This window comes from Streptococcus sp. CCH5-D3 (assembly GCF_001556435.1).
GTDB lineage: Bacteria > Bacillota > Bacilli > Lactobacillales > Streptococcaceae > Streptococcus.
The window spans coordinates 57,033-114,703 of record NZ_LSIW01000058.1; the positions used below are offsets into that span (position 1 = coordinate 57,033).

A 57,671-nucleotide genomic window follows, 5' to 3' on the forward strand; every position below is an offset into this window, starting at 1 on the left:
CAACTGACACACGGTTATCAAATGGTTCACCTGTACGTCCATCGTAAAGGATTGTCTTAGCATCACTATCCATACCTGCTTCACGAACAGTATCCCAGAGGTCTTCTGAGCTTGCTCCATCAAAGACTGGTGTTGCGATGTGAATACCCAAGTTACGTGCAGCCATACCAAGGTGAAGTTCCATAACCTGACCGATGTTCATACGTGATGGCACCCCAAGTGGGTTCAACATGATATCAACTGGTGTACCGTCTGGAAGGTAAGGCATGTCTTCAACCGGAACAATACGAGAAACAACCCCCTTGTTACCGTGACGACCGGCCATCTTATCTCCGACCTTGATCTTACGTTTTTGAGCGATGTAAACACGAACAAGCATGTTAACACCTGATTGCAATTCATCACCGTTTGCACGTGTGAAGATTTTAACATCACGAACGACACCATCACCACCGTGAGGGACACGGAGTGACGTATCACGTACTTCACGAGATTTATCACCAAAGATAGCGTGGAGAAGACGTTCTTCAGCAGAAAGGTCTTTTTCACCCTTAGGTGTTACCTTACCAACAAGAATGTCACCTTCTTTAACCTCAGCACCGATACGGATAATACCCATTTCGTCAAGGTCTTTGAGGGCTTCTTCACCAACGTTTGGCAATTCACGTGTGATTTCTTCAGGCCCAAGCTTTGTATCGCGTGTTTCTGATTCGAATTCTTCCAAGTGAACAGATGTATAAACGTCATCTTTCACAAGACGCTCACTCATGATAACGGCATCCTCGAAGTTGTAACCTTCCCATGTCATGTATGCGACGATAGGGTTTTGACCGAGGGCCATTTCTCCACCTTCCATAGATGGACCATCAGCGATAAAGTCACCTTTTTCAACAATATCGCCAACCTTAACCAAAGTACGTTGGTTATAGGCAGTACCTGAGTTTGAACGACGGAATTTTTGAATAGTATAAACATCAAGAGAACCATCTTCACGACGAACTTCAACTTTATCAGCATCAGAGTAGACAACTTTACCGTCGTGTTGGGCGATAACTGCAGCCCCTGAATCGTGGGCAGCTTGATATTCCATACCAGTACCAACATAAGGTGCTTTAGGATCAATCAAAGGCACAGCCTGACGTTGCATGTTGGCACCCATAAGGGCACGGTTAGAGTCATCGTTTTCTAAGAAAGGAATACATGCTGTCGCAACGGCAACTACCTGTTTAGGAGAAACATCCACGAAATCTACAAGGTGTGATGGGTACTCTTGGTTATTACCTTGGTGACGACCCATAACGATTTCTTCTGCAAATGTTCCATCTTCGTTCAATTTAGAGTTAGCCTGAGCAACTGTGTACTCATCTTCTTCATCAGCAGTCAACCAAACCACTTCGTTGGTTACTTTACCAGTTGCACGGTCAACCTTACGATATGGTGTTTGAATGAAACCGTACTTGTTAAGGTGTCCATATGAAGACAAGTTATTGATCAAACCGATGTTAGGTCCTTCAGGTGTTTCAATTGGACACATACGACCGTAGTGCGTGTAGTGCACGTCACGAACTTCATATCCGGCACGGTCACGTGTCAAACCACCAGGTCCCAAGGCTGACAAACGACGTTTGTGTGACAACTCTGACAATGGGTTGTGTTGGTCCATGAACTGTGACAACTGTGAAGAACCGAAGAATTCTTTAACAGCTGCAGTTACAGGGCGAATATTGATGATTTGTTGTGGTGTCAAGACTTCGTTATCTTGAACTGACATACGCTCACGTACGTTACGTTCCATACGAGCCAAACCAATACGGAATTGGTTAGCAAGCAATTCACCAACCGCACGGATACGACGGTTACCAAGGTGGTCGATATCGTCTACTTTACCGATACCTTCAGCAAGGTTGAGGAAGTAACTCATTTCAGCCAAGATATCCGCTGTTGTCAAAGCACGAACTTTGTCATCTGGGTTGGCATTACCAACAATTGTAACCACACGATCTGGATCATTTGGTGCAACAACCTTGAATTTTTGAAGAACAACAGGTTCTGTAACCACCGCATAATCGTTTGGTGTGTATACAAATTTGTTCAAATCACCATCCAAGTATTCTGCGATTGAATCAATCACATCACGTGTCATTTCAGTACCAGCTTCAACAAGGATTTCACCTGTTTCAGGATCTACCAAGTTTTCAGCAATTGTTTGTCCCAAAAGACGTGTCTTGATGTTAAGTTTTTTATTGACTTTGTAACGACCAACAGCAGCCAAGTCATAACGACGTGGATCAAAGAAACGAGCTACAAGCAAGCTACGTGAGCTGTCGGCAGTTTTTGGTTCACCTGGACGAAGACGTTCATAAATTTCTTTAAGCGCTTCATCAGTACGTGAATCTGCTGGGTTTTTGTGGATATCTTTTTCAATGGTATTACGAACCAACTCGCTATCACCAAAGATATCAACAATTTCGTCATCACCTGAGAATCCAAGCGCACGCACAAGCGTTGTGAATGGAATCTTACGTGTACGGTCGATACGAGTGTAGGCAATGTCTTTTGAATCTGTTTCAAGCTCAAGCCATGCCCCACGGTTAGGGATAACTGTTGATCCATAACCCACTTTACCGTTTTTATCAACCTTATCGTTAAAGTAAACACCAGGTGAGCGCACCAACTGAGAAACGATGATACGTTCACCACCATTGATGATGAAAGTACCCATCTCAGTCATAATAGGGAAATCTCCGAAGAAGACTTCCTGAGTTTTGATTTCACCAGTTTCTTTGTTAATAAGACGGAAAGTCACAAAGATAGGTGCTGAGTATGATGCATCGTGGATACGAGCTTCTTCAAGTGTATACTTAGGCTCTTTCAATTCGTAACCAACGAATTCCAATTCCATAGTGTCTGTGAAGTTTGAGATAGGAAGTACATCCTCAAAAACCTCTTTAAGACCAGTATCCAAGAATTCTTTGAATGAATCCGTTTGGATTTCAATCAAGTTTGGTAAATCAAGAACTTCTTTGATTCTTGAAAAACTACGACGGGTACGATGTTTCCCGTATTGAACGTCATGTCCTGCCAAGTCTTCTACTCCTTTTCTACATTCGAGACCTGCTTTGCAAGTCGTGCACTTTAAATATTTGTCTTCTGCCTTGTTCAGTTGCTTGTCCCATTAACAAGTGATTAAACACCAAGATCCACTTATCTGATTAATGATAAGCGAAAAGTTAATCTGTAAATTTTTAGAACCTTTAAATATGCATTACAACACTTGAAAATCCTAAAAATAAGCACAAAAATAGCAGCTAAATCTGACCGAAAAAACGTTGATTTAACTGCTGTATCTCTTGATTGGACAATATTTCAACCAAGTAAGACGACAAATAGTTGTCTATATTATACCTAATTTTTTGCTTTTTTGCAAGTTTTCTTGGGAATTCCTAATGCCCTCCAAGAATGCTAGACCAGGCTTTTTGATAGTCACTGTCAGTTCCACCAATAGCAAATTTGTAGGTTGTATCTCCAGGCCCATTTTTAGCCCAATAAGTATCAACCATTTCACCACTTACAGAAACATTACGACCATTAACAGACACTGTTGCTGGTTTAAGGCCTGTTGATTTGAGCACACTTGCCTTAATAGCACTTGAATCGATATTAAACTTATCTCCCGTTTTAAAAATACCTGGATTGGCATTGTAGATGGCGGAAGTTAAACGAGCCATATATTGCGCATTGTAGGTGTAACCCGTTTTAGAATTGGTTGGTGTATTATTGTCATAACCAGCCCAACCACCAAGAGTAATACCAGGCGTTGAGACGATCAACCAAGCATCCGCAAAGTTATCTGTCGTTCCTGTTTTACCCATCCAGTCAGCTGAGGCTGCTGCACCATTGACATTTTTCAATTCAGAATGAAATTGAGTTGTCGCTCCCTTAACCACAACTTCCTTGAGCAGGTTATCCATGATGCTAGCCGTAGCTCTTGAAAAAACTTGAACCCCTTCAGATTTATGCTGATAGATAACTTCGCCAGTCCGGTCAGTAATACTATCAATCATATGACCCTTCTCATAGACGCCACCATTTGAAAGCATCTGATAGGCATTTACTTGCTGGGCAACCGTGGTTTCAATTCCCCCGCCAAGAGGTAAACTCTCGATATTGTAGTTAGCAATCTTATAGCCCATCTTGGTCATGTAACCCTCAACATCAACATCATGACGTTGAAGCATTTGATATGTCCAAAAGGCTGGAATATTCCACGAGGTATTGAGTGCCTCTTGTAGGTTCATCATAGCTGTACCCTTATCACCATCATGGAGAATAGGCGTTCCACCCGTAAAATTAGTTGGGTAGTTAGAAAGGATACTTGAGCTACCCATCAAACCTTGATCAATAGCAATTCCATAAGCAATAATAGGCTTAATAGATGAGCCTGGGGAGCGTGCCGTATCAAAAGCATGGTTATTTTGATTATTTTCGTAACTACGACCACCAACAAATCCTAGAATTGCTCCAGTCGCATTATCCATGAGCACATTTCCGACTTCAACTCCACTATTTCCACCTTGGTCGAGGAGGCCACCATATTGACTCGCAGCATCTTGCATCGCATTATAAACTGCATTATCAATAGTTGTCTTAACGCTGTAGCCACCGGTTTGTAGCTCTTGTAGGGCCCTCTCACGATAGCTTTCCTTGGTCTTATCATTTTTCAAATCTTGACTCGATACCTTGTCACGTTTAACTAGATAATCATACATGACATCCTGAGCCTCAGACATGACAGAATAGTACAAATAGTCATGACTTACGGCATCAGACTTCTCACCAGCCTTGAAATCTTTAGTGATATCATAATCCTTATAGCTTTCATACTGCGACTTATCTAGATAGCCACCGCGATAAAGATTGTAGAGTACATCTTGCTGACGTGCTAAGCCATAAGAAAGATCCTCTGCATTTTTTAATTGACCGTCAGCTGTATAAGGTGAGTAGACAATCGGGCTCTGTGGCAAACCTGCCAGATAAGCCGCCTGAGGAACTGTCAAATCCGCTGCAGATACCCCAAAAATACCTTGAGCAGCCTCCTCAATACCAGCAATATTTTTCCCCTTGTTGTTACGTCCAAAAGGAGAAACATTCAGATAATCGGTTAAAATTTCATTTTTAGAAGCGCGACGCTCCAATTGTAAGGCATAGATAATCTCTGCCGCCTTACGTTTAAAGGTTGGCGCATCGCCTGTTACCTGTTGCTTGATTAACTGCTGCGTTAGCGTCGAACCTCCACTTGAAGAGCCAACCCCCAAAACTGATGACACCAAGGCCCTAAAAACTGCCTTTGGTACAACACCCTTATGCTTTTTAAAATTTTCATCCTCAGTCGCAATGATGGCATTTTTGACATTGTTAGAAATCGCATCACTCTCAATAGGTGTTCTCAGCAAGTCAGTATCAATATCCGCAATCTTCTTGGAATCGGAATAGCTCATCGAAGATACCAAACTAACCTCACTAATCTGATTCAACAAGGTTTTGTCCTTAATCGATGGAACAGACTCAATTTGACTCCCCAGATAACCCAAACCAATTCCTGCACCGAATAAGGTAAGAACGATAATAACCACATAAAAGAAATCAGACAAGAGCTTTAAGGTTTTTAAGAAAACATCACCCATGTCTAAGAGTGTCATCCCATCCTCAGGCGACTTCCGTGCTTGCTTACGATTCCACTTAGATCCAGTCGTAGCTTTCCTTTCTTTAAAAGATTTATCTCCTCTTTTAGACCTAGAACCAGAGAACTTTGTACGAATAGTCTGCCCTAGTCGCCTAAAATAATTTATTATTTTTTCAAAATTCATAGAAATACCTCAAAGTCTATTATAACAAACTTTGACAAAGCTTGCATAGGGTTGCTTTCTTTTGGTATAATGGTGCAGAATATACTTTACTGGAGAATATCATGACAATTTTTGAAGAACTAAAAGCACGTGGCTTGATTTTTCAAACCACTGATGAAGAAGCCCTTGTAAAAGCCTTTGAAGAGGGACCAGTCTCATACTACACTGGTTATGACCCAACAGCAGACAGTCTCCACCTTGGACACCTTGTCGCTATCCTTACAAGTCGCCGACTTCAATTGGCTGGACACAAACCTTACGCCCTCGTTGGTGGTGCAACAGGTTTGATTGGTGACCCATCATTTAAAGATGCTGAACGTAGCCTGCAAACCAAAGAAACTGTTGAAGGTTGGGTTGAAAAAATCCAAGGACAACTCTCTCGTTTCCTTGATTTTGAAAATGGTGACAACAAGGCCGTTATGGTCAACAACTATGACTGGTTTGGTTCAGTCAGCTTCATTGATTTCTTACGTGACGTAGGTAAATACTTCACAGTTAACTACATGATGAGTAAGGAATCTGTTAAGAAACGTATCGAAACAGGTATCTCTTACACTGAGTTTGCCTACCAAATCATGCAAGGTTACGATTTCTATGAACTCAACGATAAGTACGGCGTAACCCTCCAAATTGGTGGTTCTGACCAATGGGGTAACATGACAGCAGGTACTGAGCTCTTGCGTCGTAAAGCAGATAAATCTGGACATGTCATCACTGTACCACTTATCACAGATTCAACTGGTAAAAAATTCGGTAAATCAGAAGGTAACGCTGTCTGGCTTGATGCTACTAAAACAACACCTTACGAAATGTACCAATTCTGGCTCAACGTTATGGATGATGACGCCGTTCGCTTCTTGAAGATTTTCACTTTCTTGTCACTTGAAGAAATTGAAGAGATCGGTAAAGAATTTGACCAAGCTCGTCACCAACGTTTGGCACAAAAAGTTTTGGCTCGTGAAGTTGTTACTTTGGTTCACGGTAAAGAAGCCTATGAACAAGCTGTTCACATCACTGAACAACTCTTCGCTGGTAACCTTAAAGCTCTCTCAGCACGTGACCTTAAAGTTGCCCTTAACGGTGTCCCAACTTATGAAATTTCAGCAGATGAAAATCTGAACATCGTTGAACTTCTCGTCAATGCAAAAATTTCACCATCTAAACGTCAAGCACGTGAAGATGTCCAAAACGGTGCTATCTACATCAACGGTGAACGTGTACAAGACTTGGATTACACCCTCTCAGATGCAGATAAAATTGATAATGAAATTACTGTTATCCGTCGTGGTAAGAAGAAAAACTTTGTCTTGACTTACTAATTTTATGGCTATTCTCACTCCTTAATGGAGTGAGTTTTTTTTACCAAAAAAGAGCAGTAGGATTGATTCCTAACTACTCTCTTCAGAACACAAAAAACCAGCACTAGGCTGGTTTTTGAGACTATCACATTAGTTATAGATTTTGAATGCGTCATCGTCGTTTTGACCAACGAATGGCATTGCTTTACGCAATTCAGCACCAACTTTTTCGATTTCAAGGTTAGCAGCTTCTTCACGGTAAGCAGTAAGTTTTGGACGTCCAGCCTTGTAGTCGTTAACGAAGTCGTTAGCGAATTTACCGTTTTGAATGTCAGCAAGAACTGCTTTCATATTTTCTTTCACTTGTTCAGTGATAACACGTGGACCTGATACGTAATCACCGAATTCAGCAGTGTTTGAAATTGATTGACGCATTTTCTTGAATCCACCTTCGTAGATCAAGTCAACGATCAATTTCATTTCGTGAAGCACTTCAAAGTAAGCCAATTCTGGAGCATATCCAGCTTCAGTCAAGACTTCAAAACCAGCTTCGATAAGGGCAGTCAAACCACCACAAAGAACTGCTTGTTCACCAAACAAATCTTCTTCAGTTTCTTCTTTGTATGTTGTTTCAAGAAGACCAACACGTGCTGCACCAACACCTTTACACCAGTCCATAGCGATGTCTTTAGCGTTACCTGTAGCATCTTGGTATACTGCGTAAAGTGCAGGAACACCAAAACCTTCTTCAAATGTACGACGTACCAAGTGACCAGGTCCTTTAGGAGCACACATGAAGACATCAACATCTTTAGGAACTTTGATGAATTCGAAGTGGATGTTAAATCCGTGTGCGAAACCAACAGCATTACCAGCTTCAAGGTTTGGAGCAATTTCTGCTTCGTAAAGTTCTTGTTGGATTTCGTCTGGAGCCAAGATCATGATAACATCAGCCAATTTAGTTGCTTCTGCTACTGTGTAAGTATCAAAACCATCTTCCTTAGCTTTATCAAATGATTTACCTGGACGAACACCGATGATCACATCGTGACCTGTATCACGCAAGTTTTGTGCATGCGCATGACCTTGTGAACCGTAACCGATAACGGCGATTTTTTTACCGTCAAGTGCTGCTACTTTTACGTCTTTTTCATATTCCATTTGAACTGCCATAGTAATATGTCTCTTTTCTAAAAAAATAATTTATTGCCTTTTTAAGGCTGGGTTAACAAATTTAAGTTGGATTTTTTAATCACGGGTAAATCCAGTAGCACCCGTACGAGCGATATTTTTGATTCCGTAAGGACGAATAACTCGTAGAAGCGCCTCGCTCTTTTCAGCATCACCAGTCATCTGGATAGTGATAGAGCTTGGTGCCACATCAACCACCGAAGCACGGAAAGGTTGAATAATCGCCAAGATTTCAGCACGTTTAGAGGTTGGTGCTGATACCTTAACTAGGATAACTTCACGTTCCAAGTGTGGTTGATCCGTGATATCACGGATGCGAATCACATCAATCTGACGATTAAGCTGTTTGATGATTTGTTCCACTTCATTTTGAGAATTCACATCAATAATAATCGTAATACGTGAAACGTTAGGATCCTCAGAAGCCCCTACAGAGATACTTTCAATGTTAACTTGACGTCGTGAAAGAACACCTGTGAAGCGGTTAAGGACACCTGAACGGTTCTGAAGTTTAGCTGTTAACATTCTACGCATTGAACTTCACCCCCAACATTTCGTGATTACTCTTACCAGCCGGAACGATTGGCAAGACATGCTCTTTACGAGAGATATCCACCTCGATGAACATTGGCACGTCTTCCTTGATAACTTCCAAATCCTGATCAATTGTCTCTGGATTATCAAACTTATAAGACTTAATGCCGTAAGCTTGAGCCATCAATTGGAAATCTGGAAGGGTATCAAAGACAGACTCTGATGTACGCCCTTCGTAGAAGGACTCTTGCCATTGACGTACCATACCAAGTGAGTGGTTATTCAACATAACAACCTTGATTGGCACCTTGTAAACATTTAAGATAGCCAATTCTTGATTCGTCATTTGGAAACCACCATCACCAACAAAGAGGATAACTTCTTTATCAGGATTAGCAATTTTAGCACCAATTGCTGCTGGGACACCGAATCCCATTGTTCCAAGACCACCTGAGGTCACCAATTGACGCTCATTTTGGTATGGATAATACTGAGCTGTCCACATTTGATGTTGACCAACGTCAGTAACAACAACCGCGTCACCCTTAGTCAATTCACCGATACGCTCGATAACTGCCTGAGGCTGTACCATACGTTCTTTCTTATCGTAAGAACGTACTCGCTCTTTGTCTTTTGTAACTTTTTCAATCCATTTTTCAGTGTTATTCTTAACCACTGGTTCTGCTAAGAGCATTTCAAGAGCTTGCTTGGCATCACCAACAACTGGAAGGTCCACTGCAATAATTTTACCAATCTCAGCTGGATCTACATCAATATGGACAACCTTGGCATTCTTGGCAAATGTTTTAGGATTACCTGTCAAACGGTCATCAAAACGACAACCAATGGCAATCATAAAGTCAGCATCGGTCATAGCAATGTTAGCTGCATATGAACCGTGCATACCACCCATACCCAAGAAGAGGGGATGACTAGTAGCAATTGTCCCTTGACCTAAAAGACTTGTAACAATTGGGATTTGGTAGCGTTCTGCAAAAGCAACTAGCTCCTTAGCAGATTCAGAATAAGACACCCCACCTCCAGCTACAATAACCGGCTTCTTAGCTTTACCCAACTGCTTCAAGATTTTCTTGATTTGCATTTCGTTTGGTCTTAGCGTCGGTTGGTAACTTGGAAGATTAATTTCAGGATTGTTGATGAAGGCTGTTTCCTTAGCTACGACATCTTTAGGGAGGTCGATAACAACTGGACCAGGTCGGCCAGTTGTTGCAATATGAACCGCTTCCCTAATAATACGAGGAATATCAGCTGTATCGCGAATCTGATAATTGTATTTTGTAATCGGCATGGTAATTCCGACAATGTCAGCCTCTTGGAAGGCATCCTTACCAATACCTGGTGTTGCGACCTGACCAGTAAAGACTAGGAGAGGTACGCTATCACTCATAGCATCTGCAATCCCTGTAATAGCATTAGTAGCACCAGGACCACTCGTTACAAGAGCAACACCGAGTTTACCAGTTGATTTGGCATAACCTTCAGCTTCGTGCAGACTTCCTTGCTCATGACGAGATAAGATATGATTAATCTTGTCATTTTTGTAAATAGCATCATACAAAGGAAGAACCGCTCCGCCAGGATATCCAAAGATAGTTGAAATCCCAAGTTCAAGAAGTGTATCTAGAATTAAATCAGCACCAGAGCGTGCTTCTTCAAGTTCAATTTTCTTCACATGGACCTCCTTTAGTAGTTGTTTTTTTCGAATTGTCTAAAAATTCAAAACCTTGTATACTATGATAACATTTTTAACCAAATTTGCAAGGGTTTCGGAGAAAAATATCACAAACTCTTCGGAAAGAATGTTCTTAGTTTTTTTCTTGTGCTTGACGTTCTGCTTTACGTTCTTCGAATTCTTCGTCACTCATCAAAGTTCCGCCAACATTGGCTGATTTAGCAAAGGCTGTATAGCGACGCAACCAACCACTTGAAATTTTTGATTTGAAAGGTTTCAAATGTTTGCGACGTTCTTCAAGGGTTGCATCATCTACAAGCAGATCAAGGGTACGATTTGGTAGGTCAATCACGATTTCATCGCCATCTTCGATTAGGGCGATATTACCACCTTCTGCTGCTTCTGGAGAAACGTGACCAATCGCAATACCACGAGTAGCTCCTGAGAAACGACCATCCGTAATCAGAGCCACATCCTTACCAAGACCGCGTCCGACAATCTTAGAAGTTGGTGCCAACATTTCTGGCATACCAGGTCCACCCTGAGGACCTTCGTAACGAATGACAACGACATGGCCCTTCTTAACTGTTCCATTATCAATCAACTCAAGGGCCTGATTTTGTGAATCACAACAAATAGCTTTACCACGGAAAGTTTTAACAGATGGATCTACACCACCGACCTTGATAACAGCTCCATCCTGAGCAATATTTCCGTAAAGGATAGACAAACCACCAACTGGTGAGATAGGATTCTCAATTGGATGGATAATTTCTTCATTCTTGATTTCAGCACCAGCTACGTTTTCTTTCAAAGTCTTACCAGTAACTGTAATACGATCACCCTTAATGGCTCCTTTTTTAATCAACTGATTAATAATGGCTGGAACTCCACCAGCTTCATGGACATCATGCATAGTGTAAACACTTGAAGGTGCAATTTTAGAGAGATAAGGTGTCTTCTTGGCAATCTCGTTAATGTCTTTAAGATCATAGTCAATACCGGCCTCACGCGCAATAGCAAGCGTATGAAGAACAGTATTGGTTGAACCACCCATGGCCATATCTAGAGCAAACGCATCATCGATGGCTTCTTTGGTCACAATATCACGTGGGCGAACATTATTTTTGATGTTATCCATCAATTTTGTGGCTGCTTGACGAACCAATTCACGACGTTCATCTGAAACGGCTAGGATAGTACCGTTACCTGGAAGGGCAAGGCCCAAAACTCCCATCAAACAGTTCATTGAGTTAGCGGTAAACATTCCTGAGCATGAACCACAAGTTGGACAAGCATTTTTCTCCAAATAATCGAGCTCTTCCTTGCTCATATCTCCAGCCTGATAGGTACCTACAGCTTCAAACAAACTTGATAGCGTCGCTTGATGACCAGTCATGTCAACGCCACCCTTCATAGGGCCACCAGAACAAAATACTGCTGGCACATTAGTACGCATGGCCGCCAAAATCATCCCTGGTGTAATCTTATCACAGTTAGGAATGTAGAAAACCCCGTCAAACCAGTGGGCATTAATAACTGTTTCTGCAGAATCGGCAATCAATTCACGAGATGGAAGACTGTAACGCATCCCAATATGCCCCATGGCAATCCCATCATCCACACCAATGGTATTAAACTCAAAAGGAATACCGCCAGCCTCGCGGATGGCTTCCTTGGCAATATCTGCTAATTCACGCAAGTGAACATGCCCTGGAACAATATCAATATAAGAGTTACAAATAGCAATGAAGGGCTTTCGCATATCCTTGGCAGATTTAACTTGCCCAGTCGCATACAAAAGTCCGCGTGCTGGTGCCTTATCAACACCAACTTTGATCATATCACTTCTCATGATGTTACCTTCAATCTATAAAATTTCTTACAACATATGTTACCACTTTGGAAAGTAATGTCAAGGAATTTTCAGAATATTTTTGTAATTCCGAAAAGATATCCCCGCTATATCAAAACTGACAAAACAAAAAGGAAGCCCTAAGACTTCCTAAATGATTATTCAAAATTATTCAACACTGAAGAGGTATGGATAAACTGGTTGGTCTCCTTGGAAGATTTCAACTTCGATATCTTCGTGAGCCTCTTCCAATTTTTCCGCAAGTGCTTGAGCTTGTTCTTGATTACCTTCTTCGCCGACGTAAATCATAACAATTTCACTGTCTTCGTCAATCATCTTGTCAAAGGTGTCAAGAAGGGCTTGGTCCATATCTGGTGTAGACACAAGGATCTTACCATCCACCATACCAAGGATATCATTTTCATGAATCTCAAGACCATCAATAGTTGTATCACGTACCGCCAATGTCACGCTACCACTTGTTACATCTGAAAGACTAGCTGTCATAGCTTCAACATTGGCTTCGATACTTTGGCTAGGATCAAAAGCAAGCAAACTTGTAAATCCTTGTGGAACTGTACGTGTTTCAACAACAGCCGCATTGACATCTACTACTTCAGCAGCTGATTGCGCTGCCATAAAGATGTTTTTATTGTTTGGCAAGATGATTACATTCTTAGCATTGACCTGTTCAATAGCCTTAACAATATCTTCTGTTGATGGGTTCATTGTTTGACCACCTGAAATCACATAGTCAACACCTTGTGATTTGAAGATATCTGCAAGTCCATCTCCGGCAACAACTGCAATAAGGGCAAAGTCTTTAGGAGCAGAAGGTGCAGCTTGGATAGCTTCTTCTTTTTGAACTTGTGCATCGTGTTGGTTACGCATGTTGTCAACCTTAACTTTGACAAGAGCCCCATATTTAAGACCTTCTTGCATGACAAGACCTGGATCCTCTGTATGGACGTGAACTTTTACAATTTCATCGTCGTTAACAACAAGGAGAGAATCCCCAAGGTTACTCAAGTAATTTTGGAACTCTTCATAGTCAAAGTCTTTCACATAAGTCGGACCTTGTTTGAGACCAATCATGATTTCCGTACAGTAACCGAAGGTAATGTCTTCTGTTGCAACATGACCAGCAACTGACTTATGGTGTTCTGCATTAATCATCTCTGTCATCGTAGCAGGTGTCGCTTGGAAGTCCTCTGAAGCGATATACTCACCTGTGAGGGCTGACAAGAAACCTTCATAAATGAAGACCAAACCTTGACCACCTGAGTCTACCACACCAACTTCTTTCAAAACTGGAAGCATCTCTGGTGTCTTGGCCAAGGCAGCCTTAGCTCCATCGAGAGCTGCACGCATAACCTCAACAGCATCATTTGTAGATTCAGCTTTCTTAATCGCTGCTGAAGCTGCACCACGTGATACTGTAAGGATTGTTCCTTCGACAGGTTTCATAACTGCTTTATAGGCAACTTCAACACCTGCTTGGAAAGCATGAGCTAGATCTTGGCCGTCAAGTTCCGTTTTATCCTTGATACTTTGACCAAATCCACGGAACAATTGTGACGTGATAACACCCGAGTTACCACGGGCACCCATCAAAAGACCTTTAGATAAAATCTGACCAACTTCACCAACTGTTGAAGCTGATTGATCTGCGACAGCTTTGGCTCCGTTATCCATAGTCATTCCCATGTTTGTTCCAGTATCTCCATCTGGTACTGGGAAGACATTGAGTGAATTCACATATTCTGCTTGCTTACCTAGACGTGTTGCTGCTGCTTGGACCATCTCCTGAAGCAAGCTTGTTGTAATTTTAGACACTAGTTTTCTCCTACGACTTTAATATTTTGAACGTAAACATTTACTGTTTCAGCCTTGATACCGAGTTGATTCTCAAGATTAAATTTCACACGTTCTTGAATATTTTTTGAAACCTCACTAATCTTAACACCGTAACTCATAACAGTGTAAACATCCACAGTGATACCTGCATCAGTAGATTTCACGACAACTCCTTTTGCGTAGTTTTCCTTTCCAAGAAGTGCTTGAAAATTATCTCGGATAGCACTCTTACTTGCCATACCGACAACGCCAAAAATTTCTGTTGCTGAACCGCCAACTACTGTTGCGATGACATCATCTGACAATTCGATTTGACCATCTTTTGTATTGATTTTTACAGTCATAATTACTACCTCAAAAAGTTTTTATCAGCTTATTTTACCATATTCGAGCTTACTTGTAAAAAATAAGAAGAAGATACCCTTTGAATAAGAGTATCTCCTCAATATCTATCATTAAAACTTTCTCTTTATGAGATAACGACGGTACATCACATAGAGGAAGACCGCACGCCATACATTATCAACAACGGTTGCAATCCAGACACCAGCAAGACCCATTCCCAGACTCACCCCAAGGAAATATCCTGAGAAAATTCGGATAATCCACATCCCAATAGTTGTTGCATAGAAAGGCATCTTAGCCTTACCAAGACCTTGCCAAACTGCTGTGTAGACTAGAGTCCCCGAGGTCACAGGATTCCCAAGGAAAGAATAAAGAATAACTACCTGGCTAGCCGCAATAGCTGCTTTATTATCTGTAAAGAGACCTGATAAGCCTTGTCCAAAAAGCAAGATGCTCCCTGAAACCAGAACCATCAAAAAGGTTGAAATCCAATAAGACTCTCGTATAATACGCTTCATCTGAGCCTTATCCCCTCGACCCAAACTATTGGCAACCAAGATAACCGTAGCCGTTGCGACTCCCATACCAGGCATATAGTTAAACTGAGTAAGGTTTTCACCGATGGCGTTACCACCGACAACGGCTGTACCAAAGGTAACAATAATAGCCACAATGACCACATCTCCAGCACGCATCATCAGTCGTTCACCTGCTGCTGGCAGAGCAATTCCCAACAACTCCCTGTTGAAAGGTTTGGTAACTTCAAGCTGCTTCACATCCAGTTTCATCGCTTGCCACAGTATCACTGTCCCAACCAGACGAGAAAAAACCGTAGCCGTTGCGACCCCAATAATCCCCCAATGTCCCACAAAGATAGCTAAAGAAGATAAAATAGCATTAAGGACATTAGTTAAAAGACTGACGACCATGGAAATACGAGGCCGTCCCTTGGCCCGTAGTATGTTACCAAAAGTAGTCATTAAGGCTAGGAAAACCACTCCTCCACCGACAAGAGCAAGGTAGAGACTACCAGCCTGAGTTACAGATTGCTCAGTACCTAAAAGATTAAGAATGGCCCCACCACCAAAAATGGAAAGTAAACCAAGAATGAGACTAAGAGCAAGGGTAATAATAATAGCATCCCAGGTGTCTCGGTTAGTCGCTTTAACATCTCCCTTCCCTAGACTTCTAGCAATGACACTGGCACTTGAGGCTCCTAGAGCAATGAAGATAGCTTGGTAAATCGTGATTATATTATTGGCTACGGAAACCCCTGATATGGCGACAATACCAACCTGAGCCACTAGGTAAGAATCGACAACCCCCATCAACATTTGTAGAAGGTTTTCGGCCATAGCAGGCAAGGCTATGTTTAGAATTTTCTTTGTTTCTGTCATAATATTCTCTTCTATATTGATAAAAATAGGGCTGATTTCTCAGCTCCTATTTTTTTATTCTTATACACCAAGATAGCTTTCAACTGCTTTTTGCATATCAGCTGCCGCAACAACTGTTTTATGGCGAACTTCCGCATGTTCAAGTCCATCTACAGCAGCTGGGATAGCTACACCTGAAAGTTGGTGCAAATCTTCCACTGCTTTGAAATCATCCCCACTGTCTTTACCAGTGACAGCTGAAATAGCCACACGTGGGAATTTATATGGGCTAGCTGTTGAAGCGATAACTGTAGGGGTGTGGTCATCTGTCTTTTGAACATATGCTTCGTAAACAGCTGAGGCAACCGCTGTATGAGGATCTTCGATATACTTGTTTTCATCATAGACACGTTTGATTTCAGCAGCTGTTTCATCCTCAGTTGCAAAACCTGCTGCAAACAAATCAAGAATATCTTTATCTGCACCAGCCAAAGTATACTCGCCCTTAGTCACAAGTGCATCCATGAGCTCTTTAGTCTTAGCAGCATCATTACCAAGAAGGTGGAAAATCAAGCGTTCCAAGTTAGAAGATACCAAGATATCCATAGAAGGACTTGTCGTTACCTTGAAGTCACGTTTCTTGTCATAAGTACCCGTTGCGAAGAAGTCTGTGAGGACGTTATTTTCATTAGAGGCACAGATTAATTTGCCAACCGGAACACCAATCTGACGTGCATAATAAGCCGCCAAGATATTACCAAAGTTTCCTGTTGGTACTGTGAAGTTAACCTTATCTCCGTTTTGGATATGACCTGCCTTAACCAACTGCGCATAGGCATATACATAGTAAACCACTTGTGGTACCAAACGACCGACGTTCATTGAGTTAGCTGATGAGAATTGCGTATGATGAGCCAACAATTTCTCACGCAAGTCAACATCATTAAACATACGTTTCACATCGGTTTGGGCATCATCAAAGTTACCATCAATGGCAATAACGTGAGTGTTAGCTCCTGTTTGAGTGGTCATTTGCAATTCTTGGATTTTTGAAACACCGTCTTTTGGATAAAAGACAATAATTTCAGTTCCAGGAACATCTGCAAAACCAGCCATAGCAGCCTTACCAGTATCACCTGATGTCGCTGTCAAGATAACAATCTTATTATCAACACCTTGCTTTTTAGCTGATGTTGTTAGCAAGTAAGGCAAGATTGAAAGGGCCATATCTTTGAAAGCGATAGTAGAACCATGGAAAAGTTCAAGGTTGTAGTGGTTCTTAAGTTTAGCTACTGGTGCAATAGCAGCTGTATCAAACTTGTCGTCATAAGCATTTGTGATACAGTAATCTAATTCCTCTTCCGTAAAATCATCCAAGAAAGCTGACAAGACCAATTTAGCAACTTCTTGGTAAGAAGCGTCTTTCAATTGATCAAAGTCCAAAGTAACCTCAGGTGTTGACAATGGTGTGAACAAGCCACCATCTGTTGCCAAACCTTGAAGAATAGCTTGACTAGCAGTTACTTTATTATTTTCGTCACGTGTTGATTGGTATACAAGTGTCATGGTAAATCCTCTTTTTAGATAGTCTGTGGCTCTATTGTAGCATAATTGTCAGAATATTTCTACACGTATTGTGACTTGTGAGAAAATCATTCGGATATCACGTTATTCTCTTCCCTCAAAGACATGAAAAAATCCGGAATAGCGATTCCGGATGTCATTTTAAAATTTATCTTTGGTGTCATTCTTAGTTGAGAAAGTAATATCTTTTGATTTACCATCACCACTAAGCGTTACTTTCTTGTCTTTTTTAGTCACTTTTAGCTCTTGACCTTTTTTCACATTGAGACCATCGATATCAACATCTTTGTTGACAGAAGTAACAGTCATCTTATGCCCCAAGCGACTAACCTTCCCTTTGAAAAGGGTTGTTGTTGTTTCGCCTGTCTTCGAATCATACTTTTGACCATTATCTTTCGCAGCTTTTTCAAGAGCTTCATCAAGTTCTTTTTCTATGGTTTCCTCACTATAATAGTTTTCAAAGGAATCTCCATAGAAGGCTTTAAATAAATCTCCAAAGGCTGAGAAGGACTTCTGAACCCTCTCACGATAGTCCTTGATATAGGTTTTCTTATCAAAAGTATAGCTAGCAGTCACCTTCGCATTGCTACCTTTTACTTTCATGGTTACAGCAGTATCTTTAAAGTACTTTTCAAGCTCCTTACTATCCAAGTCTGTCAAACTTTCAGACATGCTTGAGCTATACTCTCTACCTAGAGAACTACTGTACCATTTGCCATCAATATTACCTGTCACATAACGGTAAGTCATAAAGCCACCGATACATAAGAAGACAAGGACTATTGCTGACAAAACTGAGACTAGGATGCGTTTTTTCTTTTTGGGATCCATTGGTTTTTTAGGAGCCAAATTTGCCACAGCTGCTTGTCCTTCTGGAAAAGGAACCGTAGAAGGTGCAGTTGCTGTTACTACTGGTGCCGTTTCAGTTGGTAGAGGACTAGTACTTGTCTCGACGATTTCTGCCTCAACCTTAATAGGTTCAGTAGTAGCTGTATCTTCAGTTTTAGCCGGTGCTTCATTAACAAACTCCCCAGCTTTCAAAGCATCCGCCATTTCCTGAACACTCGGCTTGCGTCCGTTTACCGTTTCAAAATAGTCCAACCATTCTGCTCTTGTCATTTATATTCCCCTTTAATTTCCTTTTTTATTTATTTTTTGTAAAGCTAATGTCACCAAATTCACTGTGTGCCTTAATAGTAAAGCCTCCATTGTTAGGCGTATAATCTAATACATCACCTTTTTTAAAAGCATCTGAATCTCCAGCCTTATCCACAGTGATTGTTTGCTCCCAACGGTTAATATCACCCGTAAAAGCAGTTGTTGTGACACGACCGGTTTTGGCATCGTAGGTATAACTCTTTGGAAGTTCTTTCTTCACTGTCTCATCAAACTGTTTATAGTAGTCTTTTTCTGACAATGAATAACTATCAAAAACCTCCGAGAACTCCTCACCGTACTGACCTTTCAATTCAGTAACTCTACTCTGGTAAGCCTGATAAAGACCTTTACGATTGTAAACAAAGCTCACTTTTAAGTGAGCCTTATTGTCAGTAATACTCATTACTGTATTGATATCTGTGATAAGATCTTGACCTTGTGGTAAAGCATTACTAACTTTATTCTTAGTATTAGCAGTATCTTTCAGAGTGGCTAACATTTTCTCACTAAAGGTTGGGCTTGTCCAATCGCCCTCAATGCTTGCGGCTCGATAACGGTATCCCATCACGAGACAAACAATCAAAAGTATGGTGAGTATCGCTGCAATCACACCTGATACCATCCCCACAATATTCTTTGAGGTTACTGGCTCCTTTGATTCTTTTACTTGTTGACTAGGATTGAATTGAACACTCACCATCCTATCAGCATTAAACTCTTTAAACTTATTAGTCGCTCTATTCCCTGCTGCAGAAGCCACTGGTGGCATCAATTCACGAGACTTGAGAGGATGTGCTGTTTCACCCAAACTAAGCCCTTCTTCTTTTGTCATAGGAATCTCCTTATCTCGCTGTAAGGTTATTATAACAATTCTTAAAGCGTTTTTCTATCTTATTCGGGAAAGTCCTTTATTTTTAATTTGGATAAACACTCTAATATAGATGGTTTCTAGCAAAAAAAGTAGCCCTTATAGAGCTACTTTAGTCTATCGCTTATCCTTTATAATCAAAGGCAATTTCGATGATTTCTTTCAATTCTGAAATAAGTGGTTCTTTCGGATTAGCTGTTGTACATTGGTCTTCATAAGCATGTTCGGCCAAAGTATAGGCAGTGTCTTGAAGAAGTTTCTTAGTAACACCTTGTCCCTTCCAGTTCATGGCAATACCAACGGAAATACCCAATTCGTATACTTTTTGTGCCAAAACTTCAACCAATTCAGCATCTGATTGCTTGTCAGTACCCCATCCCATGAAACGAGCGATATCTGCGTAATCTTTGTCTGCACGGAAGTAGTCATATTTAGGGAACATAGCGTGTTTTTGAGGATCACGACCGTTGTAACGGATAACGTGAGGCATCAAAATCGCATTAGTACGTCCGTGTGGAATGTCAAACATAGGACCAACCTTATGAGCTAGTGAGTGGTTGATACCAAGGAAGGCATTGGCGAAGGCCATACCAGCCATTGTTGACGCATTATGCATTTTTTCACGTGATTCTTCATCACCAAAGCGGTAAGAATGTTCAAGATTTTCAAAAACAAGTTTAATCGCTTGAAGTGAAAGCCCACGTGTATAGTCGCTAGCCATGACTGATACATAAGATTCAATGGCGTGAGTCAAAACGTCCATACCTGTATCTGCTGTAACGCTGGCAGGTACACTCATAACCAAAGCAGGGTCAACGATAGCAATGTCCGGAGTCAAAGCATAATCTGCCAATGGGTACTTGATATGAGTTTCACTATCAGTGATAACCGCAAATGACGTTACTTCTGAACCTGTCCCTGAAGTTGTTGGGATACAGATGAATTGTGTCTTCTGAGCGTAAGGAATCTTGTAAGTACGTTTACGGATATCCAAGAATTTTTGTTTAGCACCGAAGAAGCTTACATCTGGGTGTTCAAAGAACATCCACATAGCCTTAGCAGCGTCCATTGCAGAACCACCACCAAGAGCGATGATTACATCTGGTTGGAAATCTACAAAGCGTTCCAAACCTTTATAAACGGTATTAGTAGATGGGTTTGGCTCAACATCTGAGAAAACATCTACTGCCGGTCTGTGGCGGTTAAGTTCCAATTGGCGTTTAACCAAGTCTGCATAACCAAACTGAACCATACCAGGGTCACAAACCAACATCACGCGCTCAGCTTCAATGTGACGCAGGTAAGTTATTGAATCTTTTTCGAAGAAGATTTTTGGTGGGACGCGAAACCATTGCATGTTATTGCGACGCTTTGACAATGTTTTAACATTCAAGAGATCAAATGAGCTAACATTGTGTGACACTGAGTTATGACCGTGTGAACCACAACCAAGAGTCAATGATGGGATCATGTTATTGTAGATATTACCGATACCACCTTCAGCTGATGGGCTATTAACCAAGACACGGCAGGCTTTCATGCGGATACCGTATTGGAGTTGGAGCTCTTCATTTTCAGTGTGGATAACAGCGGTGTGTCCAAGACCACCCAAATTGAGCATGCCTTCTGCTTTTTTGAATCCATCTTCAACACCATCAGATTTGATAAGAGCAAGTACTGGAGACAATTTTTCCAAGGCAAGTGGATATTCCATTGTTGCATCTGGAATTTCTGCCAAAAGCATTTTTGTACCTGCAGGAACTTTAAGGCCAGCTTTTTCAGCAATTTCAATAGCTGAGTGACCTACAATGGCACCATTTACAGCTGTACGCGCTTCATTAAGAACGACTTTTTCCAATTTAGCAATATCAGCTTTTTTAGAAATGATGACACATTGATGTGCTTCAAATTCAGCCTTAACTTCGTCATAAATAGCTGCATCAACGATAGCTGCTTGTTCAGACGCACAAATCATACCATTATCAAAAGTTTTTGAAACGATGATATCGTTGACCGCACGTTTAACCTTAGCATCAGCAGCGATATAAGATGGGACGTTTCCAGCTCCTACACCAAGCGCTGGTTTACCAGTTGAATAAGCAGCCTTAACCATTCCAGGTCCACCAGTCGCAAGTACTGTGGCAATCTTAGGATGGTTCATCAAAAGACCAGTTGCTTCGATAGATGGCTCTTCAATCCACTGGATGCAGTCCTTAGGTGCACCTGCTTCAATAGCTGCATCACGAACAATACGAGCAGCCTCTGCAGATGATTTCTGAGCTGATGGGTGGAAGGCAAAGATGATAGAGTTACGTGTCTTAAGAGCAATGAGGGCTTTGAAAATGGTTGTTGAAGTTGGGTTAGTTGTTGGTGTAACCCCACAGATAACACCAACCGGCTCAGCGATAGAAACCAAACCTTGTTCTTTATCTTCAGCAATAACGCCTACAGTTTTGTCATATTTAATACTATTCCAAATGTATTCAGAAGCATACATGTTCTTGATGGCTTTATCTTCGTAAACGCCGCGCCCTGTTTCATCAACGGCCAATTTCGCCAAATACATGTGTTTATCTAGAGCAGCAATCGCAGCTTGGTGAACAATATGGTCCACTTGCTCCTGCGTAAAGTTAGCCATAGCATCAAGGGCTTCAACCCCTTTTGTTGCCAATTCATCTATTACTGTTTGAACATCTTTAGTTTGTTTAGTCATATGAAACTCCTTTGAATACTTGTTAAAAACTTCACAAGCTTTAACACAAGTATATTATATCGTTTTCTAGACACTATGTAAACCCTTACAGTGATAAAAATAAAGAAATCCGTCCATTTTTGGACAGATTTCATCATTATTACCAAATAATCACGCGATCTTCTGGGGCACGCCACATGCCGTCGCCCTCTTTAACGTCAAATTCCTTGTGGAATTCGTCGAAGTTTGGTAGTTGAACATTGGTACGGAGTTTTCCTGGTGCGTGGACATCAACACTTGCAAGAAGTTGCATATATTCTGTCCGAGCTTTCATGCGCCAGATGCGAGCAAAGTTGGTGAAGAATTCTTCTGCTGAGAAGTCTGCTTCTTTCTTAGCGGCTTCAAGGGCTGCAGCGATGCCTCCAAGGTCCGCTACGTTTTCAGAAACAGTCAATTTCCCATTAATCTTAGCACCATAAGAATCTTGGCCTTCAAACTGATCGATAACTTTTTGGGTACGAGCGGTAAAGGCTTCGTAATCTTCTGGCTTCCACCAGTCTTTCAAGCTACCATTCTCATCAAAGGAAGCACCATTGGTATCAAAGGCGTGGGAAATTTCATGAGCAATGACCGCTCCAATTCCACCGTAGTTAGCTGAGGAAGATTGATGAAGGTCATAGAAAGGTGCCTGTAGGATCGCTGCTGGGAAGACGATTTGGTTTTGTTGCGGATCATAGTAGGCATTGACCATATTAGCCGGCATATGCCATTCGCTCCGATCGACTGGTTGGTTCCACTTGCTCCAGCTATGAGCAATGGAAATTTGATATAATTTTTGAGCATTTTCCACCAAGGTCTTGCTTTCGTCGATGATCTTCTTGGCGTAAGTTTCTGGTAATTTTTCAGGGTAACCGATGTGTGGTGTGATGACATTGAGCTTGACAATGGCTTTTTCGCGGGTTTCAGGAGCGAGCCAATCTGCTTTTTCCAGACGATCCTTGTAAACCTCAATCATAGTTGCAACTTTATGCTCTACGTCTGCTTTTGCTTCTGGTGAGAATTTTTCACCTGCATACCAGAGTCCAAGTGCCTGGCTATAGGGTACTTCTGCTATTGATAAGGCTGCTTTTTCTTTTGGACGAGGTTCTGGAATACCTGCAATCGTACGACTATATTCACCAGCCAAAACACGGATTTCTTCCGTTAAAAATAGAGTCCAAGAAAGAGCTGCGCCGAGTTTCAATGCAGCATGAAGGGTCTCCCAGTTGGCTGCTGAGTAGTGTTTTGGCGCAAATTCCTTCCAGAAACGCTCTTCCGGCACGATGATTTTATCTGGTGTTTGTCCAATTACTTCTGTAAAGAAGGTCTCGAGTGGCAATTCTGGAACCAAGGTCTTGAAATCTTCCCACTCATATGGATGGTAAAGTTTGTTGTACTCGGATCTTTCTTCATTTGACAAGACATACTTAGCCAATTCTGCATCTGCTGCAATCACTTTATCCAGAATATCTTTGATTTCTTCCTCTGAGAAATCAAATTTAGATAAGAGTTTTTCCATCATTTGGCGCCAGATAGCCAGTAATTCTGGACCTTTTTCGTTGCCTTCTTCATAATAGGTCGTATCTGGCAAGATGAGAGCCGGTGCTTCTCCCCACAAGACATTCATTTGGGCATTCTTAAAGTCTGGCGACACGCTAAATGGCAAGAGATTGGGTTTGCCAGCTAGTTCATAGGTGCCCAACTTGCTGGTATAGTCTTCAAAAGAAGACAGAGCCTTGATTTCATTGATCAAGGGCATGGCTGGAGCCACACCAGCTGCTTCTCGTGCATCAAAATCAGCTACCATCTTGTGGTATTTGACAAAGTTTTGCAGAATGCTATCTTCGGGTAATTCTTCTCCCCGTTGCCATTTTCCGGTAATATCCAACATCAAGTTTTCGATATCTCGATCCAAGTCCATAAAACCACCAGTCGAAGGTTTATCATCTGGAATGACTGCTGTCTTAGCCCATTTCCCATTGACGTATTCATAAAAATCATCTTGTAAGCGTGTCATTACACTTCCTCCATCAACATTAAAAGTGCTTTCATTATAACAAAATTCCCCAGCAAAAGCATTTACTGAGGAAAGTTTGGCTTATTTTACTAAGATTGCTAGGGTTTGATAAGGCTTAAGACTTACCTTTTCAGCAAGCTCTGCATCATCATAGTTTGACAAGAGCACGCGCCCTGCTTGGTATTCTTCTGGAATCTCCACTTCAGCTTCACTTCCATAGAAATTATTGAGTACCAAGAGTTTTTGATCGTCTAAGTAGCGTTCAAAGGCGTAGACTTGTTGACTATCCTCAAATGCTGGCTGATAGCTTCCTTCTGAAATGATAGGCATTTCTTTGCGTAAGCGAATCAATTCTTTATAGAATTTAAAGATTGGTCCATCGATTTCATTTTCAACGTTGATGTCTTTATAAGATTTACCGACTTTCAACCATGGAGTGCCTGTTGAAAAACCTGCATTCTCAGAAGCATCCCATTGCATTGGCGTACGCGAATTATCTCGTGACTTAGCTTGGATAATCTTAAAGGCTTCCTCAGGAGACTTACCTTGATCCAAAAGCATCTGGTAGGCATTGATGGATTCCACATCCACGTAATCTGCCATAGAATCATAATCTGGATCAATCATCCCGATTTCTTCGCCCATGTAGATATAAGGTGTTCCACGTGATAGGTGAATACTAGCTGCTAGCATGGTCGCTCCTTCATTACGGAAGTTCTTGATATCCACAAAGCGATTCAAGGCACGAGGTTGGTCATGGTTATTCCAGAAAAGGGCACTCCAACCACCTCGTTCACTCATTTCCTTGCCCCATGTATGGTAAAGACGTTTGAGCTCTTCAAAATCAAAGAGAGTAATGGTCCATTTTTGACCATCTTCATAATCTACTTTAAGATGATGGAAGTTAAAGGCCATAGACAACTCGTGACGCTCCGGTGCTGAATAAAGAACACAGTTGTCAATTGTTGTCGATGACATCTCTCCAACTGTCATAAAGCTATCATCAGAACCAAAGGTCGCTTCATTCATCATACGAAGATAGTCATGGACAATTGGTTTATCCGTATAAGCTGGTTTCCCTTCATTTTCAGGGCAATCCACTAAGACTTCATCTTTCCCAATCAAATTGATCACATCGAAACGGAAGCCTTTGACTCCCTTGTCACGCCAGAAGTTGACCACCTTGAACAACTCCTTGCGGACATTGGGATTGCACCAATTAAGGTCCGCCTGTGTTTCATCAAAGAGGTGAAGATAGTATTTCCCTGTATCTCCAAAAGGAGCCCAGGCAGAACCACCAAATTTAGACAACCAATCGGTTGGTTGGTCCTGAATAAAGAAGAAATCTTGATAATACTGGTCTCCAGCCAAAGCTTTTTGGAACCACTCATGCTCCGTTGAGCAATGGTTGAGCACCATATCTAGCATGAAATCAATCTTGTGCTCTTTTCCGACACGGACCAGTTCTTCAAAATCAGTCATGTCTCCAAAGACAGGGTTAACGGCTGTATAGTCTGAAATATCGTAACCATTGTCACGTTGTGGGCTCGGATAGAAAGGATTGAGCCAAACCATATCCACGCCTAACTCTGATAGATAAGGAATTTTTTCAATGATGCCTCTGAAATCACCGATTCCATTTCCTGTAGTGTCCTTATATGATTTTGGATAAATTTGGTATACAACCTTTGTTTTATCTAATGCCATGTGATTTTTCCTCTTTTGTCCTTTATATGTAGAGGTGGAACCATAACGCCTCCACCCCTTAACTTATTTTGTTCGATGAGCAATCATGAGAGCATCACCACGTTTGATATCACGTGGAAGATCCCCTTCAACATCTGCTTGGAAATCATCTTGATTTGTAATGATAACTGGAGTCTCAGTGACCAAACCAGCCTTTTTAATAACATCCATATCAAAACTAATCAATTGTTGACCAACAACAACTTTATCACCTTGTTCAACATGAGCCACAAAACCTTTTCCGTCAAGGCTAACAGTATCCATACCAATGTGCATTAGCATTTCAATACCTTCTTCAGAAACGATGCCTACGGCGTGCTTAGTTGGGAAGAGTACTGTCACTGTACCATTTACTGGTGAAACCAATTCGCCTTGACTTGGTTCGATGACTACCCCCTGTCCCATGACACCTGATGAGAAAACTGGGTCTGTTGCTTGGCTAAGTGGTTTAACTTGACCAGCAAGTGGGCTAACAACCTCTGCTGATTCAGCAAGAACTGTTGGAGTTGCAGTATGTGATGCAAATTCAGCCTCTTCTTGAGCTGCAAATTCTTCCTTAAGTTCTATGTCATCTTCTGTCTTAGTAAAGAGACCCGCCTTGCGGAAGAAGAAAGTTAGGACCATAGGTACAATGATAGCAACAAGCATGATTGCTGCAAATGGAATCATATATTTAGGTTGAATTGATAGGATACCAGGCAAACCACCAATACCGATAGAGGCCGCTGTAACGTTAAAGGTTACTGATAGAAGACCTGCGATAGATGAACCAATCATACCCGCAACAAATGGGTAAATATATTTGACGTTAACCCCGAAGAGGGCTGGTTCTGTAACACCAAGATAAGCCGAAATAGTAGCTGGAAGTGAAATTTGAGCCTCACGTTCATCATGACGATGCATAATATAGTAAGCAAAAACAGCTGAACCTTGAGCAATATTTGATAGAGCAATCATAGGCCAAAGAGCTGTTCCACCAGCATCTGCAATTAACTGAGTATCGATAGCATTGGTCATGTGGTGAAGACCAGTAATAACGAACGGCGCATAAAGTGCACCAAAAACAGCACCGAAAAGCCATTTTACAGGACCTGTCAAACCAGCAAGAACCACTGTTGAGAGGGCTTGGCCAATAGTCCAACCAATAGGACCTAAAACAGTATGAGCCAAAATAAGGGCTGGAATCAATGACAAGAACGGTACAAAAATCATTGATACTACTTCTGGTACATGTTTACGCCAGAAAATTTCAAGGTAAGAAAGTGATAAACCAGCAAGAAGGGCAGGAATAACTTGCGCTTGATAACCTATACGATTAACAGTAAAGAATCCAAAATCCCAAACCCAATTCTTAGCAATTTCAGACGCTGGTGTCGATGCTACTGAATAAGCGTTAAGCAATTGTGGTGACACCAGACAGATCCCCAAAACAATTCCAAGAATTTGGCTAGTTCCCATTTTACGAGAAACAGACCAAGTAATACCTACAGGCAAGAATTGGAAAATAGCTTCACCAGGTAGCCATAAGAAATGATTCACACCTGACCAAAACTGCGAAACCTCGGTAATTGTCTTACCGTCAAGCATTGACCAATGCACACCCTCAAGAACATTACGGAAACCAAGAATCAATCCCCCAACGATTAGGGCTGGAATAATAGGTGTAAAGATCTCCGCTAAGGTTGTCATAACACGCTGAACTGGATTTTGGTTGCTCTTGGCAGCTGATTTAGCAGCCTCTTTAGAAACACCTTCAATCCCTGATACAGCTGTGAAATCGTTATAAAAGATTGGCACATCATTACCAATGATAACTTGGAATTGACCTGCATTGGTGAAAGTCCCCTTAACAGCAGGAATGGCTTCGATTGTTTTCACATCTGCCTTCTTGTCATCACCAAGAACGAAACGCATACGCGTCGCACAGTGAGTAACAGCAGTCACATTTTCTTTACCACCGATTGCAACAAGCAGATCTTTAGCTTCTTGTTCAAATTTACCCATTTGAATCTCCTTTTCTTTTTTGACAATATCTGATTAACTTGATAAACTAATCGTAAACGATTACAAATTTGTCTGCAAGTGTTCCGGAATTTTTTTAACATATTTTTTGAAAAAAACATTAGTTGTATGTTTTTTTACCTACAAATGAGGAGAACGATGAAAAAATATCAGATTATTTATAAGGATTTAGAAAAAGCTATCCATGATCAAAAATATCAAGTGGGAGACTTTCTCCCGACCGAGCAAGAACTGGTTCAATCTTACCAGGTTAGTCGAGACACTATACGAAAAGCATTAACCTTACTCGTTGAAGAAGGCTTGGTCAAAAAGATTCATGGCTCTGGCTCCCAGGTTATTAACCAGGAACAAATCAACTTTCCTGTGTCTGACCTTACTAGTTACCAGGAGCTAATAGTACAACAAGGCCTTAATTCGCAAACCAACGTTATTTCTCTGGATAAAATCATCGTTGATTCCAAACTCTCAGAAAGAACTGGGTTTTCTAATAGCCGACAGGTCTGGCGTGTTGTTCGTCAAAGAGTCGTCGATAGCTGCGCCTCTGTTATAGATATTGATTACCTAGATACTAGCCTTGTTCCTCAACTAAACCGTAGCATTGCTGAACACTCTATTTACGACTACATCGAGAATCAGCTCAACCTTAGCATTTCCCACGCCTTTAAAGAAATCACTATTGATAATGCTACCGATCAAGATAAGATTCTTATCGACCTAGGTAAAGACCAGCACGTTGTTTGTATCCGTTCTAAAGTTTATTTAACTAATGGAAAACAGTTCCAATTTACGGAAAGTCGCCACAAACTTGAAAAATTCAAATTTGTCGATTATGCAAAGCGTCGTCATTGAAAGAAAGGGCTCTGCTAACAGAAAAAGTATCGGACAAGAATGTCCGATACTTTTTAGTTTTTACGGATAGGATCTGCTAGATACTCAGCACGAGCTCCACCAATTAACTTAGGACGACTCGCCAAAGCAGTCACATGAGCACCACCTAATTCTGGAGTAATCGGGCGAAGAGGAACTTGGACCCTCTTCACATGCATACCAATAGAGGTATCCCCAATATCGATACCAGCCTGAGCGACAATTTCCTCCACCTCAACAGGATCCTTCATATAGTCGAAAGCAGCCAGCTGACCACTTCCCCCAGCATGCAAGGTCGGAAGAACATTAACAATTTCCAAATCTTTAGCCATGGCGAGCTCACGCTCAACAACCAAAGCACGATTCAGATGTTCGCAGCCTTGAACAGCCAAGTAAATTCCTTTAGGTTCCAAAACTTCAAGAATCGTTTTCACAATTCGTTGGCCAATTTCACGGCTAGAGGCTTTTCCGATTATCCCACCAGCGACCTCACTGGAAGACAATCCCAAGACAAAGATAGCTCCTCGCCCAATAGCGGAACGTTCAACAATATCTTCTACAAGCACACGTGTCTTCTCTTCTAAATCTAGCAACATCACAACAGCCCTCCTTTAGACAACAGCTGTATTCAGGATTCGCACAATAAGATAGTACAGAATCACAAAAAAGATAAGGAAAAATACCCCTAATAATAATAACTGCCCACGGCGTTTCTTACTTAGGTCCCAGGAGAAACCAAATCCCATCAAAAAAGGACCAACACTATAACTTAGCATAAACCATAAATCTACACGTGCTATATGCCAAAAAGAAGAAATAAAGGCCACCAAACCTATTAAGGATAATATCCAAGAAAACTCCCAACGATCTGATTTAGCAAAAGCCAAGCCTATTAAGAAGCAGCCCAAGGCAGGCATGATAATAAATGATAGGGTCATAAAATAAAACATGCCATTATTATAGCATGTTTTACAGTTTCATGTTAGTGGCGGTTAATGACACCATAAGCAATAGTGAATGCAATAGCAGCAATACCTACAACGATTGCCATGACAGCCCAGAAAATAGTCATCGCACGGCGTCCCTTGCGATTGTTAAAAGGAAGTCCCCAACCAATCATGATGACACCTAGCAATCCAAGCCAGATTTTATAAGTGATAACAATCGCCGCATCAAAATAGGCAAAAGCAACCAAACCTAAACCTAGCAAAGAAATCAAATAAGACCACTTACCCTTCAAAAATGAAGGCAAGGCCCAACCAAATAATACTAAACCTAGCAGAGCAAGAGCTCCACCACCAAAAAATACAGGTACAATATAATTATCAAACATATTCATATTATAGCATATCTTAAAAAGTTAGGAAATAGAATCTATCGACCTAAGTGATATCCAATCTTTAAAATTTGTTTCCTCTCAATCACAGATTGATTCGCAGATACTAACTATTTATTTGGGTACAAAAAAACAAGACCCCGAAAGGACCTTGTTTTAATAGCCTAATTGCGCTTTGTTTGCACTACATCTATAATCAAAACGAACTGAAATTTAGAAAGTGTGGCAAATCTGTGGCAAAACATAAGAAAAAGGCTTGTCCATATTGGACAAACCTTTTATTTTCAAGCTTATATAGTCTAATTAAGCTTTGTTTGCTGAACCGAATACGTCGATACGTTCTTCAACAGCTTCTGTAATAGCTTCGAAACCTGGTTTCAAGAATTTACGTGGGTCGAAGAGTTTCTTCTTGTCGTATTCTGCTTCATTTGCTTCGTATTCAGCAACAAATTTACGTGTTGCGTTAGCAAATGCGATTTGACATTCAGTGTTAACGTTAACTTTAGCAACACCAAGTTTGATAGCTTCTTGGATTTGATCATCAGGAATACCTGATCCACCATGCAATACGATTGGGAAGTTAGGAACAGCTTCTGTCAATTTTTGCAAGTGGTCAAGGTGAAGTCCGCTCCAGTTTTCTGGGTAAGGACCGTGGATGTTACCGATACCTGCTGCAAGGAAGTCGATACCAGTTGCAACCATAGCTTTAGCATCTTCGATTGGTGCCAATTCACCATCACCGATGATACCATCTTCTTCACCACCGATTGTACCAACTTCAGCTTCAACTGATACACCGTTAGCGTGTGCAAATTCAACAACTTTAGCTGCTTTTTCAAGGTTTTCTTCAACTGGAAGGTGTGAACCGTCAAACATAACTGAAGTGTAACCTACACGGATACATTCCAAAGCGTCATTGTAGTGACCGTGGTCAAGGTGAATAGCAACTGGTACAGTGATACCCATTGATTCAACCAATTCTTCGATAAGGACTTTACACAATTTGTAACCACCCATGTACTTAGCTGCACCCATAGAAGTTTGGATAAGTACTGGAGCTTGTTTAGCTTCTGCTGCACGCAAGATAGCTTGAGTCCACTCAAGGTTGTTTGTGTTAAATCCACCAACTGCGTAACCATTATCACGAGCTGCTTGGACAAATTTTTCTGCTGAAACGATTGCCATTATAAAGGCCTCCTATATTTTTTTGGGTTTGAACCCGTTTACAAGTTTATTCTATCACAATTGAACTCAAAAAACTAGCTTTTCTACAATTTGTAAGCGTTTTGATTTTTTAATACAAAAAAACCAGTCATGTGACTGGTTACTCTGCGGAAAGAGGGACTTGAACCCTCACGACCTAAAGCGGTCACAGGATCCTTAGTCCTGCGCGTCTGCCAATTCCGCCATTTCCGCTAACAACATTAGTTATTATATCAAGATTGATAACTCGTGTCAATACTTTTTTGAAAGTTTTTTAATAACTTTCTCTTGTCTCTTTCGAAACAACTATTATATAATACCATTTATTGTTTGCTGACGTCAATACTTTTTTGACTTTTTTTAAATTTTTTAGCAAAAACTATCTTTCATATCTCTTGTCAAAGGTTAATCTAAACTCTTATTCAGCCTATCTAATTTCTCTCTAAGGGGAGCTAAGTAAACTTCTTCTCCAAAACCACGCGATTTTAAGCCATCCTCAGCACAAGACAATAACGATTCAGTCAATGGTAAAATCATTTTGAGGTCTGTAGCAGAAATATCTTTTTTCGAAAATAAACGACGAATTCTAGGGTAATCATAGTCAAATGCTTCAAAAAAAGGTGAGTCATTCAAAATATTTTCTAGATTTACCAAATTGACTAAAAGACCAAGGTGAAAGGCTGCTGGCGCAAAGGTTGATGAGAAAGGTTGGGTACATACACTACGAAACTCAATAGTCCCTCGTGTCGTTAAATCTTGGAATTGATAAGAACGGTGAGTCTTAAAATCTTCCTCACTTGGTTCAATAGTGACTACTTCGCCACGAATAGAGTGTACTTTGATAGATGGCGTACTCAGATAGTCTTTAGCGCGTATTGGTTCAAAATAGTAAGTTTCGTCACCACGCTTAGCTGTAAAAATGGCTGTCTCAGACAAGTAAGAAAAATAGTCATCTTCATTCTTAAATACCTTAGGAAATACTCCTGCATTTTCCTCAAACACACCATGCATGGAATTCTCCCAGAAAACATCACGGGAAAGCGCTAAATCCCAATCAGAACCCCAAAACTCAGAGTTTGCCAATAATACTGCCTTGGGTCCCTCTATTTGGTTAAAAGCATTTAAGACTCTTAAATAGGACGTTTTTGAAACATCTAATTGTACCTGACTCCCACAGATGAAAGAAGCATATTCTGGATAATCATGAAAGAAAGGATCGTTCTTTGCTTTAGATAGCTCGAGAAAATCCATAAGCATTTCATAACGAGGAGATTTAACAGGTCTGTTGTCATTTTTTGCCCAGTTTGGATTCACTCCCCAACCTTGCAACTCATGATTATGATTCTGAAGATAGGGTTGGATTATACTGAGGTAAGTATCCAGACGTTCCTCAACCTCAGAAATTCTCTCAGCCTTTGCAAAAGCAAACTCGATCGTATTGTACGAAACTTCAAAAAGAATCATGTCTCCAGAAGCTTTATCGATAAGTTGAATAGGATTATTATCAGAATCATACTTATCAGCTTGAAAATCAAAATTATCCAAGAGATGGACTAGTAACTGTTTTGTAAGAGAGACATCTGTAGCATTACCACTCAAATTAACAACTGGGTATTCCAACTCAATCCCCACAAATAATTCGGGTTGCTCCTTAATTGGCTCATAGTACCTTTGCTTAAGCAGTCCCTTGGCTGTTGTCAAAATAATGTCCCCCTTTTTAAAATAAGCTTATTCCATTATATCAAAATATTCAGACGATTTATAGACAAAAAAACGCCTGCTTACGAAAAATAACCGTATTACCTTTCGTAAACAAGCGTTACATGCTTATTTATTCCCATTTTTATGATGAGTGTTCCCGCTAGGCGTATGCCCAGCGGTAGACCAGAGCTAGACTAAGAAAAGCTAAGCTATTCCATCATCATAACACTCAACAAAATTGATAAAAATTAAACAAGTTCGATGATTGCCATTGGGGCAGCATCGCCACGACGTGGTTCTGTTTTAAGGATACGAGTGTATCCACCGTTACGTTCAGCATAACGAGGTGCGATTTCTGAGAAAAGTTTTTGAAGAGCAGTTGTTGATGTATATTTATCAGTTGCTTCATCATAGCTTTCAGATGCAATTTCGTTACGTACAAATGCAGCTGCTTGACGACGTGCGTGCAAATCACCACGTTTACCAAGAGTGATCATTTTTTCAACTGTTTTACGGATTTCTTTAGCACGTGCTTCAGTTGTAACGATTGCTTCGTTAATGATGAGATCTGTAGTCAAATCACGAAGAACCGCTTTACGTTGTGAGCTTGTGCGTCCAAGTTTACGGTAAGCCATGTTATCCTCCTATATTATTATTTATCGTTTTTGAGTCCAAGTCCAAGATCAGCCAACTTAACTTTGACTTCTTCAAGAGATTTACGACCTAGGTTACGGACTTTCATCATTTCAGGCTCAGTTTTTTCTGTCAAATCATGAACGGTATTAATACCGGCACGTTTCAAACAGTTATATGAGCGTACAGACAAATCAAGTTCTTCGATGGTACGGTCAAGCACCTTTTCATCGTTCACTTTTTCAGTTTCTTTCATTACATCAGTAGCTTTAGCAACATCAGTAAGGTCAGTAAACAAGTTCAAGTGTTCAATCAAAACGCGAGCCGAGAGACCGAGGGCATCTTCAGGGATGATTGTTCCGTTTGTCATGATTTCGATTGTCAATTTATCAAAACCATCATTGCTACCTACACGGGCAGGTTCAACTTGATAATTGACTTTTTTCACTGGTGTGTAGATTGAATCTACAGCCAATGTTCCCACTGGTGCATCATCTTTCTTGTTTTCATCTGCTGGAACATAACCACGGTTTGTAGCTACTGTCATAGTCGCTTTCAAAGAAGCGCCGTCAGCGATAGTGAAAAGATAATGATCAGGGTTAACAATTTCAATGTCGCTATCAGTCAAGATGTCTCCAGCAGTAACTTCAGCTGGACCTTGGACATCAAGTTCAATTGTCTTTTCGTCTTCGACGTAAGATTTTACAGCAAGTCCTTTAATATTAAGGATGATTTGCATCACGTCTTCACGGACGCCTGGTACGGTATCAAATTCGTGGAGTACTCCATCAATCTTAATTGATGTTACGGCAGCACCTGGAAGTGATGACAAAAGTACACGACGAAGAGAGTTACCCAAAGTTGTACCATAACCACGTTCTAGTGGTTCGATGACAAATTTGCCGTAATCTTTATTTTCATCAATTTTTGTTATTATTGGTTTTTCAAACTCAATCATTTATTATACTCCCTCGAAACGAACCTTGTGTACTATTGTTATTAAAGATTACACACGACGACGTTTTGGAGGACGACAACCATTATGTGGTACAGGTGTTACATCACGGATTGCTGTTACTTCAAGACCTGCAGCAGCAAGAGCACGGATAGCAGACTCACGACCTGAACCAGGACCTTTAACAGTTACTTCAACTGTTTTAAGACCATGTTCTTGTGCAGATTTAGCAGCAGCTTCTGAAGCCATTTGTGCAGCAAATGGTGTAGATTTACGAGAACCTTTGAAACCAAGAGCACCAGCTGATGACCATGCTACAGCGTTACCATGCACATCTGTAATCATAACAATAGTGTTATTGAAAGTAGCGTGAATGTGAGCAATACCAGATTCGATATTCTTTTTCACACGACGTTTACGTGTTGGTTTAGCCAATGTTTTTACCTCCTATTTTATTTTAATTATTTTTTCTTACCTGCAATCGCAACAGCTTTACCTTTACGAGTGCGGGCATTGTTTTTAGTGTTTTGTCCACGGACAGGAAGTCCACGACGGTGACGGATACCACGGTATGAACCGATTTCCATCAAACGTTTGATGTTAAGGTTAACTTCACGACGAAGGTCACCTTCAACTTTGATTGCATCCACTTCGCGACGGATAGCGTCTTCTTGATCATTTGTCAAATCTTTAACGCGGATGTCTTCAGAAACGCCTGCAGCAGCCAAGATTTTCTTAGATGTTGCAAGTCCGATACCGTATACGTAAGTAAGTGAAATTACTACACGTTTATCGTTTGGAATGTCAACTCCAGCAATACGAGCCATGATTTCTCCTTTCTATATTATCCTTGACGTTGTTTGTGTTTTGGATTTGTTGGACAAATTACCATAACACGACCGTTACGACGAATAACTTTACAGTATTCGCAAATTGGTTTAACCGATGGTCTTACCTTCATGTTTCAATCCCTCCAATTATTTCGATTATTTAAAGCGGTATGTGATGCGTCCACGTGTCAAATCATAAGGACTCATTTCAACAGTCACACGGTCACCGACCAAAATACGAATGTAGTTTTTACGGATTTTACCAGAAACTGTCGCCAAAATTTGGTGTCCATTTTCCAATTCAACAGTAAACATAGCATTAGGCATAGTTTCTACAACTTTACCTTCAATTTCAATCACGTCTTCTTTTGCCACGCAAAAGTACCCCCTAAAATTTCGATTTGATTTCCTCTGAGCACAGAGGTAACAATTATAAGTCAGACTAAAATATTATAACATGCTTAAGTCTGATACGCAAGTAAGATTATATAATTATTTAATTGCTGCAATCGCTTTTTTAACATCAGCGAATACATCGTCGATATCTTGGTTACCTTGAATATCTGATACAAGACCAAGCTCACGGTAATGTGCAATAATTGGCTCACCTTGAGCAATATTCACATCCAAGCGGCGTTTCACTGTTTCTGGTTTGTCATCTTCACGTTGGTAATAGTCTTCTTCCTTGTAGTCAGCTGGTGGGTTAAATACTTTATGGTAAGTTTCACCTGTTTCGCGGTGAATAATACGACCACTCAAGCGTTCAAGAAGGCAAGATGGATCCACTTCGATATTGATTACTCCCTCAAGCTCCAAACCAAGATCAACCAAGATTTGATCCAAGGCATGAGCTTGTTCGATTGTGCGAGGAAAACCATCCAAAAGGAATCCTTTTTCCTTAATGTCGTCTTGAGCCAAACGCTCTTTAACGATTCCGTTTGTTACTTCATCTGGTACCAATTCACCTTTATCGATGAATGATTTGGCCAATACACCCATTTCTGTTTGGTTAGCCATAGCAGCACGGAACATATCACCAGTTGAGATGTGAGCTACACCAAATTCTTCAACAATTTTTGCAGCTTGAGTCCCTTTACCAGCACCTGGTAGACCCATAATTAAAAGATTCATCTTACGAACTCCTTATTTTTGTTTTCAAATAACTCTATCAAGGTTTTAACACATTGGTAGAGTTATCAAAAAACAAAAGAGAAGGGACAGAAAGTAACCTTTCTTTCCCTCTCAATTGTTCATGAGAAGACTTAGTCTTCAAGATTCATAAATCCAACGTACTGACGTTTCAATAGGTAACCTTCGAGTTGTTTCATACCTTCGATACCAGTTGAAATCAAGATCAAGAGAGATGTACCACCAAGCGCGATTGAGCTTGTAAGGTGCATAAACTGTTGAGCCGCAATTGGAGCCAATGAAATAAACGCGAGAAATACAGCCCCGATTGTTGCCAATCTCTTAAGCAATGAAGACATGTACTTTTCAGTCTCACGACCTGGACGAACACTAGGAATGTAAGACCCATTCTTTTGAAGATTTTCAGCAGTTTTTTCAGGATTTACTTGGACAAATGTGTAGAAGAATGAGAATAAGATAATCAATATCGCATAAGTAATCATTCCACTAGGTGTATTATACGAGAGTAGTCCTTGTAAGTGTGATAACCATGTAACCTTCGAGAAGAATGGAAGAATAGTACTAGGAATTGTTGTAATCGAGCTAGCAAAGATAACGGGAATAACACCAGCTGGATTTACTTTCAATGGAAGGTAAGAACTCGTTGGAGCCCCCTGAACCAATTTAGTATATTGAATTGGAATTTGATATTCTGCCTGTTGAACAAATGTCGTAAAGAAGACAATCGCCAAACCTACCACAATTAACAAAGCAACTATGATATATGAACGAGTCAATTCTCCTGAACGAACATTGACAAAGAAATCCTCGTAAATCGTTGAGAACATTTTTGGAATAGAAGCAATGATCCCTGAAAAGATAATCATTGACACACCATTACCAAAACCTTTATCTGTGATTTGTTCACCAAGCCATGTCACAATTATGCTACCAGCAGTTAGAATTGTCCCAATCAATAGGTAGGTTGAAACATTTGGTGTTTTAACCAATGAAATTGATGAGAGAGTATTAAAACTTGCTGTAATACCAATCGATTGAACAAAGGCTAAAACAAGAGTAATATAGCGAGTCGCTTGGTTCAATTTACGACGACCAACTTCCCCTTGTTTGCCCCACTCCACAAATTTCGGATAGATATCCATCTGTAAAAGTTGGACGATGATTGATGCTGTAATGTAAGGACTAACCCCCATCGAGAAGATTGAGAAGTTATTCATGGCATTACCAGACACCAAGTTAAGCATGTTCAAGAAAGGTAAATCACTTAATTGTTTCAAACTTTCCGCATTGATACCAGGAACTGTTACATGAGTCCCTACACGAAAAACGAAAATAATGAAGATTGTAAATAAAATCTTATTACGAACGTTTTTGACTTTCAATGCGTCTTTTAATAGTTTAAAGAACATAATGAGTTACCCCTCATTAGATGACTTCGATTGAACCACCTTTAGCAGTGATAGCTGCTTCAGCAGATTTTGAGAATTTAGCTGCTTTAACAGTCAATTTCTTAGTCAATTCGCCGTTACCAAGAACTTTAACGCCTGATTTTTCAGCACGAACAATTCCAGCTTCTTTAAGAACTGCTGGAGTTACTTCTGTACCATCTTCAAAGACGTTCAATTGATCAAGGTTTACAAGTGCGTATTCTTTAGCGTTGATGTTAGTGAATCCGCGTTTTGGAAGACGACGGAACAATGGAGTTTGTCCACCTTCAAATCCTGGACGTACGCCACCACCGCTACGAGCTTTTTGACCTTTTTGACCACGGCCTGAAGTTTTACCGTTACCAGATGAAGTACCACGACCTACACGGTTGCGGACTTTACGAGAACCTTCAGCAGGTTTCAATTCATGAAGTTTCATTATTATTTTCTCCTCTTTTTGTAAAATGCTAGCGCCTCTAACCAAGTAAGGTAGCTTGATTAGAAACTCGCCTATACATGAAATTCAGTTTAAGTCGCAAGGTAACCCTCACGACTTAAATCAATTTTTATTTAACGTCTTCTACAGTTACCAAGTGAGATACTGCGTTGACCATACCACGGATAGCAGCGTTGTCTTCTTTAACAACTGAGCTATTCAATTTACCAAGTCCAAGAGCAACAACTGTTTTACGTTGTTCTGGTTTGCGTCCGATTGGAGACTTAGTCAAAGTAATTTTAATTTGAGCCATTGTTATCTCCTTTCTTATGCCAAGTCAGATACTGAGATGCCACGAAGAGCCGCAACTTCTTCAGCACGTTTAAGTTGTTTCAATCCTTCAACAGTCGCACGAACGATGTTGATTGGAGTGTTTGAACCAAGTGATTTAGATGTTACATCAGCAACACCAGCCAATTCGATGACGGCACGAACTGCACCACCAGCGGCAACCCCAGCCCCTTCAACAGCTGGTTTCAACAATACTTTCGCTCCACCAAATTCTGAACGAACTTCGTGAGGAATAGTTGTACCAACCATAGGAACTTCGATAAGGTTTTTCTTAGCTGCTTCAACTGCTTTACGGATAGCTTCTGGAACCTCTTGAGATTTACCAGTACCAAATCCTACGCGACCATTACGGTCACCAACAACAACAAGAGCAGCAAAACGCATGTTGCGTCCACCTTTTACAACTTTAGTAACACGGTTGATAGCAACTACGCGTTCTTCAAGTTCTACTGCATTATCTTTAAATGCCATTATTAAGTGTCCTCCCTATTAGAATTTCAATCCGTTTTCACGAGCTGAGTCAGCCAAAGCTTTAACACGTCCGTGATAGAGATATCCACCGCGGTCAAACACCACTTCAGAAATACCTTTAGCTACTGCGCGTTCAGCAACAAGTTTACCGACAACAACGGCTTGTTCTGTTTTAGTTCCTTTAGAAACTTCTTTATCAAGAGTTGATGCACTTGCGAGCGTTACACCCGCTACGTCATCAATAACTTGAGCGTAGATGCCTGTATTAGAACGGAAAATGTTCAAACGTGGGCGATCAGCAGTTCCAGAGAGTTTTCCGCGAACGCGACGGTGGCGTTTTTGGCGGAGTTTGTTTTTATCTGGTTTCGAAATCACAATTTTCACCTCTTAATTATAATGCTAGCTCATGAGAGCTTTTGGTAAAGTGACAATCCACAAAGAATTGCCATAAGGATAGAATCCTATTATTTACCAGTTTTACCTTCTTTACGACGTACGTATTCACCAACGTAACGGATACCTTTACCTTTGTAAGGTTCTGGTGAACGAAGGCTACGGATGTAAGCTGCTGTCTGACCAACAACTTCTTTGTTAATACCACTTACAACGATTGAAGTTGCAGATGGTACTTCAAAAGTAATACCTTCTGGAGCTTCAACTTCGTCTTGGTGAGATTTACCAACTGAAAGAACAAGTTTTGTTCCTTGGAGTTGCGCACGATATCCGACACCGCGCATTTCAAGTTCTTTTTTGAAACCTTCAGAAACACCAACAACCATGTTGTTCAAGTTTGCACGTGAAGTACCGTGGATTGTTTTGTTTTCTTTTGAGTCGTTTGGACGGTGAAGTGTAACTTCATTGCCTTCAACTTTGATTTCAATGTTTTTGTTAAACTCACGAGTGAGTTCGCCTTTAGGTCCTTTAACAGTAACAACGTTATCGTTGTTTGTTACTTCAACACCAGCAGGCAAAGTAATAACTTTATTACCAATACGTGACATAGTATTTAATTCTCCTGTTAGATTATCAAGCCACAAAGTGACTAGTTTTCACGGGGATGAGTCTCATCGAATATAATCAACGAAACTCGCACAAATCATTTGAGATAAGTGCTTAGTATCAGCTTCTTACCAAACGTAAGCGATAACTTCTCCACCAACGTTCTTTTGACGAGCTTCTTTGTCAGTCAAAAGACCTTCTGAAGTAGAGATGATCGCGATTCCAAGTCCGTTAAGAACTTTAGGAACATCTTCACGTTTAGAGTAAACACGAAGACCTGGTTTTGAGATACGTTTCAAGTTAGTGATAACACGTTCACCGTTTTGTCCGTATTTCAAGAATACGCGGATGATACCTTGTTTGTCATCTTCGATAACTTCAACGTTTTTTACGAAACCTTCACGTTTAAGGATTTCAGCAATACCTTTTTTAATGTTTGATGCAGGTACTTCAAGTACTTCGTGTTTAGCTTGGTTAGCGTTACGAATACGTGTCAAGAAATCTGCAATTGGGTCAGTCATAACCATTTTATATTTTCTCCTCTTACTAGTAGTTTGAATAATTCACTTGCTAGTTAATGATTGAGCTAGGCTCAGATTGTGTTAAATACATTCAAATTAGGTGAAACTAACTTAAATGTACCATGTTTTTTACCAAGAAGCTTTGGTAACACCTGGAATTTGACCTTTGTAAGCCAATTCACGGAAGCAAACACGGCAAAGTTTAAATTTGCGATAAACTGAGTGTGGACGTCCACAACGTTCGCAACGAGTGTAAGCTTGCGTAGAGAACTTCGCAGGGCGTTTGTTCTTAGCAATCATTGATTTTTTAGCCAATTTATTTACCTCCTAGATTATTTTGCAAAAGGCATTCCAAGGCCTTTAAGCAATTCACGACCTTCTTCGTCAGTGTTAGCAGTAGTTACGATAACGATATCCATACCACGTACTTTATCAACATCGTCGAAGTTGATTTCTGGGAAGATAAGTTGTTCTTTAACACCAAGTGTGTAGTTACCACGTCCATCAAATGATTTAGTTGGAACACCATGGAAGTCACGAACACGTGGAAGTGATACTGATACCAATTTATCCAAGAATTCGTACATGCGTTCACCACGAAGGGTAACTTTAGCACCGATCGCTACACCTTCACGAAGACGGAAGCCAGCGATTGATTTCTTAGCTTTAGTAATCAATGGTTTTTGACCTGAAATAAGTGCCAACTCAGCAGCAGCTTTTTCAAGAGTTTTAGCGTTGTTTACAGCTTCACCAACACCCATGTTGATAACGATTTTATCAACTTTTGGCACAGCCATAACTGAAGAATAATTGAATTTTTCAGTCAAAGCTGGAATTACTTCGTTAGTGTATTTTTCTTTAAGACGGTTAGCCATTTAATACTTTCTCCTTTCCTTCGTGATTAGTCAAGCACTTCGCCTGATTTTTTGTTGTAACGAACTTTTTTGCCGTCAACAACTTTGTAACCTACACGTCCAGCTACACCGTTCTTGTCAAGAACTTGAACGTTTGAAGCGTGGATTGGTGCTTCTTTTTCCACGATAGCACCTTGAGGGTTTTCAGCTGATGGTTTTTGGTGTTTTTTGATGATTGCAACACCTTCAACAACAACTTTGTTTACTTTTGGAAGAGCTTTAAGAACTACTGCTTCAGTTCCTTTGTCTTTACCAGCAATAACGCGAACTTTATCGCCTTTTTTTACAAACATTTGAGTATTTCTCCTATTATTTCTTACGCCCTAATGGGCACCCTGAACATTTCAGGGGACTAAGTTTGTGTTAATTCAGATTAAAGTACTTCTGGCGCCAAAGATACGATACGCATGTATCCACCTTCACGCAATTCACGTGCAACAGGGCCAAAGATACGAGTTCCACGAGGAGTTTTGTCATCGCGGATGATTACTGCAGCGTTGTCATCAAACTTGATGTATGAACCGTCTGGACGACGAGCACCAGTTTTTGTACGAACGATAACAGCTTTAACAACATCACCTTTTTTAACAGCTCCACCTGGTGTAGCTTGTTTAACAGTTGCAACGATAACGTCGCCGATGTTAGCGAATTTACGTCCTGAACCACCAAGAACTTTGATAGTCAAGATTTCACGAGCACCGCTATTATCAGCAACTTTTAAGCGACTTTCTTGTTGAATCATTTCAATTGTCTCCTTTTAGTTTTATTAGATAATAACAGCTTCTTCCACAACTTCTACAAGACGGAAGCGTTTTGTAGCTGAAAGTGGGCGAGTTTCCATGATACGAACGATATCGCCTTCTTTAGCAACGTTGTTTTCATCATGTGCTTTGTATTTTTTAGAATAGTTGATACGTTTACCATAGACTGGGTGGTTACGTTTAGTTTCAACTACAACTGTGATTGTTTTATCCATCTTGTCAGATACTACGCGTCCAACAAGGGTTTTACGTTGATTACGTTCCATTATTAGAATTGCTCCTTTCCCAATCTATTATTTAATTTCAGATTGCACAGTTTTAACACGTGCAATTTGTTTTTTCACTTCGTTCAAACGGGCAGTTTGATCAAGTTGACCTGCTGCAGCTTGGAAACGAAGGTCGAAAAGTTCTTTCTTAAGTTCGTTTTCTTTTTTAGCAAGCTCTTCTTGAGACAAGCCACGAAGCTCAGCAACAAACTTTTTGATTTCTTCAAGTTTCATGTCTTCTCCTTATTCTGCTTCACGTTTCACGAATTTACATTTAACTGGCAATTTGTGGCTAGCAAGACGAAGCGCTTCACGTGCAACTTCTTCAGAAACACCTGCGATTTCGAACATTACTTTACCACGTTTAACTGGTGCTACCCAACCTTCAGGTGCCCCTTTACCAGAACCCATACGTACACCGATAGCTTTAGCAGTGTATGATTTGTGTGGGAAGATCTTAATCCAAACCTTACCACCACGTTTCATGTAACGAGTCATGGCAATACGAGCAGCTTCGATTTGACGGTTTGTAATCCAGTGGCTAGTTGTAGCTTGAAGACCGTATTCACCGAATGATACTTCTTTACCACCTTTAGCCTCACCGCGCATTTTTCCACGGAATTCACGACGGTGTTTAACACGTTTAGGTACTAACATTTGTTATTTGCCTCCTTTAGTGTTTTTACGAGCTGGAAGAACTTCTCCACGGTAGATCCAAACTTTAACACCAAGTTTACCGTAAGTTGTGTCAGCTTCTTCCCAAGCATAATCGATATCAGCGCGAAGTGTGTGAAGTGGAACTGTACCTTCAGAGTATCCCTCTGCACGGGCGATATCTGCACCGTTCAAACGACCTGATACTTGAGTTTTGATTCCTTTAGCTCCAGCACGCATTGCACGTTGGATAGCTTGTTTTTGTGCACGACGGAAAGCAACACGTTGCTCAAGTTGGCGAGCAATTGTTTCACCAACAAGGTGAGCGTCCAAATCAGGTTTCTTGATTTCAACGATGTTGATGTGTACTTGTTTTCCAGTCAATTTGTTAAGTTGAGCGCGAAGAGCGTCAACGTTTGATCCACCTTTACCGATAACCATACCTGGTTTTGCAGTGTGAAGTGAAACAATAACTTTGTTTACAGCACGTTCGATTTCAATAGTTGAAACTGAAGCGTCTGCAAGTTCTTTTTGAATGAATTTGCGGATTGCCAAATCTTCGTGAAGGTAATCTGCGTATTCTTTTTCAGCATACCATTTCGCATCCCAGTCACGGATGATCCCGACACGCATACCAATTGGATGTACTTTTTGACCCACGAGTTTACCTCCTTATTTTTCTGACACAACTACTGTTACGTGAGTTGTGCGTTTGTTGATTGGTGAAGCTGAACCTTTCGCACGTGGACGGAAACGTTTCATTGTTGGTCCTTCGTTTGCGAATGTTTCAGATACTACCAAGTTAGCTTTTTCCAAACCAAAGTTGTTTTCTGCGTTAGCGATAGCAGAGTTAAGAGTTTTCTCAACAATGCGAGCTGCTTTGTTTGGAGTGAATTTCAAGATTGCGATTGCATCAGCAACGTTCTTACCACGGATAAGATCAAGAACAAGACGTGTTTTACGAGGTGAAACACGCACTGTACGAGCCATTGCTTTAGCTGAAGTAATTTCTGCCATTGTGTCCTCCTCCTATTAACGACGTGTTTTCTTATCGTCAGCTGCGTGACCTTTGTAAGTACGAGTTGGTGCAAATTCACCAAGTTTGTGACCTACCATGTCTTCTTGGATGTAAACAGGAACGTGTTTACGTCCATCATAAACTGCGATAGTGTATCCGATGAAACTTGGGAAAATCGTTGAACGACGTGACCAAGTTTTAATTACTTTTTTCTTTTCGTCATTTGCTTGAGCTTCAACTTTTTTCATCAAATGCTCATCGACGAAAGGTCCTTTTTTAAGACTACGTCCCATTTTGTAGTTTTCTCCTTTAAATTGAATGTACCACAGCGGCTTGCACTAAGAAATGCTACCGAGTTGGCGGATGTTATGTGCTAAGCGACTAAATTATTTTTCGTTACGACGACGAACGATAAGTTTGTCAGATTTAGCTTTCTTGTTACGAGTTTTAAGACCAAGCGCAGGTTTACCCCATGGAGTAGATGGCGCTTTACGTCCAACTGGTGCTTTACCTTCACCACCACCGTGTGGGTGATCGTTAGGGTTCATTACAGAACCACGAACTGTTGGGCGAATACCCTTCCAGCGATTACGTCCGGCTTTACCAAGGTTGATAAGTGATTGTTGTTCGTTACCTACAGTACCGATAGTTGCACGACAAGTACCAAGAACCATACGAACTTCGCCTGATTGAAGACGAACAAGTACGTATTTACCTTCTTGACCCAAAACTTGAGCAGAAGCACCAGCGGCACGGATAAGTTCAGCACCTTTACCTGGTTGAAGCTCGATGTTGTGGATAACTGTACCAACTGGGATGTTTGCAAGTGGAAGAGCGTTACCAATTTTGATATCCGCATCTGGACCTGAAACGATACGTTGACCTACTTCAAGACCTTTAGGTGCGATGATGTAAGCTTTAACCCCGTCAGTGTAGTGTACAAGAGCGATGTTTGCAGTACGGTTTGGATCATACTCAATTGTTTTAACAACTGCTTCAACGCCATCTTTGTTACGTTTGAAGTCAATCAAACGGTAGTGACGTTTGTGTCCGCCACCTTGGTGACGTACAGTGATACGACCGTTGTTGTTACGACCAGCTTTGTTCTTAAGAGAAACAAGCAATGATTTTTCAGGAGTGCTTGTAGTGATTTCTGCGAAATCCAAAGAAGTCATGTTACGACGGCCATTTGTCGTTGGTTTATAAACTTTAATACCCACGTTAATTTCTCCTTTGATTATTCAGCTTCAGCTGCAAACAACTCGATTGCTTTAGAATCAGCTGTAAGAGTGATGATAGCTTTTTTAGTTTTTGAAGTGAAACCAGTGTAACGTCCAACACGTTTTTGTTTTGGTTTAACAGTTACAGTGTTCACGCTAGCAACTTTAACACCTTCAAATGCAGCTTCAACTGCTTGTTTGATCAAGAGTTTGTGTGCACGTGTATCAACTTCGAAAGTGTATTTTCCTGCTTCAAGAGCAATCATAGATTTCTCAGTGATAACAGGTTTTTTGATTACGTCATACAAATTCATTATGCAAGAACCTCCTCGATTGATGAGATAGCTTCTTTAGTAACAAGAAGTTTATCTGCGTTTACGATGTCAAGTACGCTTGCAGTTGCAGGAGTTGCAACAGTTACGTTTGCAAGGTTACGTGCTGAAAGTTCAGCGAATTTGTTTCCTTCTTCAACGATAACAAGTACTTTAGAATCGATGCTAAGAGCTGAAAGAACGTTTGCGAATTCAGCAGTTTTTGGAGCTGCAAATGAAAGAGCTTCAACTGCTACAAATTTATCTTCTGCAACTTTAGCTGAGTAAACAGATTTCAATGCAAGGCGACGAACTTTTTGTGGAAGTTTGTATCCGTAAGAACGTGGAGTTGGTCCGAAGACAACACCACCACCACGCCATTGTGGTGAGCGGATAGAACCTTGACGAGCACGTCCAGTTCCTTTTTGACGCCATGGTTTACGTCCACCACCTGATACTGCTGAACGGTTTTTAACCGCGTGAGTACCTTGGCGAAGGCTAGCACGTTGGCTGATTACGACATCAAATACTACTGATTCGTTTGGTTCGATACCGAAGATAGCGTCGTTAAGTTCAACTGTGCTAACTTCTTTACCAGTTTGGTCAAATAGTTTTACGTTTGCCATTTTTAACTGATTTCTCCTTTCTTATTATTTAGCAGCTTTAACTGCTGATTTGATAGTGATAAGAGATTTCTTAGCACCTGGTACGTTACCTTTGATAAGGATAACGTTTTTCTCTGGGATAACTTGTACAACTTCAAGATTTTGAATTGTCACACGGTTGCCACCCATACGTCCTGCCAAGTGTTTGTTTTTGAAAACACGGTTAGGCGCAACAGGTCCCATTGAACCTGGACGACGGTGGTAACGAGAACCGTGAGCCATAGGTCCGCGTGATTGACCATGGCGTTTGATAACACCTTGGAAACCTTTACCTTTTGAAGTACCAGTTACGTCAACAACATCTCCAGCTTCGAATGTGTCAACAGTGATTTCTGATCCAACTTCCAAGCCTTCAATGTTTTTGAATTCACGAATGAAGCGCTTAGGAGCTGTGTTAGCTTTCGCTACGTGGCCTTTGGCAGGTTTGTTGCTCAATACTTCGCGTTTGTCGTCAAAACCAACTTGAACTGCTTCGTAACCGTCTGTTTCAACAGTTTTAACTTGAAGCACAACGTTTGGAGTAGCTTCGATGACAGTAACAGGGATAAATTCACCTGCTTCAGTGAAGATTTGAGTCATTCCCACTTTTTTCCCTAAGATTCCTTTTGTCATGAGAAAATATTTCCTTTACTTTATTGTTTTTTCAAAAAGTTTTTTATGAGCGTTTTTTATGCTCAAAAAAGTTTTTAACGAGCGTTTTTTATGCTCATTGAATCAAACTTTAAATTAAAGTTTGATTTCTACGTTCACACCACTTGGAAGATCAAGTTTCATCAAAGCATCAACTGTTTTTTGAGTTGGGTTGATGATGTCGATAAGACGTTTATGTGTACGCATTTCAAATTGTTCGCGAGAATCTTTATATTTGTGAGTCGCACGAATAATTGTGTAGAGACTACGTTCAGTTGGAAGTGGAACTGGTCCAGCAACTGTCGCACCTGTGCGAGTTGCAGTTTCTACGATTTTTTCAGCCGCTGTATCAAGCGTACGGTGTTCGTAAGCTTTCAAACGGATACGAATTTTTTTGTTTGCCATTTTTTCTCCTCTTTCGTCTATTTAAGATAATAGGCTAGCTCCTCAAGAAAACCAACACGGATTGCGTGGCAGTGCAACCAGGCGTGTCGCAACCTCTTGTATCATAGCTAAGCGCTGTATTTACAGCACCATAATATAATAACAAAAGAACCCACTCATTGCAAGGGATTTTTAAAGTTTTTTTCTTTTTTCTTTATTTTCTTTTGACTAAACAAAAAAATCCACCTTCGATGGATTTTTTATCAACTTTCTTTAGTGTAGTCGTACCCCATGTGTTCATAGGCTTTAACCGTTGCAACACGTCCTGTTCGTGTTCGCATAATAAATCCTTTTTGAATTAGATAGGGTTCATACATATCTTCTACCGTTTCTCGCTCTTCAGCAATATTAACTGACAAGGTCCCTAGACCAACCGGTCCACCACCATACATCTCAATCATGGTTCGGAGAATTTTTTGGTCGACATAATCTAGTCCTTCATGGTCCACATCCAACATAGTCAACGCCTTGTCTGCAATCTTATCATCAATGATGCCATCACCCATAATTTGTGCATAGTCTCTCACACGCTTAAGTAGGCGGTTAGCAATACGTGGCGTTCCACGACTACGACGTGCTAACTCTAGGGCAGCCTCAGGTGTTATAGTCATATCAAAGATTTCTGAAGTGCGTTCTATAATTTCCTTCAAATCTGGTAACTCATAATATTCCATATGACCATTAATCCCAAAACGAGCCCTCAATGGATTTGACAACATACCTGCTCGTGTGGTTGCACCCACTAAAGTGAACGGTGGTAACTCTAGGTGAACACTACGACTTGTTTCACCTGCACCAATCATGATATCGATGTAGTAATCTTCCATAGCACTATAAAGTACTTCTTCCACTGCCATAGGCATTCGATGAATCTCATCAATAAATAAGATATCACCTGGCTCCAAGTCATTGAGTATGGCAACCAGATCTCCAGCCTTCTCAATTGCTGGCCCAGACGTCTGCTTTAAATTGACGCCCATCTCATTAGCTATCACAAAAGCCATGGTCGTTTTCCCTAAACCTGGAGGACCAAACAAAAGAGTATGATCCAATGCTTCATCACGAAGTTTAGCTGCCTCTATAAAAATCTTTAATTGGTCCTTAACCTTATCTTGACCAATATATTCCTTAAAGTACTGAGGACGAAGGGTACGCTCAACATACTCTTCATCTCCTAGTAAATCATTATCTAATATTCTTGCCATAGGCTTATTTTAGCACAAAACAAAAAATGCAGTCAAAATTTGTCCATAAAAAAGAAGACAAGACTTGCCTTCTCTTTTGATTATTTCTTACCACCCTTAACTGGTGCCTTATCAGCTTTCTCTATAGCTTCTTTAATTGTCTTAGTATAGAGTTTAGCACCACGGTTAATAGAGTCGCTATCAGATCCAAAGTGAACCCCATCTGTACCATTCCAAATAGAAATATTTTCTTTAGCCACTTGATACCAGTCAGCAACCGTCACAAAGTCATATTTTTTAGCCATCTCTAACTCATACTTACGTAACTGAATCAAAGATTGAGCCTCATTACCAGATTTACTACCATTATATGGTGTCACAAAGATAATATGGTGACCCTTAGGTAAATTCTTGATGATTTTATTAATAACGCCTTTATAGTCGTCAATCTCATTAACACCACCAGCAATGACAACATCCTTAGCAAGAGCATTACTATCCGCGTAATCTTTAAGCAAATCATTGATTGTTGATAGGTTACGACTGACAACCGCATCTATAGCGACATTATCAATACTTGATTCCAGCTGATCTTTTGATCTAAGAGCTACGGAGTCCCCTAAAACTGTCACTCCCTTATTCACACCAAATGAAGTAGCCTGACTGTTTTCCGCATTGGTACGCGTTAATTTCATCTTAGTCTGAGCTTGCGACAAACCATTAGCTTCTAAATCTTTCTCGAAGTTCCCTACAGCTGGCGCAAAGAGAGAAATAAGCACTGTAATTAAAGTAAGACCACTAAAAACATAAAGCACAATATGTCGGTACGGCGTCAAGTCTAAGTCTATTCCAAAGAGACTGGCCTTTCTTCCTGCAATAAATGGCTCTATTATATAGTAGGAAAGTGTTGCAAAAACAATTGACAGAATCGTTGTCAGAATGACTGCAATAATATTATTGGTCAATTGACTAAAGATAATATATAGCGGCCAGTGAAAAAGATAGACACTATAGCTAATCTCTGCCAAATAACTAATAAGAGCAGGCTCTGATTTTCCAGGCAATTTCTCATGGAGGACACGGGCAGAGTAAATCATAACAGCCGTGAACAAACTAGCTAAAACAAAACCAAATAGATAGGTAATGCGTTCCTCAAAATGGAGAACTAAGCCCAACAATACGAGCAAGGCAAAACTTCCTACCATATAAAGGACTGTCTTTTTCAGAGTCCAAAGGCGTATATTTTTCTTGAACCTAGCGGTCGTTTCATACACACCTGAAAGTGTCGCAAAGAGCGAACCTAGGAAAAACGGATAAGCATGCGTAATTGATGAGAAATATAAGCGAGAAAAACTATCAACAAAGAAAGCACTAATAAACATTGATAGGAAGCTCACCATAAAGCAGGCAAGAGATACCATAAAGACTAGACTTCTAAATTGATTTTGATGTTTAACACGCTTAGCTAGGAACCAAAGCAAGGCACCCCAAAGAATATAATAGTGAACCTCAATAGCCAGACTCCATGTATGGAGGTAAATATGCTGGTTAAACTGGTTCTCATAATTTCCCCCGGTCAAAATCTCATAATAGTTAGTTACAAAACCGATAACAGAGGTGATTTGACGTCCAATACCTGCAATAAAATCATTTCGAACCAAGAGTGCCAAAGGGGTGCAGATAAGAACCATCAATACAAGTGGTGGTACTATCCGGTAGAAGCGTCGTCGCATAAAACCAAGATAATCAATGCGATGCGTCCTAGATACCTCATCAATCAAAAGTGCTGTAATCAAATACCCTGAGAAGGTAAAGAAGACATCAACACCGATGAAGCCCCCAGGAAGAATACTTGGGAAGAAATGATAGATCAGAACCAAAAGAAGTCCTGTCACACGAATATAAGAAAACCAGTTAATTCTCATCCTTTAAAAATCCCCTGTTTAAATTTTCCTTTGTAGGTAACCTTATTTTCAGTAGTCAATTTTCCTTGACCATCGGCTTGACCAGACTTGAACTCTCCTTGATAAATCCAACCCTCATGAGATTTGAAGGTTCCTTGACCATTAAAGGAACCATTCTTAAATTCTCCCGTATAGGTATCACCATTATCATAGGTCAAAGTTCCTTGACCATTCAAACGATGGTTCTGCATCTGACCTTTATAGGCAATCTTAGTCCCATCAATCTTGATAGAATGTTGCGTTTTTATAGTCACCAAAAACAAGGACAGGGCACATAAAATAATAACCCCTACTGTAATACGCTCAAATTGATTTCGGTCAATATCAATATTTTTAAAATCAAAATCCTTTAGTTGTTTAAAATTCATTGTCTATCCTTAATCCACTGTAACCAATCTCGACAACCTGCAGTTACCAATTTGTATGTTTCTTCAAAGTCACCTGTATACCATGGGTCCGGAACTCCACCAGGTCGGAAAAGCTTGATTTTATCGTCATAACGCCCTGCAGATATCTGTAGAAGATCCTCAACATTTGACTCATCCATTCCCACAACTAAATCAAAGAACTCAAAATCGGCCTGACTAATCTGTTGTGAGCCCTTGGAAGAGTCAAAAGAAATAGCATATTTCCTTAAAATCTTTTGGGTTCCTTGATGAACTGGATTTCCATGCTCCCATGAAGATGTCGCGCGACTTTCGATATGCAAAGACTTTTCTTGGTCCAGCTCTTTCATCACAAATTCTGCCATTGGGCTACGACAAATATTCCCCAGACAAACAAATACAATCTTATTCATTATTCACCTCTTGCCCAAAACTATTAAGAGATATGCTCACTTATTTTCTTCGTCAAAATTATGAACACACTTTTAAATCATGAAAGTAGGTTCTCATTAATTTTCATTCAATCAATCCATATTATACCGAAAAACTAATCAAATAGAAAGGTTTCTTTCCTAATCATATCGAAAAATTAGTAACCTTTTTTAACAGTTGCAGCATTCATATTAATCTATATGTTTAAGGCGTGAGAAAAGAGAACCTAGTTTCCTAGATTCTCCTTTTGTTGGCTTTAGATATTTGACCAAACACTTTCAAGGATGTTTGTTTGTTCACGTCCTGGTCCTACAGAGAAAGTAGAGATACGTACACCTACCAATTCACCAACACGACGAACATAATTACGAGCATTTTCAGGAAGCTCATCTAAACTACGGCAACCTGTAATGTCTTCTTCCCAACCTGGCAATTCTTCATAGATTGGTTTACAACGTTTCAGTTGCTCAAGACTAGCTGGGTAGTGATCAATACGCTCACCATCAAGGTCATAAGCTACACAAATTTTTACAGTGTCAAGACCTGAGAGAACATCGATACAGTTCAAGCTGAGGTTTGTGATACCTGATACACGACGACTATGGCGCATCACCACTGAGTCAAACCATCCTACACGACGTGGACGTCCTGTTGTTGTTCCATATTCATGACCAACTTCACGGATGCGTTCACCCACTTCATCAAATAACTCAGTTGGGAAAGGACCATCACCAACACGACTCGTATAGGCCTTACATACACCAACTACCTTATTAATTTTAGATGGACCAACACCAGAACCGATTGTAACACCACCCGCAACTGGGTTTGATGACGTTACAAATGGGTAAGTACCTTGGTCAATATCAAGCATAACCCCTTGAGCTCCTTCAAAGAGGACACGTTTACCTGCATCAAGAGCGTCATTCAAGATAACGGATGTATCTGTGACATATTGCTTAATTTGTTGTCCGTAAGCGTAGTATTCTTCAAAAATCTCATCGAATGATAATTCTTCAGCTTCATACATCTTACTGAAAAGACGGTTTTTCTCAGCTAAGTTCGTTTTCAAACGATCAGCAAAGATTTCTTTGTCCAAAAGGTCTGCAATACGGATGCCTACACGCGCAGCCTTATCCATATAGGCAGGACCAATACCTTTGTTAGTTGTACCAATCTTATTGTCACCTTTGGCGGCTTCTTGCAGTTGATCAAGTTTAATATGGTACGGCAAAATAACGTGTGCGCGGTCAGAAATACGAAGGCTCTCTGTTGACACACCTTCTGCATGAAGATATTCCAACTCTTTGACAAGTGATTTAGGATTGACCACTACACCATTCCCGATAACAGAGATTTTCTCTGGGAAGAAAATACCTGATGGAATCAAGTGCAATTTAAATTTCTTACCATCGATAACAATCGTGTGACCTGCATTGTCTCCACCTTGATAACGTGCGATCACTTCGGCATCTTGACTTAGGAAATCTGTAATTTTCCCTTTACCTTCATCACCCCACTGGGTACCCACAACAACTACTGATGTCATATTATTTTGATAACGGACAGCTCCACCTTTACGAGGCTGTCCCCACCTTTCTTGAAAAACTTCACGGTGGGAATTTCACCCACAAGTTTTGCGTTACAGTTTATTATAGCAGAAAAAAGTCTATTTGTTCAACGTTGAAAGCACTTCTTACAAAATATTCTGACAGTTATAGCTAAGATTGCAACTAGTTATTTACTATATCTTTTTAACCTTGCTTCTTATGTATAACTATCAGCTATTTAACCTGCTTCATATAATCATTTAACTGCCTTTGATTCTTTAAAATAATTGTCTTGTCAGAATAATTTTTAACAACTGCATTATATCGCTCTACATATTTTTTAGAACGTCCGTCTAATAAAATCCATTTCACAAATGCAAAATCAAATTTTTCATTACAACCTTCTGCCATGCTAGGACGTGTCTTTCCCCTATATGTTAAATAACGCCTAAACGCCCGATAGAGACAATTAACTCTGTTAAAGTTGAAATATACAATACAGTCAGCTTCCCTCATACGTTCTTCATAAAGACAGGCCGAGTAATTCCCTTCAATAATCCAATCACTTTGTAGCATAAATGTTGATATATCGCCAGTCATTTCATCAACTGTTCGCTCTTGCCAATTTGATGTGAAATGAATTTTATCTAAATGAAGTACCTCACAATTGTAGTGTTGACCTAAAAAATTTGCCAAAGTCGACTTTCCAGAACCACTATAGCCAATGATTGCAATTTTCAACTCATGTCTCCTTTTTTAATTCTGTCTCTTGACTATTATCATAACACAAAGCATATTTTTAGAAGAAATTATCATTGGGAACAACTCTCGTTTAGACAAATAAGCACGTAAATTTCTGTTTAAAGTGAGTTCTTTCTTAGAAAAATAAAAAGAGACTTATAAGCAAGTCTCTTCCCGATATTAAGATGCCCCCTACATGAATTTGTAAGAACTTTTCATATTGAAAATAAACAAAAATGTTGAAATATAGCTGATTTTAGGGAAATACTTTTAGGTATTTTCAATGTCAGGATTTAAAAATGGGGCAAAAGTGGGGCAAAAACAAATTAACGAAAAAAATATCGAGTTCGTGCATCAAGTAAATGATAAATTGCAAGAATAAGTGCAACATTTACTCGAACTCATCCTCTAGAGCTTCACTAGCAGTTCTGTAAGCTAAACATTTTCGTGGTCGGTGATTGATATCATATAAAGCCTTGGTTCCCAAAGCTTTTTTATGTTATAAACTCATTAAAAGAACCCCCAGTTAGATTTGGAATATTTTTTATTCTGTGTCACATAAAAATAAATAAAATGAATGGCTATAGCTAGAGCGAAGATGGTTGCAATACTCAGCACTATTGTAGGATTCGAAGCGAAAACCAAAGAGAGAATCAAGGCAGCCAGATAGAGTGTCGCTTGAGCACAGTAGTAACTTTTCGAATAGCGAAGATAGTTTTTGTTATAGGGCCCATTTGCTAGGACAGCAGCTTGGAAGAGGCCAATTCCGATATAAAAGAAGCTGATTGCAACGAGAAGATTAGCCTCAGGATTCAGAAGAAAACCCATCGAAACTGTCATCAACATAAGCCCAATGAAAATAGGATAGTGACTATAAATTATAAATAATCCCTTTTGATTGGATCCTTCGTCAATAGCATGGTCAAATTCACCAAAATAAAACAAGAACAGAGAAAGCATGATAACGAAATTAAGAACCGAATATATCGAGAAATTCTCAACTGTAAAGAAGTTAACTAGCCCAATAACCATCTCTCCAAACGTAATAATGACAAGAAGGGAGACGCGCTCGATTAAATGGGGAAGATTTACTTGGAAATGCTCATCTTTAGTAATCAAGAAAATTGGCACAATAAATGTTAGCAGAATACTAGCAATAAAGATATAGACTCCAACGTAAATAGGAAAAAGAGCTGCCAGATAGACTCCTAAGCTTTGTAGACCTGTCAACCATAGAAAACCTTTGATACTTTCCCGATCAGCACTATCGGTTGATCCTCTAAAAAACTGAACCAAATATTGAAAAAATAAGGTAAGGGTTAATGTGCCAACAGCCCAACAGGTATGATAGTACCATTGTTGCCAATTGTATCCAATCATATTGGATATAAAGAGCATAAGTCCCATGTTGATAAACATGATTACCATGTTAAATAACGAGTTTGTTCCATAGCGATTGGTATAAATGGTTTGAATCATCCAGGAATTGATGATAACCATGACAGAGATGAAGAAATCAAGTAAAGAGTCCCAAGCCAAAACACCGTTATGAATAGGGTGAATTAAAGCAGTTGCTTTTGAAATTGCAAAAACAAACACTAGGTCATAAAATAGTTCTGAAAATTCTACACGTTTATGCTTAATAAGAGTTGCCATCTTAAGACCTTTCTATTCTAGAAGTACAATTTATTATAACAGAAAATGGTAATGAGAGAAAAGGAGATGCTTAAATAACTTCATGTGACGCGAATTGTCAAAACCTTGGAGCACATTTACCTCATGTACCAACTCACAGGCAGAGTGTTTGATGATTGATAATGAAGAATGGGTAATGAAAAAATTATCGAAATGGATAGGGAATATCCCTTTTTATTTTGCTTTAAATCAGATTTTTGGATGGAATAGTAGATGATAAGACAAAATATCTTTGAAGATACAAAAAGACAAACGCCAAAAATGACGTTTGTCTACGTTCTGAGGTAGCCTTTAGGCTCCCTTTTTTCTTAGAAAATACCGATGAGTAATTGCATGCCAAGACTAGTCAGGATGATAGCGATCCAGCAAAGGGCTCCAAGAAGAATGGATTTTCCACTGGATTTGATCATAGCAACGAGGTTAGTTTTGAGACCAATAGCACTCATAGCCATGATGATGAGGAATTTGGAGAGCTGTTTGAGAGGTGAAAAGAAGCTATTGCTAACACCAAAAGAAGTAAGGACGGTAGTTAGCAGAGAAGCTAGGATGAAGTAGAGAATGAAAACGGGGAAGATTTTTTTAAGCTTTACTCCTTGGTTGTTGTCTTGTTGACGGCTTTGCCAATAGGAGAGGAAGAGAGTAATAGGGATAATAGCTAAGGTACGAGTCAGTTTGACAATGGTTGCAGATTCTAGAGTATTGGTATGATACAGACTATCCCAGGAGCTAGCTGTGGCTGTTACAGAGGAAGTATCGTTGACCGCAGTACCCGCAAAGAGAGCAAAACCTTCGTTGGAGAGATGGAGCCAAGAACCTAGAGTTGGAAAGATAAGAGCTGCCAAGACATTGAAGAAAAAGATAACAGAAATGGCTTGGGCTACTTCTTTTTCCTTGGCGTGAATAACAGGAGCAGTCGCTGCAATGGCAGAACCGCCACAGATAGAAGAGCCTACCCCAATCAAGGTAGCTAGCTTTGTATCCATGTTAAAAAATCGTTGGAAAAAGAAAGCAATAATTAAAGCGATAGAAATAGTCGAGAGGATGACAGGAAGGGAAGATTTTCCAACTGCGAAAACTTGTGAGATATTGAGTCCAAACCCAAGCAAGATAACAGCATACTGAAGCAATTTTTTGGCGCTATAAGTCAAACCAGCATCCAGTTGTTTATAGGGAGTGAGAAAGGGGTAGAGAATCATTCCGATAAAAATGGCGAAAACAGGTGCTCCCACAACAGGCAGAAAGCCTCCTAAAACCCAAGAGATGATAGAAATGATAAGACAGGCTAACAGTCCTGCCCAATTTTTTGATAGAAATGACATAAAAACCTCCGAAAATAAATACTTCTTATTATAATCTTATCTGTCAGAAAAGTAAAATAGAAAGTAGGAATAAGGTTGTAAATTAACGGAATTTTGCGGTCAGAGAGCTTTTGTAGTTCAATAGATATATGTTCTTTGACCAATAAGGATGCAAATGTGGCATATGTTATTGAAAAAAAAATGAATTTGATGAGCCTGGATATGTGAAGTAATTATGTGAGATAAGAAAATAAATAAGAGAGTTGAAAATGTACTGCACCCCAAAAGTTAGACAGAGAAAATCTAACTTTTGGGATCAGTACATATCCTCGCTTTTTTTAATCTAATAGGTCCTTATTTTCAATTAAGAGTTCTAGTGGGGATTTATCTCTTGCTACAATAAAACCAGGTTCATATTGGTTATGAAATGTTCTTTTCGGAGAAGTTGGATCCATATACAACTCTTCTCCATCTTCTG

At 40.2% G+C, this 57,671-nt stretch carries 60 protein-coding genes, 1 tRNA gene and 1 pseudogene (2 of these 62 cut by a window edge); 2 read left to right on the forward strand and 60 right to left on the reverse strand.

The window, feature by feature from the left end; all coding sequences use genetic code 11:
* A protein-coding gene (gene rpoB / locus AX662_RS03070; protein WP_002885744.1) for a DNA-directed RNA polymerase subunit beta crosses the window boundary here: on the reverse strand, positions 1-3,085 show its 5' portion. 497 nt of this gene lie to the left of the window's left edge; the window shows 3,085 of its 3,582 coding nt (coding positions 1-3,085); it begins with the start codon at positions 3,083-3,085; its stop codon lies beyond the left edge, outside the window.
* Positions 3,086-3,443: 358 nt separating this feature from the next.
* A complete protein-coding gene (pbp1b, locus tag AX662_RS03075) occupies positions 3,444-5,867 on the reverse strand; it encodes a penicillin-binding protein PBP1B (protein ID WP_060971596.1) in 2,424 nt (807 codons plus the stop codon).
* 101 nt (positions 5,868-5,968) lie between these two features.
* Here pbp1b and tyrS point away from each other — a divergent pair, with 101 nt between their 5' ends.
* Positions 5,969-7,225 (forward strand): tyrosine--tRNA ligase, encoded by a 1,257-nt coding sequence (gene tyrS, locus AX662_RS03080; RefSeq protein WP_002885869.1) that lies wholly within the window; start codon positions 5,969-5,971, stop codon positions 7,223-7,225.
* A 129-nt stretch (positions 7,226-7,354) separates the two neighbouring features.
* On the opposite strand, the gene ilvC is transcribed toward tyrS, so the two are convergent.
* The 14 genes and pseudogenes from ilvC to treP form a co-directional block, all read right to left on the reverse strand.
* Positions 7,355-8,377 (reverse strand): ketol-acid reductoisomerase, encoded by a 1,023-nt coding sequence (ilvC, locus tag AX662_RS03085; protein WP_002885764.1) that lies wholly within the window; start codon positions 8,375-8,377, stop codon positions 7,355-7,357.
* A 75-nt stretch (positions 8,378-8,452) separates the two neighbouring features.
* The gene (gene ilvN, locus AX662_RS03090) at positions 8,453-8,929 is read right to left on the reverse strand and encodes an acetolactate synthase small subunit (RefSeq protein ID WP_002887025.1); all 477 of its coding nucleotides are present in this window, start codon (positions 8,927-8,929) and stop codon (positions 8,453-8,455) included.
* On the reverse strand, positions 8,922-10,622 hold the full coding sequence (locus AX662_RS03095; RefSeq protein ID WP_060971597.1) for an acetolactate synthase large subunit: 1,701 nt from the start codon (positions 10,620-10,622) through the stop codon (positions 8,922-8,924). Before AX662_RS03095 ends, ilvN begins: the two co-directional genes overlap by 8 nt.
* A gap of 133 nt (positions 10,623-10,755) precedes the next feature.
* A complete protein-coding gene (ilvD, locus tag AX662_RS03100; protein WP_060971598.1) occupies positions 10,756-12,477 on the reverse strand; it encodes a dihydroxy-acid dehydratase in 1,722 nt (573 codons plus the stop codon).
* Positions 12,478-12,645: 168 nt separating this feature from the next.
* Complete coding sequence (locus AX662_RS03105; RefSeq protein ID WP_014635125.1) at positions 12,646-14,313, reverse strand: DAK2 domain-containing protein; 1,668 nt, start codon at positions 14,311-14,313, stop codon at positions 12,646-12,648.
* On the reverse strand, positions 14,313-14,678 hold the full coding sequence (locus AX662_RS03110; protein ID WP_002885694.1) for an Asp23/Gls24 family envelope stress response protein: 366 nt from the start codon (positions 14,676-14,678) through the stop codon (positions 14,313-14,315). Before AX662_RS03110 ends, AX662_RS03105 begins: the two co-directional genes overlap by 1 nt.
* A gap of 111 nt (positions 14,679-14,789) precedes the next feature.
* Positions 14,790-16,076 (reverse strand): MATE family efflux transporter, encoded by a 1,287-nt coding sequence (locus tag AX662_RS03115; protein ID WP_060971599.1) that lies wholly within the window; start codon positions 16,074-16,076, stop codon positions 14,790-14,792.
* 60 nt (positions 16,077-16,136) lie between these two features.
* Positions 16,137-17,621 carry a threonine synthase gene (gene thrC / locus AX662_RS03120; protein ID WP_060971600.1) on the reverse strand — a complete coding sequence of 495 codons (1,485 nt, stop codon included), beginning with the start codon at positions 17,619-17,621 and terminating at the stop codon, positions 16,137-16,139.
* A gap of 159 nt (positions 17,622-17,780) precedes the next feature.
* The gene (locus tag AX662_RS03125) at positions 17,781-18,758 is read right to left on the reverse strand and encodes a hypothetical protein (RefSeq protein ID WP_060971601.1); all 978 of its coding nucleotides are present in this window, start codon (positions 18,756-18,758) and stop codon (positions 17,781-17,783) included.
* 25 nt (positions 18,759-18,783) lie between these two features.
* Positions 18,784-19,629 (reverse strand): hypothetical protein, encoded by an 846-nt coding sequence (locus AX662_RS03130; protein ID WP_060971602.1) that lies wholly within the window; start codon positions 19,627-19,629, stop codon positions 18,784-18,786.
* Positions 19,630-19,789: 160 nt separating this feature from the next.
* Positions 19,790-22,402, reverse strand: a pseudogene (adhE, locus tag AX662_RS03135) (bifunctional acetaldehyde-CoA/alcohol dehydrogenase); the annotation flags it as partial.
* Between the two features lie 115 nt (positions 22,403-22,517).
* Positions 22,518-24,413 carry a M13 family metallopeptidase gene (locus AX662_RS03140; RefSeq protein WP_060971604.1) on the reverse strand — a complete coding sequence of 632 codons (1,896 nt, stop codon included), beginning with the start codon at positions 24,411-24,413 and terminating at the stop codon, positions 22,518-22,520.
* 81 nt (positions 24,414-24,494) lie between these two features.
* The gene (gene treC / locus AX662_RS03145; RefSeq protein WP_060971605.1) at positions 24,495-26,120 is read right to left on the reverse strand and encodes an alpha,alpha-phosphotrehalase; all 1,626 of its coding nucleotides are present in this window, start codon (positions 26,118-26,120) and stop codon (positions 24,495-24,497) included.
* Positions 26,121-26,183: 63 nt separating this feature from the next.
* Complete coding sequence (gene treP / locus AX662_RS03150) at positions 26,184-28,163, reverse strand: PTS system trehalose-specific EIIBC component (protein WP_060971606.1); 1,980 nt, start codon at positions 28,161-28,163, stop codon at positions 26,184-26,186.
* Positions 28,164-28,319: 156 nt separating this feature from the next.
* Here treP and treR point away from each other — a divergent pair, with 156 nt between their 5' ends.
* Positions 28,320-29,030 (forward strand): trehalose operon repressor, encoded by a 711-nt coding sequence (gene treR / locus AX662_RS03155; RefSeq protein ID WP_060971607.1) that lies wholly within the window; start codon positions 28,320-28,322, stop codon positions 29,028-29,030.
* Between the two features lie 53 nt (positions 29,031-29,083).
* Here the strand turns inward: treR and AX662_RS03160 are convergent, their stop codons facing one another.
* The 44 genes from AX662_RS03160 to AX662_RS03365 form a co-directional block, all read right to left on the reverse strand.
* The gene (locus AX662_RS03160) at positions 29,084-29,644 is read right to left on the reverse strand and encodes a TIGR01440 family protein (protein WP_014632528.1); all 561 of its coding nucleotides are present in this window, start codon (positions 29,642-29,644) and stop codon (positions 29,084-29,086) included.
* Between the two features lie 15 nt (positions 29,645-29,659).
* Positions 29,660-29,998 carry a hypothetical protein gene (locus AX662_RS10290; RefSeq protein ID WP_073689700.1) on the reverse strand — a complete coding sequence of 113 codons (339 nt, stop codon included), beginning with the start codon at positions 29,996-29,998 and terminating at the stop codon, positions 29,660-29,662.
* Positions 29,999-30,030: 32 nt separating this feature from the next.
* Complete coding sequence (locus AX662_RS03165; RefSeq protein ID WP_002892073.1) at positions 30,031-30,387, reverse strand: hypothetical protein; 357 nt, start codon at positions 30,385-30,387, stop codon at positions 30,031-30,033.
* Positions 30,388-30,687: 300 nt separating this feature from the next.
* Positions 30,688-31,569 carry a class II fructose-bisphosphate aldolase gene (locus AX662_RS03170; RefSeq protein WP_002885816.1) on the reverse strand — a complete coding sequence of 294 codons (882 nt, stop codon included), beginning with the start codon at positions 31,567-31,569 and terminating at the stop codon, positions 30,688-30,690.
* A gap of 145 nt (positions 31,570-31,714) precedes the next feature.
* Positions 31,715-31,800 (reverse strand) — tRNA-Leu (locus tag AX662_RS03175).
* Positions 31,801-31,992: 192 nt separating this feature from the next.
* On the reverse strand, positions 31,993-33,288 hold the full coding sequence (locus AX662_RS03180; RefSeq protein ID WP_060971608.1) for a hypothetical protein: 1,296 nt from the start codon (positions 33,286-33,288) through the stop codon (positions 31,993-31,995).
* 248 nt (positions 33,289-33,536) lie between these two features.
* Positions 33,537-33,923, reverse strand: a complete 387-nt coding sequence (rplQ, locus tag AX662_RS03185) for a 50S ribosomal protein L17 (protein WP_002885709.1) — start codon at positions 33,921-33,923, stop codon at positions 33,537-33,539.
* A gap of 17 nt (positions 33,924-33,940) precedes the next feature.
* A complete protein-coding gene (locus AX662_RS03190) occupies positions 33,941-34,879 on the reverse strand; it encodes a DNA-directed RNA polymerase subunit alpha (RefSeq protein WP_002885793.1) in 939 nt (312 codons plus the stop codon).
* Positions 34,880-34,927: 48 nt separating this feature from the next.
* On the reverse strand, positions 34,928-35,311 hold the full coding sequence (gene rpsK / locus AX662_RS03195) for a 30S ribosomal protein S11 (protein WP_002885718.1): 384 nt from the start codon (positions 35,309-35,311) through the stop codon (positions 34,928-34,930).
* A 26-nt stretch (positions 35,312-35,337) separates the two neighbouring features.
* Entirely contained in the window at positions 35,338-35,703 is a 366-nt protein-coding gene (gene rpsM, locus AX662_RS03200) for a 30S ribosomal protein S13 (RefSeq protein ID WP_002885820.1), read from the reverse strand.
* Between the two features lie 17 nt (positions 35,704-35,720).
* Entirely contained in the window at positions 35,721-35,837 is a 117-nt protein-coding gene (gene rpmJ, locus AX662_RS10295) for a 50S ribosomal protein L36 (RefSeq protein WP_000868345.1), read from the reverse strand.
* A gap of 25 nt (positions 35,838-35,862) precedes the next feature.
* Positions 35,863-36,081 carry a translation initiation factor IF-1 gene (infA, locus tag AX662_RS03205; RefSeq protein ID WP_001040189.1) on the reverse strand — a complete coding sequence of 73 codons (219 nt, stop codon included), beginning with the start codon at positions 36,079-36,081 and terminating at the stop codon, positions 35,863-35,865.
* 117 nt (positions 36,082-36,198) lie between these two features.
* Positions 36,199-36,837, reverse strand: a complete 639-nt coding sequence (locus AX662_RS03210; protein WP_002887048.1) for an adenylate kinase — start codon at positions 36,835-36,837, stop codon at positions 36,199-36,201.
* A 131-nt stretch (positions 36,838-36,968) separates the two neighbouring features.
* Positions 36,969-38,264 (reverse strand): preprotein translocase subunit SecY, encoded by a 1,296-nt coding sequence (gene secY, locus AX662_RS03215; protein WP_002892081.1) that lies wholly within the window; start codon positions 38,262-38,264, stop codon positions 36,969-36,971.
* A gap of 16 nt (positions 38,265-38,280) precedes the next feature.
* On the reverse strand, positions 38,281-38,721 hold the full coding sequence (gene rplO / locus AX662_RS03220; RefSeq protein ID WP_002885849.1) for a 50S ribosomal protein L15: 441 nt from the start codon (positions 38,719-38,721) through the stop codon (positions 38,281-38,283).
* 127 nt (positions 38,722-38,848) lie between these two features.
* Positions 38,849-39,031 (reverse strand): 50S ribosomal protein L30, encoded by a 183-nt coding sequence (gene rpmD, locus AX662_RS03225; protein WP_002885773.1) that lies wholly within the window; start codon positions 39,029-39,031, stop codon positions 38,849-38,851.
* A gap of 14 nt (positions 39,032-39,045) precedes the next feature.
* The gene (gene rpsE, locus AX662_RS03230; protein WP_002885626.1) at positions 39,046-39,540 is read right to left on the reverse strand and encodes a 30S ribosomal protein S5; all 495 of its coding nucleotides are present in this window, start codon (positions 39,538-39,540) and stop codon (positions 39,046-39,048) included.
* A gap of 18 nt (positions 39,541-39,558) precedes the next feature.
* Positions 39,559-39,915, reverse strand: coding sequence for a 50S ribosomal protein L18 (gene rplR / locus AX662_RS03235; protein ID WP_002885810.1), 357 nt, complete (start codon positions 39,913-39,915; stop codon positions 39,559-39,561).
* A gap of 89 nt (positions 39,916-40,004) precedes the next feature.
* On the reverse strand, positions 40,005-40,541 hold the full coding sequence (rplF, locus tag AX662_RS03240) for a 50S ribosomal protein L6 (RefSeq protein ID WP_002887056.1): 537 nt from the start codon (positions 40,539-40,541) through the stop codon (positions 40,005-40,007).
* A 126-nt stretch (positions 40,542-40,667) separates the two neighbouring features.
* Positions 40,668-41,066 (reverse strand): 30S ribosomal protein S8, encoded by a 399-nt coding sequence (rpsH, locus tag AX662_RS03245; RefSeq protein ID WP_002885642.1) that lies wholly within the window; start codon positions 41,064-41,066, stop codon positions 40,668-40,670.
* A gap of 123 nt (positions 41,067-41,189) precedes the next feature.
* Positions 41,190-41,375, reverse strand: coding sequence for a type Z 30S ribosomal protein S14 (locus tag AX662_RS03250; RefSeq protein WP_001085699.1), 186 nt, complete (start codon positions 41,373-41,375; stop codon positions 41,190-41,192).
* Between the two features lie 17 nt (positions 41,376-41,392).
* Positions 41,393-41,935 carry a 50S ribosomal protein L5 gene (gene rplE, locus AX662_RS03255; RefSeq protein WP_002887058.1) on the reverse strand — a complete coding sequence of 181 codons (543 nt, stop codon included), beginning with the start codon at positions 41,933-41,935 and terminating at the stop codon, positions 41,393-41,395.
* A 26-nt stretch (positions 41,936-41,961) separates the two neighbouring features.
* Complete coding sequence (rplX, locus tag AX662_RS03260) at positions 41,962-42,267, reverse strand: 50S ribosomal protein L24 (protein WP_002885874.1); 306 nt, start codon at positions 42,265-42,267, stop codon at positions 41,962-41,964.
* Between the two features lie 80 nt (positions 42,268-42,347).
* Positions 42,348-42,716, reverse strand: a complete 369-nt coding sequence (rplN, locus tag AX662_RS03265) for a 50S ribosomal protein L14 (protein ID WP_002885711.1) — start codon at positions 42,714-42,716, stop codon at positions 42,348-42,350.
* Between the two features lie 24 nt (positions 42,717-42,740).
* On the reverse strand, positions 42,741-43,001 hold the full coding sequence (rpsQ, locus tag AX662_RS03270; RefSeq protein WP_002885836.1) for a 30S ribosomal protein S17: 261 nt from the start codon (positions 42,999-43,001) through the stop codon (positions 42,741-42,743).
* Between the two features lie 27 nt (positions 43,002-43,028).
* Complete coding sequence (rpmC, locus tag AX662_RS03275) at positions 43,029-43,235, reverse strand: 50S ribosomal protein L29 (RefSeq protein ID WP_002885754.1); 207 nt, start codon at positions 43,233-43,235, stop codon at positions 43,029-43,031.
* 9 nt (positions 43,236-43,244) lie between these two features.
* Entirely contained in the window at positions 43,245-43,658 is a 414-nt protein-coding gene (gene rplP, locus AX662_RS03280) for a 50S ribosomal protein L16 (RefSeq protein WP_000960950.1), read from the reverse strand.
* A gap of 3 nt (positions 43,659-43,661) precedes the next feature.
* Positions 43,662-44,315, reverse strand: a complete 654-nt coding sequence (rpsC, locus tag AX662_RS03285; RefSeq protein WP_002885727.1) for a 30S ribosomal protein S3 — start codon at positions 44,313-44,315, stop codon at positions 43,662-43,664.
* Between the two features lie 12 nt (positions 44,316-44,327).
* Positions 44,328-44,672, reverse strand: a complete 345-nt coding sequence (rplV, locus tag AX662_RS03290) for a 50S ribosomal protein L22 (protein WP_002887063.1) — start codon at positions 44,670-44,672, stop codon at positions 44,328-44,330.
* A 15-nt stretch (positions 44,673-44,687) separates the two neighbouring features.
* Positions 44,688-44,966, reverse strand: a complete 279-nt coding sequence (gene rpsS / locus AX662_RS03295; RefSeq protein ID WP_000533765.1) for a 30S ribosomal protein S19 — start codon at positions 44,964-44,966, stop codon at positions 44,688-44,690.
* 93 nt (positions 44,967-45,059) lie between these two features.
* Positions 45,060-45,893 (reverse strand): 50S ribosomal protein L2, encoded by an 834-nt coding sequence (gene rplB, locus AX662_RS03300; protein ID WP_002887065.1) that lies wholly within the window; start codon positions 45,891-45,893, stop codon positions 45,060-45,062.
* Between the two features lie 17 nt (positions 45,894-45,910).
* A complete protein-coding gene (locus AX662_RS03305; protein WP_002887066.1) occupies positions 45,911-46,207 on the reverse strand; it encodes a 50S ribosomal protein L23 in 297 nt (98 codons plus the stop codon).
* On the reverse strand, positions 46,207-46,830 hold the full coding sequence (gene rplD, locus AX662_RS03310) for a 50S ribosomal protein L4 (RefSeq protein WP_002885795.1): 624 nt from the start codon (positions 46,828-46,830) through the stop codon (positions 46,207-46,209). Before rplD ends, AX662_RS03305 begins: the two co-directional genes overlap by 1 nt.
* A 24-nt stretch (positions 46,831-46,854) precedes the next feature.
* A complete protein-coding gene (gene rplC / locus AX662_RS03315; protein ID WP_002885755.1) occupies positions 46,855-47,481 on the reverse strand; it encodes a 50S ribosomal protein L3 in 627 nt (208 codons plus the stop codon).
* 114 nt (positions 47,482-47,595) lie between these two features.
* Positions 47,596-47,904: a 30S ribosomal protein S10 gene (rpsJ, locus tag AX662_RS03320; protein ID WP_002885653.1), complete on the reverse strand. Its 309-nt coding sequence runs from the start codon at positions 47,902-47,904 to the stop codon at positions 47,596-47,598.
* A 242-nt stretch (positions 47,905-48,146) separates the two neighbouring features.
* Positions 48,147-49,148: a Holliday junction branch migration DNA helicase RuvB gene (gene ruvB / locus AX662_RS03325; protein WP_002892095.1), complete on the reverse strand. Its 1,002-nt coding sequence runs from the start codon at positions 49,146-49,148 to the stop codon at positions 48,147-48,149.
* An 80-nt stretch (positions 49,149-49,228) separates the two neighbouring features.
* The gene (locus tag AX662_RS03330; protein WP_014635144.1) at positions 49,229-51,052 is read right to left on the reverse strand and encodes an acyltransferase family protein; all 1,824 of its coding nucleotides are present in this window, start codon (positions 51,050-51,052) and stop codon (positions 49,229-49,231) included.
* Complete coding sequence (locus tag AX662_RS03335; RefSeq protein ID WP_014635145.1) at positions 51,049-51,459, reverse strand: membrane protein; 411 nt, start codon at positions 51,457-51,459, stop codon at positions 51,049-51,051. The genes AX662_RS03330 and AX662_RS03335 overlap by 4 nt, the downstream gene beginning before the upstream one ends.
* Positions 51,456-51,890, reverse strand: coding sequence for a low molecular weight protein-tyrosine-phosphatase (locus AX662_RS03340; protein WP_014635146.1), 435 nt, complete (start codon positions 51,888-51,890; stop codon positions 51,456-51,458). Before AX662_RS03340 ends, AX662_RS03335 begins: the two co-directional genes overlap by 4 nt.
* Before the next feature lie 275 nt (positions 51,891-52,165).
* Positions 52,166-53,458 carry an adenylosuccinate synthase gene (locus tag AX662_RS03345; RefSeq protein ID WP_014632520.1) on the reverse strand — a complete coding sequence of 431 codons (1,293 nt, stop codon included), beginning with the start codon at positions 53,456-53,458 and terminating at the stop codon, positions 52,166-52,168.
* 235 nt (positions 53,459-53,693) lie between these two features.
* A complete protein-coding gene (locus tag AX662_RS03350; RefSeq protein WP_037620457.1) occupies positions 53,694-54,200 on the reverse strand; it encodes a DNA topology modulation protein in 507 nt (168 codons plus the stop codon).
* 510 nt (positions 54,201-54,710) lie between these two features.
* Complete coding sequence (locus AX662_RS03355; RefSeq protein ID WP_014635148.1) at positions 54,711-55,856, reverse strand: low temperature requirement protein A; 1,146 nt, start codon at positions 55,854-55,856, stop codon at positions 54,711-54,713.
* A 347-nt stretch (positions 55,857-56,203) separates the two neighbouring features.
* The gene (locus AX662_RS03360; RefSeq protein ID WP_060971609.1) at positions 56,204-57,214 is read right to left on the reverse strand and encodes a YeiH family protein; all 1,011 of its coding nucleotides are present in this window, start codon (positions 57,212-57,214) and stop codon (positions 56,204-56,206) included.
* A 317-nt stretch (positions 57,215-57,531) separates the two neighbouring features.
* On the reverse strand, positions 57,532-57,671 hold the end of the coding sequence (locus AX662_RS03365) for a helix-turn-helix domain-containing protein (RefSeq protein ID WP_014635150.1). It continues 370 nt past the right edge of the window; the window shows 140 of its 510 coding nt (coding positions 371-510); its start codon lies off the right edge, out of view; it ends in the stop codon at positions 57,532-57,534.

What these genes read in the sequence shown, in the direction of transcription:
- pbp1b (WP_060971596.1), bottom strand. Translation starts at nt 5,867, where the DNA reads ATGAATTTTGAAAAAATAATAAATTATTTTAGGCGACTAGGGCAGACT.
- tyrS (WP_002885869.1), top strand. Translation starts at nt 5,969, where the DNA reads ATGACAATTTTTGAAGAACTAAAAGCACGTGGCTTGATTTTTCAAACC.
- ilvC (WP_002885764.1), bottom strand. Translation starts at nt 8,377, where the DNA reads ATGGCAGTTCAAATGGAATATGAAAAAGACGTAAAAGTAGCAGCACTT.
- ilvN (WP_002887025.1), bottom strand. Translation starts at nt 8,929, where the DNA reads ATGCGTAGAATGTTAACAGCTAAACTTCAGAACCGTTCAGGTGTCCTT.
- ilvD (WP_060971598.1), bottom strand. Translation starts at nt 12,477, where the DNA reads ATGAGAAGTGATATGATCAAAGTTGGTGTTGATAAGGCACCAGCACGC.
- AX662_RS03110 (WP_002885694.1), bottom strand. Translation starts at nt 14,678, where the DNA reads ATGACTGTAAAAATCAATACAAAAGATGGTCAAATCGAATTGTCAGAT.
- AX662_RS03115 (WP_060971599.1), bottom strand. Translation starts at nt 16,076, where the DNA reads ATGACAGAAACAAAGAAAATTCTAAACATAGCCTTGCCTGCTATGGCC.
- thrC (WP_060971600.1), bottom strand. Translation starts at nt 17,621, where the DNA reads ATGACACTTGTATACCAATCAACACGTGACGAAAATAATAAAGTAACT.
- AX662_RS03125 (WP_060971601.1), bottom strand. Translation starts at nt 18,758, where the DNA reads ATGACAAGAGCAGAATGGTTGGACTATTTTGAAACGGTAAACGGACGC.
- AX662_RS03130 (WP_060971602.1), bottom strand. Translation starts at nt 19,629, where the DNA reads ATGACAAAAGAAGAAGGGCTTAGTTTGGGTGAAACAGCACATCCTCTC.
- AX662_RS03140 (WP_060971604.1), bottom strand. Translation starts at nt 24,413, where the DNA reads ATGACACGCTTACAAGATGATTTTTATGAATACGTCAATGGGAAATGG.
- treC (WP_060971605.1), bottom strand. Translation starts at nt 26,120, where the DNA reads ATGGCATTAGATAAAACAAAGGTTGTATACCAAATTTATCCAAAATCA.
- treP (WP_060971606.1), bottom strand. Translation starts at nt 28,163, where the DNA reads ATGGGTAAATTTGAACAAGAAGCTAAAGATCTGCTTGTTGCAATCGGT.
- treR (WP_060971607.1), top strand. Translation starts at nt 28,320, where the DNA reads ATGAAAAAATATCAGATTATTTATAAGGATTTAGAAAAAGCTATCCAT.
- AX662_RS03160 (WP_014632528.1), bottom strand. Translation starts at nt 29,644, where the DNA reads ATGTTGCTAGATTTAGAAGAGAAGACACGTGTGCTTGTAGAAGATATT.
- AX662_RS10290 (WP_073689700.1), bottom strand. Translation starts at nt 29,998, where the DNA reads ATGTTTTATTTTATGACCCTATCATTTATTATCATGCCTGCCTTGGGC.
- AX662_RS03165 (WP_002892073.1), bottom strand. Translation starts at nt 30,387, where the DNA reads ATGAATATGTTTGATAATTATATTGTACCTGTATTTTTTGGTGGTGGA.
- AX662_RS03170 (WP_002885816.1), bottom strand. Translation starts at nt 31,569, where the DNA reads ATGGCAATCGTTTCAGCAGAAAAATTTGTCCAAGCAGCTCGTGATAAT.
- rplQ (WP_002885709.1), bottom strand. Translation starts at nt 33,923, where the DNA reads ATGGCTTACCGTAAACTTGGACGCACAAGCTCACAACGTAAAGCGGTT.
- AX662_RS03190 (WP_002885793.1), bottom strand. Translation starts at nt 34,879, where the DNA reads ATGATTGAGTTTGAAAAACCAATAATAACAAAAATTGATGAAAATAAA.
- rpsM (WP_002885820.1), bottom strand. Translation starts at nt 35,703, where the DNA reads ATGGCTCGTATTGCTGGAGTTGACATTCCAAACGATAAACGTGTAGTA.
- rpmJ (WP_000868345.1), bottom strand. Translation starts at nt 35,837, where the DNA reads ATGAAGGTAAGACCATCGGTTAAACCAATTTGCGAATACTGTAAAGTT.
- AX662_RS03210 (WP_002887048.1), bottom strand. Translation starts at nt 36,837, where the DNA reads ATGAATCTTTTAATTATGGGTCTACCAGGTGCTGGTAAAGGGACTCAA.
- secY (WP_002892081.1), bottom strand. Translation starts at nt 38,264, where the DNA reads ATGTTCTTTAAACTATTAAAAGACGCATTGAAAGTCAAAAACGTTCGT.
- rplO (WP_002885849.1), bottom strand. Translation starts at nt 38,721, where the DNA reads ATGAAACTTCATGAATTGAAACCTGCTGAAGGTTCTCGTAAAGTCCGC.
- rpmD (WP_002885773.1), bottom strand. Translation starts at nt 39,031, where the DNA reads ATGGCTCAAATTAAAATTACTTTGACTAAGTCTCCAATCGGACGCAAA.
- rpsE (WP_002885626.1), bottom strand. Translation starts at nt 39,540, where the DNA reads ATGGCATTTAAAGATAATGCAGTAGAACTTGAAGAACGCGTAGTTGCT.
- rplF (WP_002887056.1), bottom strand. Translation starts at nt 40,541, where the DNA reads ATGTCACGTATTGGTAATAAAGTTATTACTTTGCCTGCTGGTGTTGAA.
- rpsH (WP_002885642.1), bottom strand. Translation starts at nt 41,066, where the DNA reads ATGGTTATGACTGACCCAATTGCAGATTTCTTGACACGTATTCGTAAC.
- rplE (WP_002887058.1), bottom strand. Translation starts at nt 41,935, where the DNA reads ATGGCTAACCGTCTTAAAGAAAAATACACTAACGAAGTAATTCCAGCT.
- rplX (WP_002885874.1), bottom strand. Translation starts at nt 42,267, where the DNA reads ATGTTTGTAAAAAAAGGCGATAAAGTTCGCGTTATTGCTGGTAAAGAC.
- rplN (WP_002885711.1), bottom strand. Translation starts at nt 42,716, where the DNA reads ATGATTCAACAAGAAAGTCGCTTAAAAGTTGCTGATAATAGCGGTGCT.
- rpsQ (WP_002885836.1), bottom strand. Translation starts at nt 43,001, where the DNA reads ATGGAACGTAATCAACGTAAAACCCTTGTTGGACGCGTAGTATCTGAC.
- rpmC (WP_002885754.1), bottom strand. Translation starts at nt 43,235, where the DNA reads ATGAAACTTGAAGAAATCAAAAAGTTTGTTGCTGAGCTTCGTGGCTTG.
- rplP (WP_000960950.1), bottom strand. Translation starts at nt 43,658, where the DNA reads ATGTTAGTACCTAAACGTGTTAAACACCGTCGTGAATTCCGTGGAAAA.
- rplV (WP_002887063.1), bottom strand. Translation starts at nt 44,672, where the DNA reads ATGGCAGAAATTACTTCAGCTAAAGCAATGGCTCGTACAGTGCGTGTT.
- rpsS (WP_000533765.1), bottom strand. Translation starts at nt 44,966, where the DNA reads ATGGGACGTAGTCTTAAAAAAGGACCTTTCGTCGATGAGCATTTGATG.
- AX662_RS03305 (WP_002887066.1), bottom strand. Translation starts at nt 46,207, where the DNA reads ATGAATTTGTATGACGTAATCAAAAAACCTGTTATCACTGAGAAATCT.
- rplD (WP_002885795.1), bottom strand. Translation starts at nt 46,830, where the DNA reads ATGGCAAACGTAAAACTATTTGACCAAACTGGTAAAGAAGTTAGCACA.
- rplC (WP_002885755.1), bottom strand. Translation starts at nt 47,481, where the DNA reads ATGACAAAAGGAATCTTAGGGAAAAAAGTGGGAATGACTCAAATCTTC.
- rpsJ (WP_002885653.1), bottom strand. Translation starts at nt 47,904, where the DNA reads ATGGCAAACAAAAAAATTCGTATCCGTTTGAAAGCTTACGAACACCGT.
- ruvB (WP_002892095.1), bottom strand. Translation starts at nt 49,148, where the DNA reads ATGGCAAGAATATTAGATAATGATTTACTAGGAGATGAAGAGTATGTT.
- AX662_RS03330 (WP_014635144.1), bottom strand. Translation starts at nt 51,052, where the DNA reads ATGAGAATTAACTGGTTTTCTTATATTCGTGTGACAGGACTTCTTTTG.
- AX662_RS03335 (WP_014635145.1), bottom strand. Translation starts at nt 51,459, where the DNA reads ATGAATTTTAAACAACTAAAGGATTTTGATTTTAAAAATATTGATATT.
- AX662_RS03340 (WP_014635146.1), bottom strand. Translation starts at nt 51,890, where the DNA reads ATGAATAAGATTGTATTTGTTTGTCTGGGGAATATTTGTCGTAGCCCA.
- AX662_RS03345 (WP_014632520.1), bottom strand. Translation starts at nt 53,458, where the DNA reads ATGACATCAGTAGTTGTTGTGGGTACCCAGTGGGGTGATGAAGGTAAA.
- AX662_RS03355 (WP_014635148.1), bottom strand. Translation starts at nt 55,856, where the DNA reads ATGGCAACTCTTATTAAGCATAAACGTGTAGAATTTTCAGAACTATTT.
- AX662_RS03360 (WP_060971609.1), bottom strand. Translation starts at nt 57,214, where the DNA reads ATGTCATTTCTATCAAAAAATTGGGCAGGACTGTTAGCCTGTCTTATC.